Annotated in this window: 58 protein-coding genes (2 of these 58 only partly in view); 51 read left to right on the forward strand and 7 right to left on the reverse strand. The window is 32.6% G+C overall.

The window, feature by feature from the left end:
- The 6 genes from ACZ446_RS02860 to ACZ446_RS02885 form a co-directional block, all read left to right on the forward strand.
- Window positions 1-432, forward strand: the 3' portion of a protein-coding gene (locus tag ACZ446_RS02860; RefSeq protein WP_464393638.1) for a YeeE/YedE thiosulfate transporter family protein. The gene continues 81 nt to the left of window position 1, outside the view; only the last 432 of its 513 coding nucleotides appear in the window; its start codon lies beyond the left edge, outside the window; the stop codon is at window positions 430-432.
- Between the two features lie 19 nt (window positions 433-451).
- Window positions 452-988, forward strand: coding sequence for a DUF6691 family protein (locus tag ACZ446_RS02865; RefSeq protein WP_464393639.1), 537 nt, complete (start codon window positions 452-454; stop codon window positions 986-988).
- 1 nt (window position 989) lies between these two features.
- Entirely contained in the window at window positions 990-2,783 is a 1,794-nt protein-coding gene (locus tag ACZ446_RS02870) for an SLC13 family permease (protein WP_464393640.1), read from the forward strand.
- A gap of 42 nt (window positions 2,784-2,825) precedes the next feature.
- On the forward strand, window positions 2,826-4,193 hold the full coding sequence (locus tag ACZ446_RS02875; protein WP_464393641.1) for an MBL fold metallo-hydrolase: 1,368 nt from the start codon (window positions 2,826-2,828) through the stop codon (window positions 4,191-4,193).
- A 129-nt stretch (window positions 4,194-4,322) separates the two neighbouring features.
- Complete coding sequence (locus tag ACZ446_RS02880; protein ID WP_464393642.1) at window positions 4,323-4,652, forward strand: ArsR/SmtB family transcription factor; 330 nt, start codon at window positions 4,323-4,325, stop codon at window positions 4,650-4,652.
- Between the two features lie 56 nt (window positions 4,653-4,708).
- Window positions 4,709-7,213: a CoA-disulfide reductase gene (locus ACZ446_RS02885; protein WP_464393643.1), complete on the forward strand. Its 2,505-nt coding sequence runs from the start codon at window positions 4,709-4,711 to the stop codon at window positions 7,211-7,213.
- A gap of 114 nt (window positions 7,214-7,327) precedes the next feature.
- Here ACZ446_RS02885 and ACZ446_RS02890 read toward each other — a convergent pair whose 3' ends face one another.
- The 4 genes from ACZ446_RS02890 to ACZ446_RS02905 all read right to left on the reverse strand — a co-directional run bounded on the left by ACZ446_RS02890 (window position 7,328) and on the right by ACZ446_RS02905 (window position 11,355).
- Window positions 7,328-8,707 (reverse strand): MATE family efflux transporter, encoded by a 1,380-nt coding sequence (locus tag ACZ446_RS02890; protein ID WP_464393644.1) that lies wholly within the window; start codon window positions 8,705-8,707, stop codon window positions 7,328-7,330.
- Window positions 8,708-8,725: 18 nt separating this feature from the next.
- A complete protein-coding gene (locus tag ACZ446_RS02895; protein ID WP_464393645.1) occupies window positions 8,726-9,655 on the reverse strand; it encodes an AEC family transporter in 930 nt (309 codons plus the stop codon).
- Window positions 9,656-9,763: 108 nt separating this feature from the next.
- Window positions 9,764-10,537: a DUF1670 domain-containing protein gene (locus tag ACZ446_RS02900; protein ID WP_089720900.1), complete on the reverse strand. Its 774-nt coding sequence runs from the start codon at window positions 10,535-10,537 to the stop codon at window positions 9,764-9,766.
- Entirely contained in the window at window positions 10,534-11,355 is an 822-nt protein-coding gene (locus ACZ446_RS02905) for a DUF1670 domain-containing protein (RefSeq protein ID WP_464393646.1), read from the reverse strand. The genes ACZ446_RS02900 and ACZ446_RS02905 overlap by 4 nt, the downstream gene beginning before the upstream one ends.
- Window positions 11,356-11,579: 224 nt before the next feature.
- Between ACZ446_RS02905 and rlmD the strand changes: the two genes are divergently transcribed.
- The 6 genes from rlmD to ACZ446_RS02935 all read left to right on the forward strand — a co-directional run bounded on the left by rlmD (window position 11,580) and on the right by ACZ446_RS02935 (window position 15,754).
- On the forward strand, window positions 11,580-12,935 hold the full coding sequence (gene rlmD / locus ACZ446_RS02910; protein WP_464393647.1) for a 23S rRNA (uracil(1939)-C(5))-methyltransferase RlmD: 1,356 nt from the start codon (window positions 11,580-11,582) through the stop codon (window positions 12,933-12,935).
- A 148-nt stretch (window positions 12,936-13,083) separates the two neighbouring features.
- On the forward strand, window positions 13,084-13,356 hold the full coding sequence (locus ACZ446_RS02915; protein WP_464393648.1) for a hypothetical protein: 273 nt from the start codon (window positions 13,084-13,086) through the stop codon (window positions 13,354-13,356).
- A gap of 35 nt (window positions 13,357-13,391) precedes the next feature.
- Window positions 13,392-13,607: an FmdB family zinc ribbon protein gene (locus tag ACZ446_RS02920; RefSeq protein ID WP_464393649.1), complete on the forward strand. Its 216-nt coding sequence runs from the start codon at window positions 13,392-13,394 to the stop codon at window positions 13,605-13,607.
- A gap of 119 nt (window positions 13,608-13,726) precedes the next feature.
- A complete protein-coding gene (locus ACZ446_RS02925; protein WP_464393650.1) occupies window positions 13,727-14,869 on the forward strand; it encodes a DUF362 domain-containing protein in 1,143 nt (380 codons plus the stop codon).
- A 16-nt stretch (window positions 14,870-14,885) separates the two neighbouring features.
- A complete protein-coding gene (locus ACZ446_RS02930; protein ID WP_464393651.1) occupies window positions 14,886-15,380 on the forward strand; it encodes a metallophosphoesterase family protein in 495 nt (164 codons plus the stop codon).
- On the forward strand, window positions 15,380-15,754 hold the full coding sequence (locus ACZ446_RS02935) for a YlbF/YmcA family competence regulator (protein WP_464393652.1): 375 nt from the start codon (window positions 15,380-15,382) through the stop codon (window positions 15,752-15,754). The genes ACZ446_RS02930 and ACZ446_RS02935 overlap by 1 nt, the downstream gene beginning before the upstream one ends.
- A gap of 130 nt (window positions 15,755-15,884) precedes the next feature.
- Here ACZ446_RS02935 and ACZ446_RS02940 read toward each other — a convergent pair whose 3' ends face one another.
- Window positions 15,885-16,106, reverse strand: coding sequence for a NifU family protein (locus tag ACZ446_RS02940; protein ID WP_110300787.1), 222 nt, complete (start codon window positions 16,104-16,106; stop codon window positions 15,885-15,887).
- An 85-nt stretch (window positions 16,107-16,191) separates the two neighbouring features.
- On the opposite strand from ACZ446_RS02940, the gene ACZ446_RS02945 reads away from it, so the two are divergent.
- The 34 genes from ACZ446_RS02945 to rbsB all read left to right on the forward strand — a co-directional run bounded on the left by ACZ446_RS02945 (window position 16,192) and on the right by rbsB (window position 50,818).
- The gene (locus ACZ446_RS02945; protein WP_464393653.1) at window positions 16,192-19,548 is read left to right on the forward strand and encodes a DNA polymerase III subunit alpha; all 3,357 of its coding nucleotides are present in this window, start codon (window positions 16,192-16,194) and stop codon (window positions 19,546-19,548) included.
- Between the two features lie 134 nt (window positions 19,549-19,682).
- Entirely contained in the window at window positions 19,683-19,901 is a 219-nt protein-coding gene (mtrB, locus tag ACZ446_RS02950; protein WP_464393654.1) for a trp RNA-binding attenuation protein MtrB, read from the forward strand.
- 59 nt (window positions 19,902-19,960) lie between these two features.
- Entirely contained in the window at window positions 19,961-20,137 is a 177-nt protein-coding gene (locus tag ACZ446_RS02955) for a hypothetical protein (RefSeq protein WP_464393655.1), read from the forward strand.
- Window positions 20,138-20,152: 15 nt separating this feature from the next.
- Window positions 20,153-21,151, forward strand: a complete 999-nt coding sequence (gene pfkA / locus ACZ446_RS02960; RefSeq protein ID WP_464393656.1) for a 6-phosphofructokinase — start codon at window positions 20,153-20,155, stop codon at window positions 21,149-21,151.
- A 21-nt stretch (window positions 21,152-21,172) separates the two neighbouring features.
- Window positions 21,173-22,927: a pyruvate kinase gene (gene pyk, locus ACZ446_RS02965; protein WP_464393657.1), complete on the forward strand. Its 1,755-nt coding sequence runs from the start codon at window positions 21,173-21,175 to the stop codon at window positions 22,925-22,927.
- A gap of 184 nt (window positions 22,928-23,111) precedes the next feature.
- Window positions 23,112-23,906 carry an amino acid ABC transporter substrate-binding protein gene (locus tag ACZ446_RS02970; protein WP_464393658.1) on the forward strand — a complete coding sequence of 265 codons (795 nt, stop codon included), beginning with the start codon at window positions 23,112-23,114 and terminating at the stop codon, window positions 23,904-23,906.
- Between the two features lie 11 nt (window positions 23,907-23,917).
- A complete protein-coding gene (locus ACZ446_RS02975; RefSeq protein WP_464393659.1) occupies window positions 23,918-24,562 on the forward strand; it encodes an amino acid ABC transporter permease in 645 nt (214 codons plus the stop codon).
- 9 nt (window positions 24,563-24,571) lie between these two features.
- The gene (locus ACZ446_RS02980) at window positions 24,572-25,300 is read left to right on the forward strand and encodes an amino acid ABC transporter ATP-binding protein (RefSeq protein WP_464393660.1); all 729 of its coding nucleotides are present in this window, start codon (window positions 24,572-24,574) and stop codon (window positions 25,298-25,300) included.
- 140 nt (window positions 25,301-25,440) lie between these two features.
- Window positions 25,441-26,193 (forward strand): PHP domain-containing protein, encoded by a 753-nt coding sequence (locus tag ACZ446_RS02985; RefSeq protein WP_464393661.1) that lies wholly within the window; start codon window positions 25,441-25,443, stop codon window positions 26,191-26,193.
- Between the two features lie 10 nt (window positions 26,194-26,203).
- The gene (mnmL, locus tag ACZ446_RS02990; protein ID WP_464393662.1) at window positions 26,204-27,157 is read left to right on the forward strand and encodes a tRNA modification radical SAM protein MnmL/YtqA; all 954 of its coding nucleotides are present in this window, start codon (window positions 26,204-26,206) and stop codon (window positions 27,155-27,157) included.
- A gap of 134 nt (window positions 27,158-27,291) precedes the next feature.
- Window positions 27,292-27,927 carry a metallophosphoesterase family protein gene (locus ACZ446_RS02995; protein ID WP_464393663.1) on the forward strand — a complete coding sequence of 212 codons (636 nt, stop codon included), beginning with the start codon at window positions 27,292-27,294 and terminating at the stop codon, window positions 27,925-27,927.
- A gap of 95 nt (window positions 27,928-28,022) precedes the next feature.
- A complete protein-coding gene (locus ACZ446_RS03000) occupies window positions 28,023-29,033 on the forward strand; it encodes a hypothetical protein (RefSeq protein ID WP_464393664.1) in 1,011 nt (336 codons plus the stop codon).
- Between the two features lie 155 nt (window positions 29,034-29,188).
- Window positions 29,189-29,734 (forward strand): TIGR01440 family protein, encoded by a 546-nt coding sequence (locus ACZ446_RS03005; protein ID WP_464393665.1) that lies wholly within the window; start codon window positions 29,189-29,191, stop codon window positions 29,732-29,734.
- 19 nt (window positions 29,735-29,753) lie between these two features.
- A complete protein-coding gene (locus tag ACZ446_RS03010) occupies window positions 29,754-30,254 on the forward strand; it encodes a hypothetical protein (RefSeq protein WP_464393666.1) in 501 nt (166 codons plus the stop codon).
- Window positions 30,254-31,444 carry an iron-containing alcohol dehydrogenase gene (locus tag ACZ446_RS03015; protein WP_464393667.1) on the forward strand — a complete coding sequence of 397 codons (1,191 nt, stop codon included), beginning with the start codon at window positions 30,254-30,256 and terminating at the stop codon, window positions 31,442-31,444. Before ACZ446_RS03010 ends, ACZ446_RS03015 begins: the two co-directional genes overlap by 1 nt.
- Before the next feature lie 80 nt (window positions 31,445-31,524).
- Window positions 31,525-32,658 (forward strand): AfsR/SARP family transcriptional regulator, encoded by a 1,134-nt coding sequence (locus tag ACZ446_RS03020; protein WP_464393668.1) that lies wholly within the window; start codon window positions 31,525-31,527, stop codon window positions 32,656-32,658.
- Window positions 32,659-32,808: 150 nt separating this feature from the next.
- A complete protein-coding gene (locus ACZ446_RS03025; RefSeq protein ID WP_464393669.1) occupies window positions 32,809-33,291 on the forward strand; it encodes a hypothetical protein in 483 nt (160 codons plus the stop codon).
- A 137-nt stretch (window positions 33,292-33,428) separates the two neighbouring features.
- Window positions 33,429-33,995, forward strand: a complete 567-nt coding sequence (locus ACZ446_RS03030) for a hypothetical protein (RefSeq protein ID WP_464393670.1) — start codon at window positions 33,429-33,431, stop codon at window positions 33,993-33,995.
- A 132-nt stretch (window positions 33,996-34,127) separates the two neighbouring features.
- On the forward strand, window positions 34,128-34,694 hold the full coding sequence (locus ACZ446_RS03035) for a hypothetical protein (RefSeq protein ID WP_464393671.1): 567 nt from the start codon (window positions 34,128-34,130) through the stop codon (window positions 34,692-34,694).
- A gap of 13 nt (window positions 34,695-34,707) precedes the next feature.
- Window positions 34,708-35,130: a curli assembly protein CsgF gene (locus ACZ446_RS03040; RefSeq protein ID WP_464393672.1), complete on the forward strand. Its 423-nt coding sequence runs from the start codon at window positions 34,708-34,710 to the stop codon at window positions 35,128-35,130.
- Window positions 35,131-35,157: 27 nt separating this feature from the next.
- Window positions 35,158-35,961 carry a CsgG/HfaB family protein gene (locus ACZ446_RS03045; RefSeq protein WP_464393673.1) on the forward strand — a complete coding sequence of 268 codons (804 nt, stop codon included), beginning with the start codon at window positions 35,158-35,160 and terminating at the stop codon, window positions 35,959-35,961.
- Window positions 35,962-36,439: 478 nt separating this feature from the next.
- A complete protein-coding gene (locus ACZ446_RS03050; RefSeq protein ID WP_464393674.1) occupies window positions 36,440-37,240 on the forward strand; it encodes a hypothetical protein in 801 nt (266 codons plus the stop codon).
- A 93-nt stretch (window positions 37,241-37,333) separates the two neighbouring features.
- Window positions 37,334-38,158 (forward strand): hypothetical protein, encoded by an 825-nt coding sequence (locus ACZ446_RS03055; RefSeq protein WP_464393675.1) that lies wholly within the window; start codon window positions 37,334-37,336, stop codon window positions 38,156-38,158.
- Between the two features lie 87 nt (window positions 38,159-38,245).
- Window positions 38,246-39,055: a fimbrial biogenesis chaperone gene (locus tag ACZ446_RS03060; protein ID WP_464393676.1), complete on the forward strand. Its 810-nt coding sequence runs from the start codon at window positions 38,246-38,248 to the stop codon at window positions 39,053-39,055.
- Window positions 39,056-39,068: 13 nt separating this feature from the next.
- A complete protein-coding gene (locus ACZ446_RS03065) occupies window positions 39,069-42,122 on the forward strand; it encodes a hypothetical protein (protein WP_464393677.1) in 3,054 nt (1,017 codons plus the stop codon).
- 178 nt (window positions 42,123-42,300) lie between these two features.
- A complete protein-coding gene (locus ACZ446_RS03070; protein ID WP_464393678.1) occupies window positions 42,301-43,506 on the forward strand; it encodes a CaiB/BaiF CoA transferase family protein in 1,206 nt (401 codons plus the stop codon).
- 40 nt (window positions 43,507-43,546) lie between these two features.
- The gene (locus tag ACZ446_RS03075) at window positions 43,547-43,903 is read left to right on the forward strand and encodes a malonate transporter subunit MadL (protein WP_464393679.1); all 357 of its coding nucleotides are present in this window, start codon (window positions 43,547-43,549) and stop codon (window positions 43,901-43,903) included.
- Between the two features lie 29 nt (window positions 43,904-43,932).
- Window positions 43,933-44,703: a malonate transporter subunit MadM gene (gene madM / locus ACZ446_RS03080; protein ID WP_464393680.1), complete on the forward strand. Its 771-nt coding sequence runs from the start codon at window positions 43,933-43,935 to the stop codon at window positions 44,701-44,703.
- A gap of 297 nt (window positions 44,704-45,000) precedes the next feature.
- Complete coding sequence (locus tag ACZ446_RS03085; RefSeq protein ID WP_464393681.1) at window positions 45,001-45,993, forward strand: LacI family DNA-binding transcriptional regulator; 993 nt, start codon at window positions 45,001-45,003, stop codon at window positions 45,991-45,993.
- A gap of 30 nt (window positions 45,994-46,023) precedes the next feature.
- Window positions 46,024-46,941 carry a ribokinase gene (gene rbsK / locus ACZ446_RS03090; protein WP_464393682.1) on the forward strand — a complete coding sequence of 306 codons (918 nt, stop codon included), beginning with the start codon at window positions 46,024-46,026 and terminating at the stop codon, window positions 46,939-46,941.
- Between the two features lies 1 nt (window position 46,942).
- A complete protein-coding gene (gene rbsD / locus ACZ446_RS03095; protein ID WP_464393683.1) occupies window positions 46,943-47,338 on the forward strand; it encodes a D-ribose pyranase in 396 nt (131 codons plus the stop codon).
- Window positions 47,339-48,838, forward strand: a complete 1,500-nt coding sequence (locus ACZ446_RS03100; protein WP_464393684.1) for a sugar ABC transporter ATP-binding protein — start codon at window positions 47,339-47,341, stop codon at window positions 48,836-48,838.
- Between the two features lie 22 nt (window positions 48,839-48,860).
- Window positions 48,861-49,802 (forward strand): ABC transporter permease subunit, encoded by a 942-nt coding sequence (locus ACZ446_RS03105; RefSeq protein WP_464394365.1) that lies wholly within the window; start codon window positions 48,861-48,863, stop codon window positions 49,800-49,802.
- 122 nt (window positions 49,803-49,924) lie between these two features.
- Window positions 49,925-50,818 (forward strand): ribose ABC transporter substrate-binding protein RbsB, encoded by an 894-nt coding sequence (rbsB, locus tag ACZ446_RS03110; RefSeq protein WP_464393685.1) that lies wholly within the window; start codon window positions 49,925-49,927, stop codon window positions 50,816-50,818.
- A gap of 143 nt (window positions 50,819-50,961) precedes the next feature.
- On the opposite strand, the gene ACZ446_RS03115 is transcribed toward rbsB, so the two are convergent.
- Both ACZ446_RS03115 and ACZ446_RS03120 read right to left on the reverse strand, forming a co-directional pair.
- The gene (locus ACZ446_RS03115) at window positions 50,962-51,801 is read right to left on the reverse strand and encodes a bifunctional 5,10-methylenetetrahydrofolate dehydrogenase/5,10-methenyltetrahydrofolate cyclohydrolase (RefSeq protein WP_464393686.1); all 840 of its coding nucleotides are present in this window, start codon (window positions 51,799-51,801) and stop codon (window positions 50,962-50,964) included.
- Between the two features lie 57 nt (window positions 51,802-51,858).
- Window positions 51,859-52,446 (reverse strand): cyclodeaminase/cyclohydrolase family protein, encoded by a 588-nt coding sequence (locus ACZ446_RS03120; protein ID WP_464393687.1) that lies wholly within the window; start codon window positions 52,444-52,446, stop codon window positions 51,859-51,861.
- Between the two features lie 264 nt (window positions 52,447-52,710).
- On the opposite strand from ACZ446_RS03120, the gene ACZ446_RS03125 reads away from it, so the two are divergent.
- From ACZ446_RS03125 to pduB, 5 genes are all read left to right on the forward strand, one after another.
- Complete coding sequence (locus tag ACZ446_RS03125) at window positions 52,711-53,322, forward strand: hypothetical protein (RefSeq protein ID WP_464393688.1); 612 nt, start codon at window positions 52,711-52,713, stop codon at window positions 53,320-53,322.
- A 151-nt stretch (window positions 53,323-53,473) separates the two neighbouring features.
- A complete protein-coding gene (locus ACZ446_RS03130; protein ID WP_464394366.1) occupies window positions 53,474-54,658 on the forward strand; it encodes a sensor histidine kinase in 1,185 nt (394 codons plus the stop codon).
- A gap of 69 nt (window positions 54,659-54,727) precedes the next feature.
- Complete coding sequence (locus ACZ446_RS03135) at window positions 54,728-56,347, forward strand: response regulator transcription factor (protein WP_464393689.1); 1,620 nt, start codon at window positions 54,728-54,730, stop codon at window positions 56,345-56,347.
- A 277-nt stretch (window positions 56,348-56,624) separates the two neighbouring features.
- Window positions 56,625-56,897 (forward strand): BMC domain-containing protein, encoded by a 273-nt coding sequence (locus ACZ446_RS03140; protein ID WP_089716137.1) that lies wholly within the window; start codon window positions 56,625-56,627, stop codon window positions 56,895-56,897.
- Between the two features lie 21 nt (window positions 56,898-56,918).
- Window positions 56,919-57,671, forward strand: the 5' portion of a protein-coding gene (gene pduB / locus ACZ446_RS03145) for a propanediol utilization microcompartment protein PduB (RefSeq protein ID WP_464393690.1). Its footprint extends 78 nt past the window's final position; only the first 753 of its 831 coding nucleotides appear in the window; the start codon lies at window positions 56,919-56,921; the stop codon falls past the right edge of the window.

Genomic DNA, 57,671 nt, shown 5'->3' on the forward strand with positions numbered 1-57,671 from the left:
ATAATCTCAAAAAAAGCTCTCGGTACATCTACCACTTTTGCCAGAGGTTCTGCTAAATTGGGCGCCCTATTTCTGGGGGAAAAAGTCTATAATTGGAAATATTATCAAAAGTATAAACCTGAACTTGAATGGCAGTCGATGTTGGTAATTGGTATTGTAATTGGAAGTTTTATTTCTTCAGTTCTGTCTGGAGAGTTTAGTCTAAGATTTATCCCATTAACGGAGTTTAAATCAATTTTAAATCAGGATATTATGGGGAGGATATTTTCAGCCTTTGCTGGTGGAATTTTACTGGGGTTTGGAGCTCGGCTGGCAGGTGGCTGTACAAGTGGACATGGAATAAGTGGAACTTTTCAGTTAAGTATTGCCAGTTGGATAAGTTTGATTGGTTTTTTTGTTGGTGGAGCTATTACTGCTTTTTTAATTCTCTAAGTGAGGCAGGTGTATATATATGGAAAGTAAAGCCAGGTTAATTAAGGGTCTTATTACTGGAATTATTTTTGGGTTTCTGCTTCAGCGTGGTGGAGTGACAGATTATAATGTCCTTGTTGGTCAGCTGCTTTTAGAGGATTTTACAGTGGCCAAGATAATTTTAACTGCTATAGTTGTTGGAATGCTTGGGGTTCATTTTTTAAGTGATAGAGAACTTATTAAACTTAATCCTAAATCTGGATCTCTAAGGAGAACTATTTCAGGATCACTTATTTTTGGGGCAGGCTTTGCTCTGCTTGGTTATTGTCCTGGAACTATTGCTGGAGCGATTGGACAGGGAAGTATTGATGCTCTTATTTTCGGTCTTTCGGGGATTTTTACTGGTTCATTTATCTTTGCAGCCTTTTATGAGAAATATAGTGATTCAATAGAAAAGGGTCAATTTAAAGTTAAGACTTTGCCGGAGTTATTTAAGATCAATCACTGGAAAATTATTATTCCATTATCAGCTTTAATAGTATTATTTTTGGTCTGGCTGGAAGCTGTGGGTTTTTAAAATGAATTTTGAAATAGCCTTAACCCTGATAATTTTAATCAGCACAATTATTTTATTTATAACAGAGTTTTTTCGGGTAGACATTACTGCTATACTGGTAATGTTAACTCTCGCCTGGACAGGAATTCTCAGTCCAGTTGAAGCATTTTCTGGTCTTTCCAGTAACGCTGTTATAGCTGTAATTGCAATTATGATTATAGGTTATGGTCTGGACCAGTCTGGATTTATGCAGAAACTGAGCAGGCCTCTGCTTTCAGCTGCAGGTAAAAAAGAAAAAAGGTTTATGGTTATTCTATCATTTGCTGCCGGAGCAGTCTCAGCATTAATGCAGAATATTGGTGTAATTGCTTTATTTCTGCCACTTGTCAGAAAAATGACTAAAAAGCTTAATTTATCTTTACGGAAAGTTTTAATGCCAGTTGGTTTTGCAGTTATACTTGGTGGTAATTTGACTATGGTTGGAGCAGGCAATTTAATTATTCTGAATGATCTTCTGCTTCAGCAAAATGCAGAAGCATTTAATCTCTTTGCAGTATTTCCAATTGGACTGGCAGTTTTGATATTTGGAATAAGTTATTTTTATCTTTTTGGTAACCACCTGCTGCCAGAAGCTGAAGAACAGGAAGAGAGTTTTTTGAAAAAACAGCAGCGCTTAATTGATGACTGGGAGCTTGCAACTAAGGTTCATAATTATATAATCCCGCAAAGTTCTGAGCTGGTAAATATAAATTTAGAAGAATCTGGACTCTGGTCAGATTATAATCTTTATCTTCTTGCTTTAATAGAAGATGATGATATCTTATATGCTCCCTGGCGTTTCAGTAGATTTGCTGCTGATCAGGAAATGATTATCATGGGAGAAGAATCTGATCTCAGTGATTTTGCTGAAGATTATGATTTAATTCCAGAAGAAGAGTGTGATCACTGTTTAAAACACAGTGAATTAGAGAATACAGCTTTTGCAGAACTAATGATCCCACCTCGTTCAAAACTTGTGGGGAAATCTATTAGAGAAGTTGAAATTCGAAAAAACTATTTTGTTAATCCTATATACTTAATTAGAGGAGAAAAGGAAATTGGAAAAGACTTTTCTGATACTATTCTAAAAGCTGGTGATACTCTGGTTGTTTATGGACTTAATCAGAATATTAGAAATTTAAAAACTGAGGAGGAACTTATACTCTTAACTTCACTGCCAGGGGAAGAGTCTGAAGCTAATAAGCCATTTTTGGCGATTGGGTCATTTTTATTATCTATTCTGCTGATAATTTTAGGATTTAATATAGGTTTATCTTTTTTTACTGGAGCAGTTTTTATAATTTTAGCGGGGATTGTAAAGCCCGCTCAAATTTATCAGGCTGTGGACTGGAAAACAGTTTTTTTACTAACAGGTTTAATTCCACTAGGGATCGCTATGGAAAAGACAGGTGCTGCTAATTATTTAGCTAACTTAATGATTATGCCGCTTCAGAATGGGCCCATTTTCTTTATAATTTTAGCTGTAGCTTTGCTGGCCAGTATTTTTACATTATTTATGTCAAATGTTGCTGCTACTGTTGTGCTGGTCCCACTGGTAATGATAATTGGCAGGCAGGTAGGGGTTGATCCTAGGGGGCTTGCTCTGCTGGCAGCAGTTTCAGCTTCTAATTCATTTATCCTGCCTACCCATCAGGTAAATGCATTCTTTATGTCAGCTGGTAATTATAGGAGCAGTGATTATTTAAAGGCAGGAGCCTTTTTATCATTGGGCTATATAATTATTGTGAGTATGATGATTTATTTATTCTATTTATAAAGACTAATTTGGAATATAAAACCTAAAATGGAGTGATTATTTATGTTATTTGAGAAGATAAAATCACCTGGTCTTGCTCATATTTCTTATTTAATTGGCGATGGCGGTGAAGCTGTGGTAATTGATCCCAGAAGAGATATTGATATTTATTTAGAAAAAGCCGTGGAAAAGGGTTATAAGATTACTAAGATTTTTGAGACCCACCGCAATGAAGATTATATAATTGGTTCAAATGAATTAAAGCATAAAACTGGAGCTCAAATCTGGCATGCAGATCAGAAACTTGATTATCAGTATGGAAAAGCTGTTCAGGATGGCCAGGAATTTGAAGTTGGTAGTTTAAAGCTTGAGGCAATGCATACTCCCGGACATACCCCTGGCTCAATGTCCTATGTTCTTTATGGTTATGAAGGAGAACCCTGGATGGTATTTACAGGAGATGCACTATTTGCTGGTGATGTTGGCAGAATTGATTTTCTGGGGAAAGAGAATTTAGATAAGACAGGAAGCTGGTTATATGATTCTATTTTCAATAAGATTCTGCCCCTGGGAGATGAGGTTATTCTCTGTCCAGCACATGGTGCCGGTTCAGTATGTGCTTCAGCTATTGCCGAAAGAGAATTGACAACACTTGGTATAGAAAGAAAGCTGAACCCTAAACTGCAGGTGGAAAATAAGAAAGAATTTATTGATCTGGTTGGTGAAATGCTGGAATATCCACCTTATTTTAAAAATATGGAAGAATCAAATTTATCAGAGCAGGAACTTTTAGCCAATTATCAGCAGCCAGCTGCCCTTTCAGCTTCTGAATTTGCCGAAGCAATGAAAGACGATAACACTTATATTATCGATGTGAGAAAAGAAGTGAGCTATGCAGCCGCTCATCTACCCGGTTCAATTTCTATTCCACTGCAGAATCTTCCCAGTTTTGTAGGCTGGTTTATTCCGGTTGGTGCTAAAATTCTGCTGGTAACTGAAGGGGAGTATCCAAAGGAAGCAGTCAGGCACTTATACAGGACTGGCTATGATAATATTCTTGGTTTTTTAGGTGGTGGAATTATTAAATGGCATATGGCAGGCAGAAAAAGCGAATCAGTTAATACAGTTACTGTTGATAAGCTCTGTTCCCTCTTAGATAATGATTCTGATGACTGGTTTATACTGGATATCCGCTCAGAAGATGAACTAGAAGAAGAGGGGGAAATAAAAAATGCAGAGCATATTCATTTGACCCAGCTTCCTGATCATTATACTCAGCTGCCTAAAGATAAACCGATATATATATTTTGCGGAAGTGGTTTGCGGTCAATGACAGCAGCTAGTTTATTAAAAAATGCAGGTTTCAATAATCAGTGGGTTGTCTTAGGAGGCTTAACTGCCTGGAACTCAACCAGCTGCCCAATAATTTAGATATAAAAGCTAAATACCATAATAGTATTAAAGAACTTTGTTAAAAAATTATCTAAACAGCTTGACATTTTATTCACTATATCGTATTATTTAGATAAAGCAATACATTTTAAGATTGGAGGTAACAAAATGCCTTTTTTCACAGGTGAAGAAGGAAAAGAAGTTTTAGAAGAACACAGTGATATTTTAGAAGAAGAAGCAGAGTTATTAAAAGCACTTGCTCATCCAGTAAGATTAATAATTGTTAAAGGATTAATGGCTGAGGAGGGCTGTAATGTATCGGAAATGCAGCAGTGTTTAAATATTCCTCAGTCAACACTATCACAGCATCTGGCTAAATTAAGAGAAGCTGATATTTTAAATAGTGAAAGAAATGGTCTGGAAAGAAATTATTATGTTGTTAATCAAAAAGTTATGGATATAATAAGTGTACTTGATGATTTTAAAGTAATTAAATAATTTCAACTTGTTTTTATAAAAATTTATTAAGAATGAAAATAATTAGGAGGAAAATAATGCCTAAAAAAGTAGTTATAGTAGGTGGAGTTGCTGGAGGAGCAAGTACTGCAGCTCGCCTGCGAAGAATGGACGAAGATCTTGAAATAATAATGTTAGAAAAAGGAAGACACATTTCTTTTGCCAATTGTGGTTTACCTTACCATATTGGGGAAGTTATAAAGGAAAGAGAAAAGTTATTAGTTCAAACGCCTCAATCTATGGAAGACAGATTTGATATTGATGTTAGAATTCAGCATGAAGCTGTTAAAATTAATCGTGAATCAAAGTTAGTTGAAATTAAAGATTTAAAGAGTGGTGAAGTTTATCAAGAAAGTTATGATAAACTTGTTCTATCACCAGGAGCAGAACCAATAAAGCCACCACTTCCAGGTCTTGATTTACCGGAAGTTTTTACTCTAAGAAATATTCCTGATACAGATAAAATAAAGAATTTTGTAGATCAAAATAAGCCCAACCGAGCTGTAGTGGTAGGTGGTGGATTTATTGGTCTGGAAATGGCTGAGAACCTTCATGAAAGAGGAATAGAAGTTTCGGTTGTGGAAATGATGGATCAATTAATGGGTTCACTTGACTATGAAATGGCTGCCATGCTGCATAATCACCTTAGAACTAAAGGGATTGATCTGCACTTAGGAGATGGCATAACTGCTGTTGAAGAAACTGATGGAAGAAGGATAGTTAAATTGCAGAGTGGTAGAACTATCAAAACTGACATGGTTATTTTATCTATTGGGGTTAATCCAAGAACTAAACTAGCAGAAGAAGCCGGTCTAGAAATTGGAAGCAGTAAAGGAATTAAAGTAAATGAATATTTACAGACTTCAGATCCCAATATTTATGCTATTGGTGATGCTATTGAAGTTAAAGATCTGGTGACAGAAAGGTCTGTCAGAATCCCTCTGGCTGGTCCTGCCAACAAACAGGGGAGAATAGCTGCTGATAATATATGTGGAAGAAAAGAAACATATAAAGGTACTCAGGGGACTTCAATTGCTAAAGCTTTTGATTTAACAATTGCTTCTACAGGAGCCTCTGAAAAAGTACTTAAAGAATTAAAGTGGGATTATCAGGTTGTCCATACAAATTCCAATAATCATGCTGGTTATTATCCCGGTGCAGTACCGATGATGATCAAATTAATTTTTGATCCTAATGATGGTAGGGTGCTCGGTGCTCAAATCGCAGGTTATGATGGGGTTGATAAGAGAATTGATGTTCTGTCTACAGCAGTTAGACAGGAAATGAATATTTATGATCTTCAAGAATTAGAGCTAGCCTATGCGCCTCCTTTTGGTTCAGCTAAAGATCCAGTAAATATGGTCGGCTTTGCTGCAGGAAATGTTTTAAATGGATTGGTTGAAACAGCATACTGGAAGGAACTAGATAGTCTAGATTTTGAGCAGACAGTTATTCTGGATATTCGAGAAGAAGTAGAAACTCAGCTGGGAAGTATTGATAATTCGGTTAATATTCCTTTAAATGATTTACGGGATAATTTAGATCAGCTTGATTCTGAAAAAGAATATATTGTTTACTGTGCTATTGGCTTAAGAGGTTATATAGCTGCCAGAATTTTAACCCAGAATGGTTTTAATAAAGTTCGTAATTTAAGTGGTGGCTATAAATTGTATAAAGCTGTTAAAGATGATCAGGAACAGGTAATTGGAGATCCAGCTGAAGCAAATTATAATTCTGCTGAAAGTCCTGAAGAAGCAAATCTGGCTGCTAAAGATATGTTGAAATATGGTAAAGGAACTGTAGTCGAGCTTGATGCATGTGGTCTGCAGTGTCCAGGACCTATTATGCAGGTGTATAAAAAAATGGAAACAATGGAAAATGGAGATATGTTAGAGGTAACTGCAACTGATCCTGGATTTACGCAGGATATTAAAGCCTGGGCCAAAAACACCGGGAATACAGTATTAAGAATAGAAGAACTTGCTGATAAAATAGAGGTTACTCTTTTAAAAGGTCAGTATAATCAAGGTGAGCAAACAGAGATGGTTCAGAGTACAGTTTCCCAACCGGCTCAGAAAGGAAAAACTATGGTTGTCTTTAGCGGTGAATTAGATAAAGCGATAGCATCATTTATAATTGCTAATGGAGCGGCTGCTATGGGTAATCAGGTAACTTTATTCTTTACTTTCTGGGGTTTAAATATTCTAAGGAAAGATGGCCCGGTTAATGCTGATAAGAATATGATGGAAAAAATGTTTGCAAAAATGATGCCTCAGGGCAGCAAAAATCTTCCGCTTTCAAATATGAATATGATGGGAATTGGACCTAAAATGATCAGAGGGATTATGGAGAAAAAAGGTGTTGATTCTCTGGAAGAATTGATTGGAAATGCTGTTGATAATGGAGTAAGACTTGTTGCCTGTCAGATGACAATGGATATGCTGGGAATTAAAAAACAAGAATTAATTTCTGGAGTTGAAGTTGGAGGAGTAGCAACTTTCTTAGGCTCAGCAGATGAATCTAACATGAGCTTATTTATTTAAATAATATAATTATAGTTATAGACCCCGGGCTAAAGATTAATTTAATCTTGCGCGGGGTTTTATTGCTGCTAAATAGATATAATTAAAATCTGATAGTCAGTTATTAATAAAAAATTATTTAGGATTCAGATTTTTTCTTTTTTCCATTTTATTAAAAATACTTTTAAATTTTAACCTTAACCAGATTGAAGCTGGTAAAATACTGGCAGCCTCTGAGATTGGAAAGGCAAACCAGAGGTATTCTAGACCGAAAAAATGTCCCAGCAAATACATTACAGGCAGCAGGACAACAATCTGTCTTAAAAAAGAGAAGACAAGACTAGGAAATCCATTACCAAGTGCCTGAAAAGTTGTTGAAACAATTATTGCCGGACCAATAACCGGGAAAGCAATGCTTATTTTTTTCAGGGCATCAGTACCAATCCTGAGCAGGTCGGGGTCATTATTAAACATTTTAATTAATAGTTCTGGTACAGTTTGAAAAATTATAAACCCAGTTGTTGTAAATGTAATTGCTACTAAGAGTGCAGATTTAAAGGTTTTTTTCATCCGCTCAGGATTATTATGGCCAAAATTATAACCCATTATAGGCATATAACCTTGATTAAGCCCAAAAACCGGCATGAAAACAAAGGACTGTAATCTAAAGTAAATACCTGCTGCTGCAATTGCAGTACTCCCAAAACCAGCTAAGATTTTATTCATACCGCCTAACATAAAGCTGGCCAAAAATTGCATTACCATTGCCGGGAAACCAACAATATAAATGTCCCTAATTATTTTAAAATCAAAAGAAAAATCTTTTAACGAAATTTGGAGCTCGTTTTTTTTGCAAAAAAGTAAAATATAAATTAAAAAACTACCGCTGATTATTCTGGCTATAACTGTTGCAATTGCGGCTCCAGCCACTCCCATCTCCGGGAAAATCCAGATACCAAAAATTAAAAAAGGATCAAGAATTATATTTAAAATTGAGCCGATCAGCATAGCTATCATAGGTGTAAATGTATTGCCCTCTCCTCTTAGAATATTATTACTAATCATCGGAAAAAACATGGCGATAGAACCGATTAGGATAATTTTTATATATTCACTTCCCATTCTAATTAAATTCGCTTTATCTGTAAATAGTTGTAAAATTTGATCAGAAAATAAAAATCCAAGAATAGCAACAATAATTCCATAAAATACAGAGAGCATAATACTGTGTTCAGCAGCATTTACTGCTGCATGATTATTGTCTTCGCCAAGACGTCTAGAAATCAATGAACTTGCACCAACTCCAGTTCCAACCCCGATTCCAATTAAAATTATTTGAATAGGAAAGGCAAGTGATAGAGCTGAAAGTGCGTCTGTACTGATTCTTCCCACATAGATACTGTCAACTACATTATATAAGGCTTGAATAGCCATCGCTATAATTGATGGAATTGAAAGTCTCATCAGCAGAGGAATTATAGGTTCTGTACCAAGTTTTTGAGAATTGCTTTTCATTTAATCTTCCTCCAAAAATTATTTTAAATATGCTGAAAGATAAGAAACTACTGGAATACTAATTGCTGCCATCAAAGTCGATAAAAAGAGGCTTTCAGCTGCAAAAATATAGTTGCCTTCATACCTTTCAGCAAAAATAACTCCATTTGCAGCGGCAGGCATTGCTATCTGCAGCACTAATATTGTTCTAATTGGATCTGGGATATCAAAATAATTTAAAATTATGATAGCCGAAATAGGAATTATTAATAATTTTATAGTTGAATAAATCCAGATATTTAGATCTTTAAAAATTCCAGATATTTTGATTTGGGCCAGGCCACTTCCAATAACAAGCATTGAAAGAGGAAACGTAGCTTCAGCCAGCATATCAACTGCTGTCATTATTGAAGTAGGAAGTTTAATTCCACCCAACATCATTATCAAACCTAAAATAATAGCAATAACACCATTATTAAAAATATCTCTTAAATTAATATTCTGCTCACTATTATTTCTCAAAAAGAGATTGGCTCCATAAGTCCATAAGAAAATATTGAAAATAATAACTCCTATTGAACCAAAGAAAATTCCGTTTTCAGGAAAAATAACATCAATTACAGGTAAGCCCATATAGCCGACATTTCCAAATATCAAGAAAAATTTGAGCACAACTTTTTTGTCATCTGAAACTGGAAATAGTTTTGAGATTATTGAAGCCATGACAATTAAAATTATGTAAAAAGCAATCCAATATAATAACAAGTTTTTAAATTTAACTAGTATATTAGCGCTAACATCAATTTGAAGTGAAGAAATTAACATCGCTGGTATAATAAGATCTAAAAGGAGCTTTGAAATAGCACCAGTTTCTTTTTTATCTAAATGATTGCTGTGCCTGAGAAAATAACCAACACCAATAATTAAAAATAGCGAAATGATCTGAGTTATGACAATTTTAAAATTCAAAAAATTAACCTCCATAATAGTTTATCTATATTTATAATTTAATTATTTACATTTAAGACATTTGTCCGGTCCTATTTTTTCTAATTCTTAGTATTTCAAATTAATCTATTATTTGTCATTATCAGAATCAAAATATTCAGGATGATATTTTTCTATTAGCTTCCTATACTGTTTGATAACAGAAGCTCCTCGACCTGTCATATGTTTGATCTGGGTTATGCTTATACCACGTCTGATAAGGAATTTAACGCGTTCATAATCCTTGATATATCTATCAACAGCATTTAATGAGTGATCTGTTTTTCTGGCTATATCAGGTGGCTGAACCTTTTGCTCATACAGCTCTATTATTGCTTTTTTATGAGTAGTTCCACGACCCATATCCAGTATATAACCTTTAAGAGGTAACACATCATCATGAGTATCATGATATTCGCCAATACGCTTTGAAATAGTTACTGTAGAACGGTTCATTATCGCTGCCAGTTCTTCGACAGTTAGCATAGTTCCCTGCTTTTTAGCAGCCTTAGTTAACCTGGCAATACGAATAATATCATGTTCTGTTTTAGATACATTCTGTCTTTTTAGTTCTATATCTTCCTCTGTAACATAGGGAAGTTCAATAACTTCCTGTTTGTATTCTTCACGCTTTTGACCCAGTTTTGGCTTGTTATTCTGCTCAGAAGTAGCAACCCAGCTTAGACTGCCAAACTGATTAGTCTTTTTGCGAGGATGATATTTATACTCTAATTCAACTATATCATTAGCTATTAACTCCAATATTTTATGGCTGCCAAGTAGTTTGTATTCACTTTCTAAAAGCTCAATAATAGCCTGTCTGAATGTCTTTTTATCGAGATTAGCAAAAGGGTCCTGTCTCATTTGATGACCCCCTTTTTTGCCTCAGTTTTTACTGAAGCTTTTTCTTCGGCTATGTTAACTATGTCAGCAATACGCTCTTTATACTCAGAGCTATTATATTTAAAATACAGTTCGGTATATTCTTTAACTAATCTTTCTGAGATACCGACTATATGAGCCGTTTCTTTGATTGAAAGTTTATTCTTTATTGCAAGCAATACACGACCAAAATCATTGATATATCGCTTAATTGCTCCAGGAGAATGCCTGGTTTTTCTCTGTATTTCAGAGTAGGTATTATATTCAAGATATAGTTTGATTATCTTAGTTTTATTAGATACTCCAGGTCCTATATCCTGATATGTGCCTCGGGTTTGAACATTAAAACCCTGAACTTTAAGTTTTTTGATATCACGCCTGATAGTTCTGGGAGATACCTCAAGTATATCAGCCAGATCTTCCTGGGTTAGAAGACCCCCCTGGTCGAGTGATTCTTCTGTCATTCTCAGTATTTTAACTCTCCTGAGAGCAGATTTATTCTCTATTCTAAAGAGTGTTTTATCCTCTTTGGTTATTGATTTAGTCAGGGTTACCTGAACCTTTGGTAAATCTTCTAGAACTGGACCGTGTTGTGCCTTTTTAGAGATTACAGTCTTAACTATTTTATCTTTATTTTCATGATATGATGGATCATAATGTTTAAGTTGGTAGACTTCATTAGCAGCTTCTACAATTGCTTTTGCTTCACGAGGTGAATATTCAAATAGTTCTTTAAGAATATATTCAAATTGACTATCTAAAGTTTTAACTTTTACACGATCAAGTTCAGTTTTAGGCATTGATTGTCCCCCTCTTAACTATATATTATATCAAATTCTTTTGTTAGTCGAACTTAATTAGGGGAGGACAAATGTCCTTATTTATAATAGTAAAATATATATTCTATCAAATAATTCTACCATAGACACTGATAGCTGTAAAGGTGGCTTGATTAATCAGAGTTTTTTGTGATAAACTTAATACGTATGAAATTGCAATTATTATTATATGAGGAGTGCAAATTTTGAATAAAGGTGAAGTAAGAACTTTTAAAATAGAAGATTTAGCACATGGTGGTGATGGAGTTGCCAGAGCTGAAAATGGAATGGCTGTCTTTATATCTCTAACATTACCGGGAGATTTAGTAAAGGCTAAAATTGTTAAAATAAAAAAAGATTATGCATTTGCTAAATTAGTAGATATATTAGAGCCAGGGCCTGGAAGAATTAAAGCTCCATGTCCTGTTTATAACAAATGTGGGGGCTGCCAGCTTCAGCATATTGAATATCAAAAAGAATTAGAATTCAAAAAAAATAATATCAAACAGCTAATTAACCGAATAGCAGAAATTCAAGACTTCAAATTAAACAGTGTATTAGCAGCAGATGATAATTTTCGTTATCGAAACAAAGCCCAATTTCCATTAAAGATCAATGAAGATGGGAAAATAACTGCTGGCTTCTATAAGAGAGGGAGCCATGACATTGTTCCCCATCATGACTGTATGATTCAACATCCTCTGATCAATAGAATTTTAAGAATAACTTTAGAAGAATTAAATAAGTTTCAAATTAGTGTCTATGATGAAAATATACTGCAGGGACTGCTTCGACATCTGGTAATTAGAGTAGGAACCTGTACCAATCAGGCATTATTAGTTATGGTAACAAATGGTGATAATTTTATTGATAAAAATTTAATTGCCAGAACTTTAATGCGTAAAATCCCGGAATTAAAGGGTATTGTACAAAATATAAATACTGCTAATACCAATGTAATATTTGGCCAAGAAGATATTTTATTAGCTGGAGAGAATAAAATTACTGAATATATTGGTAAAACTGCTTATCATATTTCTGCCAGGTCATTTTTTCAAGTTAATACAATTCAGGCCAAAAAATTATATGATACAGCAGTAAAATATCTAGGAGTGGCTAATAATTCAAAAGTAGTTGATGCTTTTTCTGGTACAGGTAGTATTGCTCTCTACCTAGCAGATAGAGCTGAGAAGATTTATGCGGTAGAGTCTCTGGAAGCTGCAGTAGAAGATGCTAAAAAAAATGCTAAACTAAATAATATTAATTCTATAGACTTTAGACAGGGTCTTGTTGAAGAAGTACTGCCTGAGCTCTTAGATGAAGAAAATATTGACAGTATAATTTTTGATCCACCGCGTAAGGGATTAGATGAAAATACTATTAAATTATTACTAGAAAATGAAATAAAAAAAATCATTTATATTTCCTGTAATCCTGCTACTCAAGCAAGAGATTTAAAAAGATTAAAAGAAAAATATGATTTAAAAGAAGTTCAGCCTGTAGATTTATTTCCGCAAACTTATCATATAGAGTCTGCAGCCTTATTAGAATTAAAAGCTTAAGTTTTGCTGTATTTTTCAAAAGCAACTTTTTTCTTTTATAACTGCTTGTAAATTAATAACTTGCTAAATTACTTAAATTTATGATATATTATTATAAAGTTGTAATAATTATTGTTAAGTAATTTGCTCCACAATTGGGGGTTAGATTATGAATTTATTTTTACTAATTATTTTTGTTCTGGTAGGAGCTGCAGGATTGGTTTATAATGTTGATTCGGGAGTTTTTATTGGTTTAGGCTTAATACCATGGCAGATTTTAAAGATAAAATTAAAGCGTAAATTTGTTTTAAGTGCGATTATCCTGACTTCAACTGCCGGTCTTGGTTATTTTATTTATCATTCAAAATGGTTAATTGCTGTTTTATTTATTTTTATCCAACTTTATAATTACTGGGGTTATTTAAATATAGTTAATGAATAGTTTTGATTAAAATTATATATGAAGGAGGAATATAAATGCCGACATATTTATATGAGTGTGAAACTTGTGGTAGATTTGAAGAATTTCAAAATATTAAAGAAGACGCTTTAGATGAGTGTCCGGAGTGTGGGAGTGAGGTAAAAAGGATTATTGGTTCTCCTGGAATAATTTTTAAAGGATCAAATTTCTATGTTAATCAAGATGCCAGCTCTACTGAGGGAAAAGGATCTAAAGGTGAAAAAGTTTCTTAAAATATTATGAAAATACACTGGATTTAAATCCGGAGAATATTTAAGATTAAAAAATTATTTATAAACCGGCCTTAGTGCCGGTTTTAATTTTTTCTGTCACTTTAGAAAGAGAGGAAAAGATGTCAATTGTAGCCGTAAAAGAATGTTATAGTTATCAGACAGCTGAATTAACAGAAAAGTTAGATCTTTTACTAGCCGAATTGGGAGGTTTGGCTAAGTTTATAAAAGCAGGAGATAAAGTTTTATTTAAAACTAATCTACTAATGGGAAAGGCTCCTGAAGCAGCTGTCACCACCAACCCTGAATTTATCAGAGTTCTGGCTAGGAAAGTAAAAGCATTGGGAGCAGAGGTGACAATTGCAGATAGTCCTGGGGGGCCATTTAATGACAAATTATTAAAAAGAGCTTATCAAAAATCTGGGCTTTATCAGATGGCAGCTGAAGAAAAAATAAAGTTAAATTACAACACAGATTCAAAAAAGCATGAATATAAGGAAGGTAAAATCAACAAATCTTTTCAGCTGGCTTCTTATTTAGAGGAAGCAGATTTAATTATAAATTTACCAAAATTAAAAACACATGGTTTAACAATGTACACAGGTGGTGTTAAAAATCTTTTTGGCTGTATCCCTGGAGTTTTAAAGGCAGAATATCATCTGAGAATGCAGTCAGTATATGATTTTTCTAGAATGTTAAATGATCTGGTAGCACTTGTCGCACCTGAGCTAACAATTATGGATGCAGTTGTTGGAATGGAAGGGGAAGGACCATCTAATGGGAAGCCAAGAAGATTCAATTATTTGCTGGCTTCAACTTCACCCTATTATTTAGATCTGGCAGCTGTAAAGATTTTAGGGATTGAACCTGCTGAAAAAGTTCCGTCTATAAAATCTGCTTTAGAAGACAAAATAATTGAAAAAGAAAAACTAGAAATTAGGGGAGATAAAGTAAATGCAGCAGAAAATGTTGAAATTCCTAAAATAGAAAAAGAAAATAATCTTCTTGATTCGAGAATGCCCGAATTTTTATCAGATATTTTAGAAAAATTTTTGCGTCCAAAGCCTATATTTAAAGAAGATAAATGTGTTGGCTGTAGAACCTGTGCCGAAAATTGTCCGCCTGATGCAATATCTATGATAGATAATTTTCCCAGAGTGAAGTTAGATGAATGTATTAGATGCTTTTGCTGTCAGGAATTATGTTCTTATGATGCAGTAGAGATAAAATATCCACTGCTTGCTAAATTGTTTTTTTCAAATTAATGGAGGTTTAAGAAATATGAAGATTGGAGTAATATCAGATACACATCTGCCTAATGCAGGATCTGGTTTTCCAGATGTTTTAATTAAAGAGCTGAAGCAGGTTGATTTGATTATTCATGCTGGAGATCATTGTGAAGCAAGATATTTAAATAAGTTAAAGTCAATTGCAGAAGTAAAAACAGTTGCCGGAAATAGAGACAGTCAGCAGCTTAAAAGAAAATTAAAAGATAAGATTACTTTCGAAGCAGCAGGCAAAAAAATTTCTGTAATTCATGGACATCAGTTTAGAGGCAAAAATATTCTTCAAGGTTTAAATTATACATTTAATGATAGTGATATTATTGTATTTGGCCACACTCATCGCCCTTTTAATGAAAGGTTAAGCGATAAATTATTTTTTAATTCTGGTTCACCAACAGATAAGCGTCTGGAAAAAAACTTTACATTTGGTATAATAGAAATAGGTAATGACATAAAATCTGAAATTAAAATTTTGAAGGAGGAATCTTAATGTCAGTACAAGATACTGCTAAAAGACTTCAGAGAAAGCTTAAGAACTCTGACGAATATCAAAATTATTTAGAATTAAGAGAAAAAGTAATGGCCAAGGAAGGATCCAAAAAAATGCTGCGCGACTATCAAAATTTAATGATGGAGATGCAGACTAAGAGAATGTCGGGGGAAGAGTTAAGTGAAGAAGATAAAGAAAAATTACAAAACCTACAAAATTTTATTGAAATTAATAATTATGTAAAGAAATATTTAGAAGCAGAATATAGTTTAAGTAAATTGATTAATGATATTCAAAAAACAATATTTTCTGATATTGAAGTTGGTATACCTGAGCAGGAATTAAAAACTGAGACAGAAAATTCAGAGCAGTAGAAAATTAAATTAGCTTATATGAGCTGTAAAATTAGTTTTATAAATAAAAAAAGCATCCTACAAAAAGAGGATGCTTTTAAAATCTTTTATTTTAATTTAAATATTTTCAATTATTTAATTTAGTCAAAGATTAGACAGGTTGAACTTCTTTAACACCATCAACATTTTGTTTTAGTGTTCTTTCAATACCATTTTTTATGGTTAAGGTTGACATTGGACAACCACTACAGGCACCTAGAAGCTTAACTTTAACGATACCGTCTTCAGTTACTTCAACTAATTCAACATCTCCACCATCAGCTTGTAGACTTGGTCTGATTTTATCAATATATTTTTGTACTTCTTCTTTCATACTTGCACCTCCTAAATTAACATTTGATTATATTATACAAAAAAACTCAAGATTTTACAAGCATAAATTTAAAGGGATGATTTAAATGTCCGATTTTGTCCATCTGCATAATCATACTGCATTCAGTCTTTTAGATGGAGCAATTAGAGTAGATTCTTTAATTAAAAAAACAAAAAAATATGATATGCCGGCTGCTGCAATAACTGATCACGGAGTACTTTATGGGATGATTGATTTCTACCGGAAGGCTAAAAAAGAAGATATTAAACCCATTATTGGAGCAGAAGTTTACTTATGTCCAGGCAGTCGTTTTGAAAAAAGTAGAAAAAGATATCATTTGGTTCTACTGGTTCAAAATAAAAAGGGATATCATAATTTAGTTCAGCTTGTTTCCAAAGCCTGGCTTGAAGGTTTTTACTATAAACCAAGAGTTGACAAAGAACTTCTGGCAGAGCATAGTGAGGGCTTAATTTGTCTTTCAGCCTGTATTCAGGGAGAGATACCTCAACTTTTAATTAATGGAAATTATGACCTTGCTCAAAAAGCTGTTTCAGATTATCAGGCTATTTTTGGAAAGGATAATTTTTTTATAGAGTTACAAAACCACAATTTGCAGCAGGAAAAAGAGGCAGTTCAGGGATTATTAAAGTTAACTAGAGAAGAAAATCTTTCAACAGTTGTTACAAATGACTGTCATTATTTAAATAAAGAAGATGCAGAATTACAGGATGTTTTATTAGCTTTACAGACTGGAACTACTCTAGCAGATGAAAATAGAATGACTTTTACTGGTCAGGAATTTTATTATAAATCTCCAGCTGAGATGAAAAAACTTTTTCCGAATTTGGATTCTGCCTATAAAAATACAGTTAGAATTGCAGATAGAGTGGAATTAGATTTAGATTTCAATCGTTTTTACCTGCCAGAATATCCTGATTTAGGTGAAGAAAAAAGTCCAGAGGATTTATTAAAGAGGCTATGTCTAAAGGGGCTGCAGGCTAAAGGGATGAGATCAGATCAAAAAGCTGTTGAGAGATTAAAATATGAACTTAAGATAATTTTTGAGATGGGATATGCTGCTTACTTTTTGATTGTTTATGATTTTGTAAAGTATGCTGAGGATAATGAAATTATGGTTGGCCCTGGTAGAGGTTCAGCTGCTGGAAGTTTAGTTGCTTATCTTTTAAACATTACTAAAGTTAATCCCTTGAAATATGGACTTATTTTTGAACGTTTTTTGAATCCAGAACGAGTAACAATGCCTGATATAGATATTGATTTTGATGAAAATAGAGACCAAATTATAGAATATGTTAAAGAAAGATATGGAACTGATCGAGTTGCTCAAATTGGTACTTTTGGAACTATGGCTGCTAGGGCTGCAGTCAGAGATGTTGGCCGAGTGCTTGCGCTCCCTTATTCTAAAGTAGATAAAGTAGCAAAACTGATTTCTTCTCGAAAAGGAATTAACCAATCTCTAAAAGACCAAAAAAAATTACAGGAATTATACCAGAACGATCGAGAAATTAAGGAATTAATAAATTATGCGAGAGGTGTAGAAGGTCTACCGAGACATATTTCAACTCATGCAGCAGGAGTTATTATTGGAGCTGAGCCTTTAGCCCAGATAGTTCCTCTACAGCAGCAAGATGAGAGTGTAATTACTCAGCTGCCAATGGGAGATTTAGAAGCGCTTGGACTTTTGAAAATGGATTTTTTAGGTTTGAGGAATTTAACCGTAATTAAAAACACTCTTAAGTTGATAGAAGAGCGTAAGAATAAAACTATCAATATTGATAATATTCCTCTTGATGACAGTGAGGTCTATAAATTTCTGAGTACGGGAAAAACTGCCGGTGTTTTTCAGATGGAGTCGTATTTATTCCAATCTTTAAATAAAAAAATGAAACCTGACCGTTTTAGTGATTTAATTGCAATGCTTGCTCTGGGAAGACCTGGGCCACTTGGAAGCAATATTGTTGATGATTTTATTGCTATCCGCCATGGTAAAAAGGATGCGGAATATTTACATCCTAAATTAAAACCTATTTTGGAAGAGACTTTTGGTATGATATTGTATCAGGAACAGGTAATGGAAATTGCCAGTACCCTGGCTGGATACAGCATGGGAGAAGCTGATCTTTTGCGTCGAGGAATGGGAAAGAAAAAGTTGGAATTAGTTGCAGCAGAAAGAGAAAAATTTGTTAAAGGGGCGGTCGAGCGAGGACTAAATGAAGCAACTGCACAAGAAATTTTTAATCAAATGGAATATTTTGCGGGTTATGGCTTTAATAAATCTCACTCTACAGCATATGCTTTTTTAGCATATCAAACTGCTTACTTAAAATATCACTATCCAGCTGAGTTTATGTCAGCCCTATTTTCTTCAGTCATGGGTAATCAGGATAAGATTGCTGATTATATTAAAGCTTCACGCGAAATAAATTTAAAAATTTTAGCTCCTGATATTAATCAAAGCCATCATGATTTTTTTGCTGAAGGTGATAAACAAATTAGATATGGGTTAAAGGCAATTAAAAATGTTGGCTCGACAGCAATTGAAGCAGTTATTGAAGCCAGACAGGATAAAAAGTTTTCATCTTTGATTGATTTTTTAAAAAGGGTAGATATTTCTGCAATTAATATTCAAAGTTTAGAAGCTTTTATTAAGGCAGGAGCCTTTGATCAAATTTCTGAAAGCAGAGCTTCAATTCTTTTAAATTATGAAGATCTTTATAATAAGTATAATAATTTATCCAAACATAAAGCACAGGGACAGCAATCATTTGCTGAATTATTTAATGATGAAAATGAATTTATGGAAGAGGATCTAAATTATACTGAGGTGGAAGAATTAAAAACTGAGATTATACTTGAGCAGGAAAAGGAATTTTTGGGGATTTATCTATCTGCCCACCCATTAGATAAGTATCAAAATAAATTAAAAGTAATTAAACCTTATACAATTGATAAAGCTTTAAATATTTCTAAAGGTAAAAAAATACTAACTGCGGGTTATTTGACAAATTATAAAGAACATATAACTAAACGTAACAATAAAATGGCATTTTTAACTATTAATGACCAAGAAGAAAAAATAGAAATAATAGTATTTTCTGATATATTTAAAAAAATTGATTTTGATCTTCAAACAAACAGAGCACTTTTAGTTTATGGAGAAAAAGCTGAGGACCAGATTATTGCAAAAAAAATCATTTCTCTTAATAGTGATTTGCTTTTAATAAATATTTCCCAATTCCCCAAAAACAGAATAATAAAATTAAAAAAATACTTATTAAAAAAAGAAGGTAATGTATCTGTTCTGTTGAAAAGAAATAATAAGCTGATAATTACTGATAATAAATATAATATAGATAATAATCAGCTTACTAAAAATGAATTAGCAAGAGCATTGAAAAAGTCTGAATATAAATATATTTAAGCTAAAAATCAAGATTTTTGACTTATGTTCATATAAATGAGAAAATTGGAGCAATCTTTTGATATATTATGACAAATTTCTTGACAAGGCTTTTTTGCTTATTATATTATTAAGTGGATAAAGGAGGAAAAATCATGGATGTTAATGCAGATTATATTTTAATTAAAGCACTTGAAAATGGAGTTACAATTATTGGTTTAACAAGAGGAAAAGATACAAAATTTAATCATACAGAGAAGTTGGATAAGGGAGAAATTTTGGCTGCTCAGTTTACAGAAAATGTTTCTGCAATGAAAATACGAGGTAAAGCAGAAATAATGAGTAAACATGGAAAAGTTAATTCTGATGGATAAATAAAATAGCTTTGTTTTCCAGCAGCTTTTATTTACTGGAAATTGAAAGGAGCTTATAAATGTGGCAGGTTGTATATATAGCCTCTTCAAAAGAGGAAGCTGATAATATTTTAAAAATTATGGAAAAAGAAGGCTTTATGCTTCAAATTGATGATGCAGGTTCTGATTCATATCACATAAAAGTACCAGCAATTGAGGCAGAGGAAGCCTATTCCTGTTTACATGAAAATTTTTAATTTGGAGGTATAGATATGAAAAAGATAGCAGTACTTACAAGCGGAGGAGATGCACCAGGCATGAATCCGGCTATCAGATCTGTAGTTAGAACAGCAATTTATAAAAATTTAGAGGTTGTTGGTGTAAGACATGGTTATAAAGGTCTGATTGAAAAAGATTTTTTTGATATGAATAGAGGTTCAGTGGCTGATATCGTTCAGCGGGGAGGAACAATTTTATTGTCAGCCCGTTGTGAAGAGTTTAAAACTGAAGCTGGAAGAAAAAAAGCTTATTCAAACTTGAAAGAAGAAGGTATTGATGGAATAGTTGTAATTGGTGGAGATGGTTCTTTACGTGGGGTTCAAAAGATTAATGAAGAAAGTGATATTAAGGCAGTAGGTATACCGGGTACAATTGATAATGATTTATCATGTACTGATTATACTATTGGTGTAGATACAGCAATGAATACAATTTTAGATGCAATAAATAAGATCCGAGATACTGCAACATCTCACGAAAGAACTTTTGTTATTGAATGTATGGGGCGCGAATCTGGTTACTTAGCTCTTATGACAGGTCTTGCAGGTGGGGCTGAGTATATTTTACTGCCTGAAATTGATTTTACACCTCAGGAAGTTTGTGACAAAATTACTCAAGGATTTAATAGGGGTAAATTACACAGTTTAATAATTATTGCAGAAGGAGTTGAAGCTCCATTTGCTGATTTAAGTGAATATAACGGTAGCCCAGGTATGGCTATGGGAGAATTGATTAGAGAAAGAACCGGAATGGAAACAAGAGTTACAATCTTAGGTCATCTCCAAAGAGGTGGAAGTCCTACAGCTACAGACAGGATTGTAGCCAGCCGCATGGGTGCTAAAGCAGTAGAATTGTTATTAGAAGGAAAACGTGATAAAATGGTTAACTACAAAGACAATTCTATTGGTGTTTGTGAAATAAAAGATGCAATTAAGAAGAACGATACCATTAATATGGATATTTACAATTTAGCAAATATTTTATCAATGTAATTAAATAACTGGGAGGTTAATATGAGAAAAACGAAGATAGTATGTACATTAGGACCAGCAACGAATGATAAAGAGACAATAAAAAGAGTAGTTGAAGCAGGTATGAATGTGGCCCGAATGAATTTTTCTCACGGTGATCATGATGAACATAAGCACAGATTTGATCTGGTTAAAGAAGTAGAAAAAGAAACAGGTAAAACTGTTGGTTTGATGCTTGATACCAAAGGACCAGAAATTAGAACTGGAGAAATGAAGGGTGACAAAATCCAGTTAGAAGCAGATACTGAGATTATAATTAGTAAAGAAGATGTTGAAGGTACTCCAGAAAAAATATCTGTGTCATATAAAGAATTGGCAGATGACATGGAAGTCGGTAATAAGATTTTAATTGATGACGGTTTAATTGAGCTTGAAGTAACAGGTGTTGATAAAGGTAATGTCATTTGTAGAGTGGTTAATGGTGGTGAATTGGGATCACGCAAAGGAGTTAACCTACCAGGGGTAAAAGTTAGTCTGCCTGCATTAACTGAAAAGGATATTTCTGATATCCGTTTTGGGGTAGAACAGGGAATTCACTTTATAGCTGCATCTTTTGTTCGTAAAGCTAATGATGTTATTGAAATCCGTAAAATTTTAGAAGAAAGCGGAAATGAAGATGTTTTCATTATTGCTAAAATAGAAAACCAGGAAGGTGTAGAAAATCTTGATTCCATTTTAGAAGTTGCTGATGGAATTATGGTTGCTCGTGGTGACCTTGGAGTGGAAATTCCTGCTGAAAAGGTACCAATTGTGCAGAAGATGATGATTAAAAAGTGTAATGAAGCATCAAAACCTGTAATTACAGCTACTCAGATGCTGGATTCTATGATTAGAAATCCTCGTCCAACCAGAGCTGAGGCTTCTGATGTTGCTAATGCTATTTATGATGGAACAGATGCAACAATGTTATCTGGAGAGTCCGCTGCTGGTAAGTATCCAGTAGAATCTGTTCAAACTATGGCTCAAATTGCGACAGAAGTTGAAAATTCTGATAGCTATAAAGAAAAATTTGCTGGAAAATATGAATTTGCAGCTGAGTCTGTAACATGTGCTATTTCTCTTGCAACATGTCAAACTGCTGAAGAGCTTAGCGCAGAAGCTATAATTACTTCTACAGGCTCTGGTTTAACGGCACGGACAGTTTCTAAATATAGACCACAAACACCTGTTATTGCTGTAACACCAAATAAAAGAGTGCTGCATCAGCTGGCTATGACCTGGGGCGTGACTCCTTTATTAGTAGCTAGAAGCAGTACAACTGATGAAATGATGGATAATGCTATTAAAACTTCTTTAGAATATGACTTAATTGAAGAAGGAGATTTGGTAACTATTACAGCTGGAGCTCCAGTTGGTATTTCTGGTACAACTAACTTAATTAAAGTAGATGTTGTTGGTAAACCAATTGCAGATGGTCAGGGTATTGGTAAGAGCATAGCTGTTGGTAAAGCTAAATTAGTTAGATCTGCTGAAGAGGCAAATGAAAAGATTGAAGAGGGAGACATTATGATTGCTCCTTTAACAGATAGAGACTATGTACCAGCTATGAAGAAAGCTGCTGCTGTAGTTACATTTAGTGGTGGACTGACTTCTCACCCAGCTATTGTTGGTCTTAATATTGGTATTCCTGTTGTAGTTAATACAGGAGATATTAGCGATGACTTTAAAGATGGTGAGATTATTACTGTAGATGGTGTTAGAGGATTGGTCTATAGAGGTCAGGCAAATCTAAAATAAAATCTGTTAGAATAGTAAAAACCTATCTATTAGATTAAGAGGGCTTAATTGCCCTCTTAATCATCTTTTATACTTAACTTTTTGTTAATTATATTTAAAAGTTTATATTTTTTTTCTATTAATACTTTACAATAATAAAGTAATAAAGTATAATAAAAGAAAATATACTAGAGGGGGATGTAAAGTGAAGAATAATTTATTAAATATTTTTGTTGTTGTTTTATTAGCTTTATTATTAGTTGGTGGTAATGTAATGGCAGAGGATTCGCTTGCTGAAATTCAGGAAAAAGGTAAGATTGTAGTAGGACTAGATGACAGTTTTCCACCGATGGGTTTTAGAGATGAAAGTGGAGAAATTGTTGGTTTTGATATAGATTTAGCTAAAGAAGCAGCTAAAAGAATGGGTGTTGAGGTAGAATTTAAAGCTGTTGATTGGGATGGTGTAATTTTAAGTCTTAAGAATGGGATGATTGATGTAATTTGGAATGGTTTAACAATTACTCCTGAGAGAGAAGAAAGCATTGATTTTTCTCAACCATATTTAGAAAACTCACAGAGTATTGTTGTTCAGGCTGATAGTGAGATTGAAACTAAAGAAGATTTAGCAGGTAAGGTTGTTGGAATCCAGCTTGGAAGTAGTGCTGTAAGTGCTGTAGAATCTGAGCCAGAAGTATTAGATACTTTTAAGGAATTACGTAAGTTTTCTAATAATACTGAAGCTCTGATGGATCTACAAACAGGTAGAGTTCAGGCAGTGGTTTTAGATGTGATAGTTGGACGCTATTATATGAGTCAGCGACCCGGTCAGTTTAAGGTTCTAGAAGAAGATTTTGGCGGCGAACAGTATGGTGTTGGTGTCAGGGACGGAGCAGATTCCTTCAGAATGGCTCTTAATGATGCTCTAGATGAAATGATTGCAGATGGAACAGCTGCTGAGATCTCAGAAAAATGGTTTGGAGAAGATATTGTACTTAAGTAGGAGGCATTTATTTGTTTGATTATATATTAAACGTATCAGGATATGTACTGGAAGGTAGCTTGGTTACCTTCCAGCTTTATTTGGTAACAGCAATTTTTTCCGTTGTTTTAGGTGTGCTTGGTGCTTTAGGAAAAATTTCTAAAATTCCATTTTTGGAATCAATTCTATCTTTTTATACCTGGGTTTTTAGGGGTACACCACTATTGTTACAGCTTTTCTTTGCCTATTACGGGCTGCCGGTGCTTGGTATAACTTTGGAGCCTTTTCCAGCTGCATCTCTGACTTTTATTGTTAATTATGGTGCCTATTTTACAGAAATTTTTAGAGGTGGAATAGAGTCTATTGATGATGGTCAATATGAGGCGGCAAAGGTTTTAGGAATGAACTATCGACAAACAATGAGTAGGATTATTATACCACAAACAGTAAAAAGAGTTTTACCAGCAACCAGTAATGAAGCAATTAATCTAGTAAAAGATAGTGCTCTTGTAGCTGTAATTGGACTTGGAGATTTACTGCGTGCTGCCAAAGTAGCTGTAACCAGGGATTTTTCTATTATACCTTTTATAATAGCTGCGGTATTTTATTTAATAATTAGCTCAGTTATTGTTACAGTTTTTCGCAAGCTAGAAGAAAAATATTCTGTATACGAATAGGTGATAATTTTGGAAATGATAAAGGCGAAAAATATATATAAGAATTTTGGTGAACTGGAGGTACTGCGGGATGTTTCCTTTGAAGTCCAGCAGGGAGAGGTTATTTCAATAATTGGCCCTTCTGGATCTGGAAAAAGTACTCTTTTACGTTCACTTATTGGCTTAGAAGAAATAAATTCAGGAGAATTATTTATAGAGGGAATTTCTGTAAAAAAATCTGGCAAAAAAGCTTATGAAAAAATGGGAATGGTCTTTCAAGGTTTTAATCTTTTTCCACATAAAACTGTTATGGGTAATTTAATTGAAGCGCCAATAGTTGTAAAAGGTGAGAAAAAGAAAGAAGTTAAAAAGAGAGCTTCAGAATTATTAAATAAAGTTGGACTTTCTGATAAAAAAGACAGCTATCCTGCTCAATTGTCTGGAGGGCAGAAACAGAGAGTGGCAATTGCGAGAGCGCTGGCAATGGAACCAGATATAATGCTTTTTGATGAACCAACTTCTTCTTTGGATCCTGAGCTAGTGGGAGAGGTTTTAACAGTCATCAGAGATTTAGCAGACGAAAATATCACAATGATGATTGTGACACATGAAATGGGATTTGCAAAAGATGTTTCAGATCGAGTATTTTTTATGGATCATGGTAAAATAATAAGTGATACCGTACCAGAAAAAATATTTGTAAATCCTGAATCTGAAAGAATCCAAAACTTTTTAACAAAAATATTAAGTCAAAATTAAAGCTCCCTTTGTGGGAGCTTTTCTATATCTGATTTGCTTTTAAGGTTAATCACTGTTAAAATGTTTACAGATAAATAAGAATGAAAAATTATAAGATGTACTTAAAGTTAATAAGTATTATAAGGAGGAGAAATTTAATAGTGTTTAAAATAAATACAGATTTACACATTCATACTGTGGCCAGTGGTCATGCATACTGTACAGTAGACGAGATGGCTAGAGGTGCTTTTAATAAGGGTATGAAATTAATTGCAATTACAGATCATGGTCCAAATATGCCTGGAGGTCCTAATGTCTATCATTTTGGAAATTTTTCCATTGTGCCGGATGAATTATATGGAGTTAGAATTGTTAAGGGTGTAGAAGCAAATATTCTAAAAGGTGGTAAATTAGATTTAACAGATGAAGAGCTTGGATATTTAGAATTTGTTTCAGCAGGTATTCATCGTTTAACAGAACATAACTTAAATAATAAAGAGGATTATACTAAAGCAACTGTTAAAGCAATGGAAAATCCTCATTTAGATATGATAACTCACCCTGTTCAGCGCGAATATCCTGTAGATTTAGAGAAAGTAGCTGCAGCTGCAGGTAAAAATAATGTTATTTTAGAATTAAATGCAAGTTCCTATAATCCTAATAAATTTAAAACCCGGGGAATCAAATCCGAGTCACTTAGATTATTAAAATTAGCAAAAAAATATGGATTTAAACTTGCTATAAACAGTGATTCTCACTTTTATGATAGAATTGGAGAATACTCGACTCTAAACTTCATTTTTGAAAGTGAAGATTTTGATAGTGATTTAATAATTAATAGTACAGCTGAAAACATGATTGATTATTTGGATAAAAGGAAAAGAAGATTAAGTAAATTTAAGAAAACAGTATAGAGGTGTAAACATGGAAGAACCATACTATAAATACTCACAGTTTTTAAAGGATAAGTATGGCAAAAAAACATACAAATTACCTGTTAATTTGCCAACTACCTGTCCCAACAGAGATGGCAATTTTGCAGAAGAAGGCTGTCATTTTTGTGGAGAAGAAGGTGCAGATTTTGAAATGCTGCCTGATGACATGTCAATTACTAATCAGCTTTTAGAGAATAAGGAATATATTGGTGAACGATATGGAGTAGATCAATTCATAGCTTATTTCCAAAATTATACAAACACTTATTTAGCTCTAAATAAATTAAAAAAATACGTTAAAGAAGCTGCAGCAGTAGATGGGATTAAGTCAGTTTATTTTTCTACAAGACCCGATTCAGTAAGTGATGAATACATTTCAGGCTTAAAAGATGTTATAGAAGAAATTTCTTCAGATATAAGCTTGGCTTTTGAATTTGGCCTGCAGACAGTAAATTATAAAACTCTGAAAAAAGTAAATAGACAGCATGGATTAGCTGAATTCATTGATGCTATTTTAAGAGCAAAAAGATTTGAAGTTGAGACAGGAGCACATTTAATCTTGAATTTACCAGGTGATACAAGAGAAGATGTAATTGAGGGAGCAAGAATTTTGTCAGCTTTAAAAGTAGATCATGTTAAGTTACATGCCCTTTATATCAGAGAAAATTCAGTTTTTGCAAAAAAATATAAAAAAGGAAATTTAGAAATTTGTTCACTTGATGAATATATAGAAAGAGTAATTTTATTTTTAGAAAATTTATCACCTGAAATTGCTGTCCAGCGTCTGATTGGTCGGGCACCTGGTGAAGAATCTATTTTTGTTAACTGGGATACTCCCTGGTGGAAAATTCATGATAAAATAATTGAGATAATGAAAAGTAAGGGTACTTATCAGGGGAAGTCATTTAATTATTTAAATGGTAAAGCTCTGAGTAAATTTTAAAAATCTCAAATTTATGAGAAATATTTAAAATTTATCTTTATCACAAACTTGAATTCTGGGAATTAAAGTATTATAATTAAAGATAATCAAATCAGAAAATGAAGTCTAAAGTAGATAAGTAGAGGAGTGATCAAATGACTTCAGTTTTAAAAAAAGTAATAAAAAACTTCAGCAGTGGAATTGATGATTTTAAAAATAGATATAAATTGCCTGCAGAATACCATAATTCTAATGAATTAAAAATTATGCATATAAGTGATACACCTGAATCAATTTATCCCCATATTTATAAAATGATGAGCTACAGTCGTCCAGATATAATTATTCATACTGGAGATTTAGTAGATAATTTAAAACTTGAAAATGCAGGTGAGGAGTTAATACCCCTTTATCAAAGAAAATCTGCTGAATTTATAAGAAATCTCGAAAAATTAACCAGTGCGAGGATAATCTATATTCCAGGAAATCATGATGATAGAGGTATTATTGAAGCAAATATAAATAGAAGCGAAATTATGCCTGAAGGAACTATTATAGAGTTAGATGGGGTTAAAATAGGATTAGCACATTATCCGGAAAAACTTCCATCAAATGCTGACATTAATTTTTTTGGTCATAATCATCAAAAAAAATTTGGAAGTAAGAATAAGTTTTTAAATGGAATTTTAAATATAAATTATGTCCTACTTCCATCTAAAGAAGATTTTAAGGTTAATTATCCCTGGACAGTTGATCAGGGACGACAGTATAAAACATTTAATATGATTTAAATATTATTAAGCAGCCAGGTTTTGAATAATCTGGCTCATTTATTTTAAATAAATTTTTAGAAATTTAAAAATATTAAAATTTGGGGATGGTTTTAATGAATTTTGTCCGAAGTGGACCCAGGTATTTATTTTTAAAAGTAAAATCACCAGAATTATTCTGTCAAAAACTTTCCCAAAAGACAGATTTAAAAAAATTAGATTTTCAAACAGCTATTAAATTAGCTGCTGAAGAGTCAGTGATTGTTTTTTTAAGTGATTATAATAAAGATAGTTTTAAAGTTGAAGATTCTGATTTAATTTTATATTTATCTTTAAATTCTACAGCACTGCTGGCAATGATTCTGAATCAAAATGAATTAAGTCAGGCTGTTAAAAAAGTTACTGCAGGACCGGGACAGCTGGTTATGCGGATACCTGATCAGGGAGAGAGAGTAATAGAAGAAATTATAGAAAATTATCAGGCAGAGGAAATGTCAATTTTAAACGCTATTGATAAAGGTAGTGCTGATAGTACAATTATTTCTTTTACAGATCAGCCAATCAAATCTAGATTAAAATCTTTAAAAAAAGTTAGAGATAATATATTGGTAGAAAAAAATAGCACTTTAGTTTTTGAAGAATTAAGAAGAGATGCTGTCAGATATATTACTCATGGTTTAGAAAATAATCAGTGGTCTGAACTGAAAATTAATATTTATGATTCAGACGAATTATACGAATTAGAATATAAAAGATTAATTACAATATTATCAGATTTAGAAGCAGGAATAATACTTGGTGAATCCTGGACTAAAGATCATGCATTTGCCTTGTTTTCAATTACTGCTTATCAAGTAAGACTTTTTACCTTCTTAGATCCAATAGAAATCAAAAAAATATTATTTGCATTTGAATATAATAGTGCTGGTGAAAGAATAGTTGATTATGATCTTTTTAACAAAAGCAATAAAATAAACTGGTCAGAAATTTTAAATGATGGTAAACATCATGATCGAAAAGAATTAGCTTTTATTTACAGAGAAAAAATAATGAAAGAATTATCAGAAACTGCAAAAAAACGTTATTTTGAGATAGAACAGGAAATTACAGCTAAGTCAAATAAATAAATTTAACCGGGGTTTCCCGGTTTTTATGTTTCAATAACAATAAATATAAGTGTTAATTTAATTATAATATTTTGTAAAAAAAATCACATATTTGCGATATAGAGTTTTTTGAGTTAAAATAGAAATATATACCCTAGTTAGGAAGGAGATTTTGAATGCAGACAGAGAAAATATTAGCTGATGTTGAAAAATCCATCAGAGAATTAATAGATATTGTAGAACCAAAAGCTGGATCTATCTTTATTTTAGGTGGCAGCACAAGCGAAATCCAAGGTAAAGAGATTGGCTCAGCTACTGATGTAGATTTAGGAGATAAAATTATAAAAAGGATAATTTCAATTTTAGAAGAATATAAATTATATCTTGCAGTTCAGGGCTGTGAGCATATAAACAGATCTTTAGTTATCGAAAGAGAGTGTCAGCAAAAATATTTATTTAATGAAGTAAATGTTATTCCTCATCGAAGTGCGGGGGGAGCTTTTGCTACAGCGGCATTTAAAGAGTTTTCTGAAGCTGTGACTGTAGAAAATATGGAGGCTGATTTAGGAATTGATATTGGTGATGCTTTAATTGGTATGCACCTAAAAAATGTTGCAGTTCCAGTAAGATTATCTATCAAGCAGATTGGGGAAGCACACCTTACTGCTGCTAAAACCAGATTAAAACTTGTAGGAGGACCCAGAGCAAAACATAGAGAATAATTTTAAGGGAGGATTTAATTTGAAATCACTGCATCATTTAATTGATAAGTTAATTCTTTCACTTATAGGGCGCTCTTTTACAATTTTAACAGATACGGAGCCAATCATAGAAAAAGAATTAGCATATTTACCCGAAGAATTTACAGCAGCTTTTGCTGTCGAACAGAATGCACCTTCAATAATAGTAAAAAAGGCGCAGAATAAATTTAAATATTTCGGTTATCATCATCAACCAGAAAATATTGATTTGAGACTATATTTTAAGGATGAAGAATTTGCTTATGAGGTTTTAGGTGCAAAAGAGGGCATCAGACAGGCTTTTTGTGAGCATAAAATAATTTTAGAAGGCGATCTAGAATATGCTGTTTCTTTAATTTATATTTTTGAAGTAGTTGAAGCCTATATTATGTCAGACAAGTTTTCTGAGAAATTTTTAGATTATGATTTTAAAAGGAATATATCGCGTTTAGAATTAGTTTTTCGAGCATTATTTTTATACAGAGAAAAGGGTGAAATTTAATGTACAGCTCAGATTATTTTGAATTTTTTAGTCCTGTAAAAATTATTTCTGGAGAGCATGCTTTATCAACTTTGAATTATGAATTAGATCGCTTACATGTTAGTAACCCTTTGATTTTAACTAACCAAAGTTTAGATGAAATGAAGATATTAGATGTTTTACTATCGCATATAAAAAATAATCCAATTAAGCCACAGCAAATTATAAAAACAATTCCAAATCAAGCAACAATAGAAATTGTAACAAAAGCTGCTCAAAGATATAAAAAATTAAATTGTGATGGCATTATTGCTCTTGGTGGAGAAGCAATTATTGATACTGCTAAAGGTATTAATTTAATGATATCTGAACAGGTTGAAAATTTAAAGGAATTAGCTGGAATTGAAACTGCTCATGCAGATATGCAGCCTTTCATTGTTATTCCAACAACAAGTGGTACCGGATCAGAAGCTGCTCTAACTGCTGTAATTAGTGATCAGAAAGCTAAAAAGAATTTAGAATTCATTTCTAATAAATTAATACCTGATCTTGCCGTAATAGATCCTAAGATGACTTTTTCACTGCCGCCAAGACTTACCGCTTCTACAGGAATAGATGCTCTTGTCCATGCTGTAGAGGCTTATACGGGTCTGCAGACTAATCCTCTCAGTGATGCATATGCTTTTGCAGCTTTAAAATTAATAGGAAAAAATCTCAAAGAACTGGTTAGAGATGTAAATAATAAAAAACACAGAGTTGCAATGAACAATGCGGCTGTTATGGCCGGAATATCATTTTCCAATTCTCATGCTGGTGTTATTCATGCGGTTGGAGATGCCTGTGAAAAAATTGCTGGTGTATCACATGGTGATGCTCTATCTGTTTTGTTGCCTCACGGTATGTTTTATAACCTTAAATTTAATTACTGTAAAAATTCATATCAAGATATTTTGCTTGCTCTGGAAGGAAGAGATAAATTTATTGATACTGATCCGGAAGATCGAGCTTTAATTGCTGTTAAAGCAGTAGTTAGTATGTTAAACGAACTCAGAAGCTTAACAGGTATTCCAGTTACATTGGAAGAAATTGGTGTTAAAAGATCTCAATTTGAAAAGATTGTTGATAAAGCCATGCATAACAGTGCTATATTGAACTCTGCAGGTCAGGTTAATCGAAAAGATCTTAAAAGCATTTTGGAAGCAGCTTTTTAAAGTAATGGACATTTGCCATAACTGACAAATGCCCCTTTTTATAAATGTGTCTAATTGGTCAAATCTAGGGGGTGCTGTTCATGGAAGATGAAGCTATTAGTTTTTATGGTTTAGGCCCTTTTTATTTAGAATGTCAGGATAAAAGAGTTGATGGGAGAAACTGGATCTCAAAACGAGCACTCTATGTATTGATGTATCTATTACTAGAAAAAAATAGAAAAGTTAGTGCAGAAGAATTAGTTGATGTTTTTTGGAGTGAGTCTGACTTAGATGATGGTAAAAACAAACTTTACAACACTATTTATCTTTTAAGAAGATCTTTAAGTAGAGATGGAGTGCCTAAGGACATTGTTCAATCAGTAACTGGAGGTTATTCAATAAATGACAAATATGAGATTTGGACTGATTGGGGATATTTTGAAGATGAGATCAATAAGCTACTTAAGGGTGAAGATTTTTCAATAGAAAAATTAAAAGAGTTATATCAGCTTTACCGAGGGGATTTTTATTCAAACTTAAAATATGAAGACTGGACTGAGATACACAGAGAAAATCTTAGAGAAAATTACTTGAACCTAATAGAAATATTTACAGAAAGATTATATCAAAACCAAAATTATCGAGATGCAGTTAACTATCTTCATAAAGGCATTGAATTCGATCCTTATCGGGAAAATTTTTATCTACTATATATTAAAGCACTGGTTAAACTTGGGAGAATAGCTGAAGCAATAAACAGTTATAAAAAATGTGAGAGAATACTTAAAGAAGAACTTGATCTTTTACCAGGTCAGGAGCTAAATAATGTTTATCATCGAATTAAATTGAGTCGGGATCTAGCCAGAAAAGTTGAAGACCATCTTGTTAATGAAATAAATGTTAAGTCTGGGGCAATGTATTGTGATTTTAGTATTTTTGAAAAAATTTATGAACTTGAACTACGTCATGTTAAACGTTTAAAAACTTCGTTTATTCTTTTGAATTTAAATTTTGAAGATTTTGAAAATGAGTTTATAATTGAAGAAGCTGCTGATTATTTTGCAAAACAACTAAGAGCAGGGGATGTAATATCTATTTGTAATAATAAAATTTTTATACTTCTTTATGGAATGAAATTCAGCAGTAGTGGAATAATTTTGGAAAGATTTAATAATTTTTGTGAAAAATTTGGTCTTGATAAAAAACCATCAATAGATATTAAGGAAATAAAATAATAATAATATTTTTGTAAAAACCACCTTTTAAGGTGGTTTTTTTAATTTTCGAGATTTTTTAGATATCTATTATAAATATTTGTTAGCTGAAATTGTTATTATTAACTTGGGAAAAAGGATTACTCATCTGGAATAAAGGAGGTTTCGAGTATGCGAAAAAATAAATCATTGATACTTATATACCTATGTATATTAACTATAAGTTCATTATTGTTTTTTAATCAAAATATTTATGCAGAAAATATTAAGCAATTTGAAGAATATAATTTAGAGCTTAATTTAAAAACTGATTATGAATATAGATTATTAGAATACAGTTTTATAACTGAAGATAATAGTTCAACTTTTAATAAGCATACTGCAAACTTTGTCTATATCAATCAACAGGGAAACTGGAATGATAGCAGTGTTTCACAGATTGGAATATTTGGTTCTATTGTTGAGATTATTCAGATTGGTAATAAAAATAAAGCAGATATAAAACAGCATGCAAACAATACTACAGCAGAAGTTTTTCAGTTTGGTGATAACCATGATCTGTCTGTAGAGCAGTGGGGTAGTCAGGGTAAAATATATGTTATTCAGTCAGGCAATAATTTAGAAAATAAAGAAGTGAAAATTATACAATTTTAATTCAGAATATTTCAACAATAATCTAAGAAATTAAAAACAATCACTTATTTTTTAGTTTTAATATTTATTAAAAATTAATTTTGATAAATTTTGTTTAATAGTGGTTAGTTTCATTCTTAAAAAAGGGGGTATCAAAAATGAGGAGACTTAATTTTGCTTTAGTTTTGGGCCTGGCTATTTTAATGGCTGCAGCAATGTCATCTATGGTTGGCGCATTTTCTTTCTTCTGTTGTGATTTAGGTGATGATGCAGAAATCGTACAAATTGGTGTAGCAAACGATGCTTATATCTATCAAGCAGGTGTTAAAAAGATGAATGTTCCAGTTCCTGGTCATGGACCTTTTGATCCATGTCTCCCATGGGGCTGTGCAACAGGTGGCAACCGTGCTGAGATCTTCCAAATGGGTTATATGAACGAATCTCGTATATCCCAGACTGGTGCTTTAAACGATGCTTCTGTTAATGTTTTTGGAGTATTAAACCATGTAAATATTACCCAAAATGGTGCACTCTTAGGAGCATATGTTGGCACAGGTGGATACAGAAACAGAGTAACTATTGCTCAAAGTGGAGTTTTAAATCTAGCGCTGGTAGGACAGGTTGGTGGCGATAACCGTGCAACAATAACTCAAACTGCGGTTAGAGATACTGCAAATATTATGCAGATGGGTCACTTCAACAATGCTACAATTCTTCAAAACTAATAAAATACAGTAAATAATTATTATCATGGTTAATTTTTAAGTTTACCAAGTAAGCAGTCTAAAGTAACTGAATAATTTCTTTAGACTGCTTTTTTTAAAAACAAAATAATTGTTTGACCGTGGGGTGATTAAATGATATTAAAATTGATATCCAGTTTTATCATAGTGGGATTAGCATTTATTTTTATATTTTCAATAACTATATCTGCTCAGGAGGTAGAAGAAGATGTTCTGCTTAATGAAAGAATCGAGTTAATCCAGGCATCACAAAAAATTACAGAAGAAAAGCAAAAAAGTTCTGCTTTAAGAAGTGGAATAAGTTTATATGTAACTAATTTTCATACTGACGAGACAGAATATAAGTTAGGTGGAAAATTTGAGCAGCCTTTATTTTATAATAAAAATACTCAGGAACCTAATGATATTACTTTATCTTATGTAATTGAGGGTATCTATCTTGAAGATGAAGCAGAATCTATTGCTGGATTTCTATCTCTTAAAGCTACACTTAATAATCGAATGTTTTCCCCCTATATTGGTGTTGGTGCAGAATTTATGGGGGTAGCAAATTATCAGGGTTTTGTTGGGCTAAATATAATTGACAGCAATTTCTTTGTCGAAACAAAATTTATTAATGATTATGATGAATGGGATAGCGGTGATTTTTATTCCGTTGCTGGTTTTAAAATTGATATATAGGAGGTGAGATTAAATGTTGAGAAAAGTGATTAAATATTTGTTGATTCTAGTATTAATATTTTGCTTTTCTAATATTGCTCTAGCTGCTTCTACTACAAGCTATAGTTTTAGGGTATTAAATAGTCCTGACCAGCGTCAGGTTGCTTTTAATATCGCTAGTAAACAGCATGAAATGAGTCTGGAAGAAGATAAGATTGCTCAATTTAAATCTCTGATTGAAGGCAGAATTATGAGCATTATCTCATCAGATATTGTAGAAAAAATGATTGCTGAAGAAGGTTTTGGTGGTGGAGCTGAATATGACACTGATAGTCTTGATATATTTGTAGAAGAAGTTAACGGAAAGGTTATAGTGACAATTATCAATAAAGAGACAGGAGAAAAAGATGAATTAGTTTATAATCCTGATGACTGGCCAGATTTGTCAGGGCTATAATTAATGTTTTGGTGAGGAGGGGGTTCTATGGAAGAAATGATTGCTGTCTTATTAGTTGTTTCTTTGTTTTTTGGTGGAACAGCGGGATTGGAAACAGGTATAAATGAAGAAAAAATAATTGAGAGCGAAGTTGTTGAAAATCCTCAACAGTTAATAGAAGATGTCAGGTTGAATGCAGACCAGATTATCAGTACTAAAGAAAATGTTACAACAGCAACACAACTTTTAGCATCTCTTCCGGATAAAGAAAATAAGCATAAAATAGCTATTTATGACATTGCAGATAAAACCGGTCAGTACAGTGAAATTGGTTCTAATATAGTATCTCAGGGAGCGACAGAGATGCTGATAACAGCACTTGTGAGATCAAGGCAGTTTGAAGTGCTGGATAGAGTTAATTTTAGTGCCTTTATGACAGAACAGTCTTTGGTAGAACAAAATCGGGTAATTTCCGGTCAGGGGCCTGCTATTGGAAGTTTATTAGGAGCAGATTATGTGATTGCAGGTGCAGTGACAGAATACCAAATTGATAAAAGAACAGGCGGTTTGGGTTTATTAGTCGGAGGAAAAGGTGGGATAAAGGAATATGCGGTAGCTAGTTGTGCTGTAGATATTAGAGTAACTGATACTACTGATGGAAAAGTTGCCTGGGCTAAAAGTTTAAAAAAGGAAATAATTGGTGAAAAGATTGGGATCGAGGTATTTTCTTTTATGGACAATAATATTGTAGAATTTGAAACAGGTCGTGGTAAACAGGAAGTAATTAATTTAGTAGTTAGAACCCTGCTGGAAGAAGCAGTTTATAAATTAAGTTTAAGTGAGAATTTATAGTGGGAAAAAACGATTTTATTTAATAAATGTTTTGTCTGCTCATGTGATCCTTCTTTTAATTAAGCTTTTTCCACTACAAATCAGGGGCTGAGGCCCAGTCCCTGATTTGAAAATTCAAGATAAAGTGGACATCAGGTTAAAAGTTATCAATTAGTTGCTTTGACTTTTATAATTCGATAAGTTAAGTAAAGATTTGGTAATTATTTATCCCGAAGCACAGTGCTTCGTTTAGCCCCGGCTATAAAGTCGGGGCTTTTGATTAATGTGGTTTTTTTAAAAGTTACAAGAATACTTAAAAGTATTAAATTTCTTTATCTGGCCCCTGTTTATATAATAGTTTTTATCTAGAATTTAATATATATTTTTTTAAAAAGTTTAAATATTTTATCTTTTAGAGATTTTTTAGAGATTTATTACATATTTATATTAGATTAAACTGCTATTATTAATTTAGAAATTAAAAGGAGGTGGGAAATATATGAAGAAAAAAGTAATTTTAATTATTTTTATTATAATTTTCCTGTCTCAGATTAGTGTTGAGGCAGCTGGAGTTTATCTAGGCAGTTTTACACCCAAAAGTTATGACAGCTTTAAATTTTCGATCCCAGTTCAAAACCTGGAGGGAGAAATCATCACTATCTTCACCTCAGATGATTACTTCAGATCAGATAACAAAAAAATCAGCAGCACAAATTTAAAGCTAGTAAATAGAGAATCATCATTTTCACTTTCCAGTAGAGATCTTAATATAGAAAAAGATAGATTGCTTTACAACCAAAACCTCAATTTAGAATTAAATTTAAAAGCAGAATATGAACCTGGTTTATACAAAAATATCATTTACCTGCAGGATGATATCAAAATAATAGAAATAGAGATAATTTTTGAGATCAAACCCTGGATGGAAATTTTAAATGGAACAGCTCAGAATGCCAAAATAGAGAACATTGAAAAAAGAACAATGGGACTCTTCAGTTCAGGTCAGCAGAAAATTTTAATCAGATCCAATACTGACTGGAAGCTGAAGGTAATGATTGCAGAAGAGAGCCAGGACAACCTCTCAATTAGAGTTGCTGCAAGTTCTGAGAGCAGATCTTTTGTAGACTACAAGAGTGAATTTATTAGCCTAAATGAAGTGGAAACAGTTATTGCTAATGGCTCAAACACAGCTAATTTAAGTTCGGGTCAGGTAGAAATTTTTTACCAGTTGAGAATAGAAGATTTTAGAAAAGTAAATGCTGGAGAAAAAGAATATCAGATAAGTTTTTCCCTTGAGTAATAAAACTTGATTACGTTATCAGCTCAGGCTGATACTTAATATAAAGCTTCAGTGTGGAAAAGAGTTTTCAATAAAAACAAGGAGGAAATTATTATGAAAAAAATGTTGGTATTAGCTTTAGCGTTGGTATTTATACTCTCAGGTGCAGTTATGGCACAGTATAGTGGAACTTTTGCTGATGATCCTTTTGATCCTGATTTAAGTCAAGAATTTGTTGACGGAGATTATGCAGGTTATGAAGATTTAGACTTTGACGGAATGGTATACTTTAATGAAGTAGACTCAGATAATCCTGGACTTTACACAAACTTAGAACAGTTAAATCGTTCAGGTTATTATGATGTTAATGGTACAACTGATAACAACAGACAAAAAGTAGAAATTAAATTAGCTGTAGAAGCCTATATCCCCTGCTTCTTAGAAATGAGATTAACAGGTAACCAGGGAACAACCTCTGCAATCAGTTATGGTCCTGAAGCACAGGGTTCAACAAATGCCAGTGGCTATCTAATGGTATTTGATAATGAATTAGGTGGCTATTTAGATGACGAATGGCAGTCTTTAGGATATGGAAGTAATGTAGCTATTAATCCTGGTGACGATGTATTTATCGGTTCCTGTGACATCTTTGCAGTAGAAGTTATCTCCAATGATGATTATAAATATGAAGTAAGCTCTCAGGCATTAACAGGAGTAGCTGGAGCAGCTGGAGAAACTCTACCAATGTATATGAGAACAGACCTTGGTGCTGGCTGGTTAGCAAATGACTTTATCTTTAATGCACCAAATACTTTCAGCCGTAATAGAGATGCTGGAGTTAAATTAGAAGCACTGCATAACTTTAAAGTTCCTTTCAGCATGAATACTGTTCATGGTGAATACAATGGTGAAGTAATATTTAGAGCAGCTACAATCTAATTTAAATTCAGAATTAAATACAGGTTTTCCACTACAAGGCAGGGGCTGAAAATTCAGCCCCTGAATAATTAGAAAGGAGTAATTTGTATGTTTAGCAAAGTTAATTTTTTAAATAAATCATGGTCGGTTCTTTTATTTCTAATTATTATCTTCTTATTTTCCTTATCAGCAGCTGCAACTATTAGAGTTGAACCTTCTCGAATTATTTTAAATGCTCTAGAAGGAGAACGCAGTACAGGGATGATTGAGGTAGTTAATAATACTGAAATTGAAGTAGAATTAACTACTCTTTTAAAAGATTGGAGTTTAGATGAAAGAGATTCGATAGTGATTTTTGACCCTGGTGAAACAGATTATACTCTTGATGGCTTAATTAAATTTAATCCGAGAGAATTTACTCTAGCTCCCGGGCAGAAACAGATCGTTAGATTTACAGTTACCAGTCCTGAAGGAACAACTCCACGAGAAAGAAGAGGTATAGTTTTTATAGAACATGAGACAGATTTAATAGATAATGCAACTGGTTCAAAAGTAAAAAGTCAGATTGGTACAACAATTTATTTTATTCCAGTTGGAGTTGAATACAACTTCAAATTTACTGGTTTAAGAGTTTATAATAGCCCTGAACCAATGCCTCAGGGAATTTCTTTAAGAATAAAAAATGAGGGAGAAGCTCATATGAGGTATTATCCAGCCTATAAAATAGTTGATCAGGATAATAAACTGGTAATGGAAGATAAATTTAATCAATTATTAATTCTTCCCAAAAATGAAAGGCAGTTTTCGTTTTACTTAAAAGATAGACTGGAACCAGGAGATTATAAATTTATGTTAGAATTCAGTTTTTATAATACAGATCGGATAGCTGAATATCAGATCCCAATCAAAATAGAGTAGGCTGGTGAAAAATATGAAAAACTTAATATTATTAATTACTCTATTTACTTTTTTAATTATAAATTCTGTTATTATACAGGCACAGGAACTAGTTGAAGACAATTTAGATGTTGAAACAAGTATTGTTTTATTAACTTTATTTGATATTAATAGAGAGCAGGCCTATGCCCAGGATGATTTTTTTGAAATATTTTATTTTAGTGAAGAAGATTATATACTTTTACCGGCAAATTTAATTGCACCATACCTTGAAGTGGAACTTAATTTTAATAGAGATTTATCCCTGCTTACTATCGAAAAAGAGCAGCGTGAAGTAAGAATTGATTTAACAACAAAGACATATTTAGAACATCCGGAATGGGATGATAGGCCTCCTGTGATTGCTGGAGGTGAGTTCTATCTGGCAAAGGAAGTTTTTGAATATTTAACAGATTATCAAATTAGCTGGAATAATTCTCTGCAGGAGGTTGTAGTGGAAGGAGAATTTTTTGAAGATGTTGAAATAGAAGATGGTCTGGAAGAAGAGGAAAAAGAAAAAATAATTTATCAGGAGTCTGAAAAAGACATTTTAGGTGATGAAATCAAACCTTTTCAGCTGAGTTCTGTCCATTATCGAGTTCAGTTGAATTTAGAAGATAGAGTCTTTGGTGATCTAAACAAAGAAATAAATGGAGATCTAAATTTTTATGGTAGAACTGGAAACTGGGCCTATTATTTAAATAATGATCTGAAATACGATATTGACAACAGTGAAGTCGATTATGAACTTGATAGAATTAAATTTAAGTACCAGGAAAATAATATGCTGATTATCGCAGGCGATCATGATTTCCGCCTTGAAGAAACTATGGGCAGTAATGAAATGCAGGGATTATACTTTTCTTTACCGGATAGATTAAGTTATAAATTGATTCCCTATACAAATGTAACTGTTGAAGTCAAGAAAGGGGATCAAATTTCACTTTATTTGAATGATAATTTGCTCAAAAGAAGAGACATGAAGTCTGATGGAGAATATACTTTCGAAAATATAGAATTAAGAGCCAGGTATTTAAATAAAATTGAAGTTTTTAATTTAAATTCGGAAGGAGAAGAGAAAAGACAATTAAGTTATCTTGTAGGTTCAAATGATATTTTGAATTCAGAGGTTAGAGAAACTGAAATTTTTGCTGGTCGCTATCGAGATGATGATTATTCTGGAGACGGCTGGGAAGGATATTTTGGTGCTTTAAGAGGTAATTACGCTCTAAACAGAAGACTTTCAGCACATATTGAAACCGCAATTTACAATGAATCATTAAATCCTGATACTGACCTGACAGAAGAGGTTGTATCCTCAATCACTGGTTTTTCTTTTAAAATTAATCCTCGGATTGTAATTAATCTTGACTGGTTAATTGCAGGTGAATTTGATAGTCTTGAAAGTGGTGCAGAGGCTGAAATTCTATATGGCTTATTAAATGGCTATATTCAGGGTGTTTATCTATATATACCACCGGAAACAGCTGACTACATGGAAAAAGATGAGGGAGAAGATAAATCTTTATCCTTTAAGTTAGACTTAGGAAATAATATAAGTATTAATCCTACAGTAGGCCAGCAAAAAACTCTGGAAGCTGATACTATTGATGAAAGTGATTATTATAATTTTAAAATAATCTATAATCCCAGCTGGAGAAACTATAATGCTCTTTCCCTTTATTATGAAGATAATACCTCTGAATATTCTTTTACTGATATAAATGATCAGATATATATTTTTTTAGGAGATAAAATAAGAAAAGGTATAGGTTTAGAAAATAATATCTATGGAAATACTTTTAGAGTTTCCAGTGATCTTGGTTACTATGATAATGAAATAACCATCAGTAACTTTTATAGTGAAAACTATCAGGATTATGAAGCTGAAGTAGGAATATATAAGCGTTTTGGTAATTATCTCTTACTATCTGCTAATTATGATGGTGAACAGCGCCGGGATAATCTGGGAACACGGTACTATGACCGTGAATATGATGGAGAAATTAGGCTGTCATTTGGCAGAAGAGCTTCTTTATCATTAGGAACCAAAAGAAATGAAGAAGAATCAGAAGATAGAATTGATGAGGAAAGTAATCTTCGCTTAAATTATTATTTCAACCGCGAATTCAGTTTAACAGTTGAGCTAAAAGACTATCATTCAGAGTTTTTAAGTGATTATCAGTCAGTTAGCTTATCTGGCAGCTACTATTATCCCGATAATCCTGGTTATATTAGATTATCAGGAGAATATATTGTTCCAGATGAAGGAGATCCAGGTGCCTCTTTTAGTGCAGCCTATGATATTATTAGGGATGACGAAAGTGAGATAAAAATAGAAGTTGGCAGAGATTATTCTGATTTTGTAAATGATGGGTATGAGAGCTATGCTACTGTTTCTTACTCACATGCATTTTCATTTATTGGAGATGAAACTATAAAATCAAGGTTTACAGATTTTGAGCCTCGCCCAATTGTTGCTGGTTATGCCTATCTTGATGAAAATTATAATGGGATTATGGATCCTGGGGAAAGAAAATTAGAAGATATTCCAATGAGACTGGGGAATATGCTTGCTGTTAGTGACAGCGATGGCTTTTTTATCTTTAAACCATATTTCAATGATACCTATTTTCTTAACTTCGACTACCGTAACCTGATAGCTGATTATACACCTGTTACTGAAGAAATACTAGTTAGAGTTAAAGATAACCAGAATGTTATGCAGAATTTTGGGGTAACAATTAATGGTACAATTAGTGGGAATGTTTTTATTGACAAAAATGCCAATGGTGTAAAAGATGAAGATGATGATTATCTGATGTGGGCAGGAATGGAAGTAGCTGGTCTTAATAAAAAAGATTATACAGATCAGACTGGAGAATATTATTTTCAGAATGTGCCTTTAGGATTTCACGAATTAACTCTTCTAAAAGAATCATTGCCTAAGGGAACCAGGCCGCTAAACGGATATACACAGGATATTTTTGTAACAGAGGATCAGCTTGATCACCATGGAATTGATATTCCAATAGTTTATGGAGATTAAGTTATCCCAGAGCAGCAATGCTCTGTTTAGCCCCGATTTTAAATCGGGGCTTATTGATGTGTTGACAAAATAATTTATTTATTATATAATTCGACTATGAGTCAAATTGACTGTGGGTCAAATTGGCTCTTTAACTAGAAATTTATAAATTTTATATTTTATAGGAGGAGATTTTTTAATGGGAGCGTTGGATGGAATTAAGGTTATAGATTTAAGTCATGTATTGGCAGCACCTTTTGCGACAATGATTATGGCGGATTTGGGTGCAGAGGTAATTAAGGTAGAGCCACCATTTGGTGATGACTCAAGACAGTTTGGTCCTTTTGTTGAAGATGAAGCCGGAGAACAGCAGAGTGGCTATTTTATTAGTATTAACCGTAACAAAAAAAGTATTGTTTTAAATTTGAAAGAAGAAAAAGGTAAAGAAATATTGAGAGATTTAATAATTGATGCAGATGTGGTTGTAGAAAATTATCGTCCAACCACAATGAAAAAATTAGGTTTTTCATATGAAGAAATGAAGAAAATAAAAGAAGATATCATATATTGTTCAATTTGTGGTTTTGGTCATGATGCTTTAGAAGAATATGCAAGTAAACCAGCTTATGATATGGTTGCACAGGCATATAGTGGGCTGATGAGTATAACCGGTCCTGAAGGTGGAGAACCATGCCGAGTTGGTAGTTCTATTGGTGATATTATGGCAGGACATCAGGCTGTTATTGGTATTTTAAGTGCCTTACGCCATCGTGATCGGACTGGTAAGGGGCAGCATGTTGATATGTCAATGGTAGATGGTTTAGTCTCTGTTTTAGAAAATGCTATTGCTCGCTATACAATGGACGGTGAGATTCCTGGTCCATTAGGTGGAGCTCACCCAACAATTGTTCCATTCCAATCATTTAAAACTAAAGATAGTTATATAGTAACTCCGATTGGAAATGATAGCTTATGGAAAAAGTTTTGTGATGCTTTAGAGATGCCGGAGTTAGCAGATGATGAAAGATTTAAAACAAATCCATTAAGAGCAGAAAACAAGGATGAGTTAATCCCAATTTTAGCTAAAAGAATAAAAGAAAAAAATACTGCTGACTGGGAAGAAATTTTTGAAGAATATGGTCTTCCTTACTCACCAGTTAATACTGTAGATAAAGTTGTTGAAGATGATAACTTAAGATATAGGGATATGATAGTGGATTTAGAACAGCCTGGTATCGGTAAAGTTCGAGTTGCTGGTTCTCCATTCCATTTATCTGAAACACCAGGAGAAATTAAAACTCATGCCCCTGCTAAAGGTGAGCATACAGATTCAGTGCTTAAAGAAAGTTTAGGTTTAACTGATGCTGAAATTAAAGAAATGAAAGATAAAGGTATTATTGGTTAAAGAATTATTAAATTAAGTAAAAGTTTTAAGGAGTGAGATGATGGAAATTATAGGTATGGGCTTTGTAGCATTTTTTATGCTGCTTGGCTCATTTTTAGGAAGAATTTTAGGCCAGTTTATCGGAACTGGTGGAGATGTTGGTGGAGTTGGTCTTGCAATGTTGTTTATGGTGTTAGCAGTAAATTATCTTGAAAGCAATGGAAGAATGTTTAAACCTAGAACTGAAAATGGTATTAAATTCTTAAGTGCTTTATATATTCCAATTATCGTTGCGATGGCTGCACGTTTAAATGTTGTTGGTGCTATAAATGGTGGTTTAGTTGCTATTTTAGCAGGTGGTGTAGCGACAATTGGTGCAATGTTTTTAGTACCCTTATTATCAAAATTAAAAAAATAATTTAATAAAGGAAACGGAAGTGATTTAAATTGTTAACAGATGCATTTAATTCTTTTGCTGGAGCAGATCATTTGATTATTTCAATAGCTCTAGTTGCATTAATAATGTTTATAACTAAGAAAATTTCTATTATGCTGGGCGAGGAGCGAATAGCTTCGGCTCTTGCAATTATTGCAGGTTTAGTCTTAGCATTCATTGGTGGTAAAGTAACTGGTGGAAGTAGTGGACTTGCAGATATATCAATCTTTAGTGGTGCTGGTATTGGTTTATTAGGTGGTAGTATGCTGAGGGATTACACAATTATCTCTACTGCATATGGTGTTAAACTTAAAAACCTTAAAAAAGCCGGCCCAGTTGGAGTAATTTCTTTGTTAGTAGGAGTTGTCTTTTCTTTTATAGTTGGTAGTGCAGTTGCTATGGCTTTAGGTTATACAGATCCAGCTGAAGTTACAACGATTGGTGCTGGAGCAGTAACCTTTATTGTGGGTCCAGTAACAGGTACAGCATTAGGTGTTAGTTCAGAGATTATTGCTATTTCTGTAGCTGCTGGATTGGTAAAATCTATTATGACAATGGTAATCACACCTTTCATAGCAGATCTTGTTGGTCTTGATAATCCAACCTCTGCCATGGTTTATGGAGGACTAATTGGAACAACAAGTGGAGTTGCAGGAGGTCTTGCAGCAACAGCACCAGAATTAGTTCCCTATGGAGCAATGACTGCAACTTTTTATACAGGTTTGGGAACTCTAATAGTACCATCTATTGGATTTATAATAATTAGATCAATTTTGCTATAATATAACTTAATATATTTATATAAATTTACTCCCCTCCCCCGGGGAGTTTTTTCTTTTTAAAGTTGTTTAAAATTATCAAAACAATTAAAGCTTTATGATAGAGTATTTTAAAGCAATATGTTTATAATTAGCTTTAATGAATTATAGAGACTGAATAAAGCAAAAGAGATAGTTGAATTATTTTTCAGAATATTTTATAATTATAATTGGAAACGTTACCGAAACCGTTAACGTAAAGTAATTTTCTAAGTAGTTTAATGAAATTGACAAATTATTAATTAAGAATTAGGTGATATTATGGGAGTTACAATAAAAGATATAGCAAAAGAAGCAAATGTATCTGTCACTACAGTATCCAGAGTTTTAAATAATAAACCTGATGTTGGTGACGATACAAGAGCAAAAATTTTAAAGATAATAGATGAAATGAATTATAATCCAAATAGTGTAGCTCGCGGACTTGTAATGCAGAAAACTCACACTATTGGATTAATTATTCCAGATATTAGTAACCCCTTTTTTCCACAAATAGTAAGAGCTGTTGAAGATAAAGCTCAAGAACTTGGCTATTCAGTAATTCTATTCAATACAGATAATCATTTAGAAAGAGAAAGAAAAGCAGTTGAATTATTTAAAAGCAAACAGCTAGATGGTTTAATTGTTTCTCTTTCTCTTGGGAATGAAAAAATACTAAAAGATTTAAAAGCTGCAAATTTTCCAGTGGTTCAGATAGATAGGTCAGTTTTGGATCATCTTTATCCATTAATCAGTATAGATAATAAAAAATCTGCCTATCAAATGGTTGAATACATGATAAAAAAAGGATATAAAAAGATTGCTCATATAACTGGTGATTTAAATACAACTACAGCTCGTGATAGATTGGCAGGATATAAAAAGGCGCTAAAAGATTATGAAATTAAAATAAATAAAGATTATATTGTTGAAGGTGAATATACACAGAATTCTGCCTATCAAGCTATGAAGTCTTTATTAAGTTTGGAAAACAGGCCTAAAGCTATTTTTGCAGCTAATGATTTAAGTGCAGCAGGAATATACAAAGCTCTTTTTGAAGCTGGTTTGAAAATTCCTGAAGACATAGCAGTCGCTGGACACGATGATATTAATTTAGCTTCGCTTTTGAAACCTGAACTAACAACAATGCGCCAGCCTAAATATGAGATGGGAGAACGCGCAGTAACTATTCTCTTGAAAATGATTAATAAGCAGGATTTTGAAATTAAAGACCAAATATTAACTACTAATTTAATTATTAGAGAGTCAGTTTAAGTAAAGAATTATAAAGGGCAGGTGAGTTAATTGTCAAAAATACTTGTTATTGGCAGTATGAATATGGATTTAGTTGTTGAAACAGAGAGATATCCTGAGCAAGGTGAAACCATTATTGGAGGGAAATTTCAACAAATTCCTGGTGGTAAAGGAGCAAATCAGGCTCTGGCAGCAGCTAAACTAGGAAATGATGTTGAATTTATTGGAGCCTGTGGAGATGATAGTTTTGCTCCTAAATTAAAATCTAGTTTAAAAAATGGTGGGGCTAAAATTGATAATGTCTTTACAATTGAAGGTATTAGTACAGGTGTTGCTGTGATTACTGTTGATAAAAATGGAAATAATAGAATTATAGTTTCTCCTGGAGCTAATTATGAGCTTCTTCCCCCAAAAATAGAAAAAATTAAAGATAAAATAGTTGAAGCTGAAATTATACTTCTACAGATGGAAATTCCACTCAATACTATCGAAAAAATTATAGAAATTGCTTCCAAAAATAAGACGAAAATTATCTTAGATCCAGCGCCAGCTCAAAAATTATCAGATCAAATTTTAGAAAAAATAGATTATTTACTGCCCAATGAAGGCGAATTAGATTTATTATTAAAAGACGTAAAAGAAAAAAGCCGATCTGAAAAAATTAGGCTTCTTTTGGAAAAAGGGGTTAAAAATATTGTAGTAACTGAAGGAGAAAAGGGAATTAACTATTACAATCAAGAAAAAGAAATCCATTTAGATACATTAAAAGTTAAAGCTGTTGATACTACAGCAGCAGGAGATGTATTTGCAGGGGCCTTTGCTGCAAGTTTAACTGCTGAAAATGACTTGGAGAAGGCGTTACAGTTTGCAGTTCAGGCTGCAGCCTATTCAGTAACTAAAGTAGGAGCACAGAGTTCTATTCCAGATAAGAAAGAGTTAACCGAATTCCTTGCAGAAAGGAGTAAATAAGATGAAAAAAAATGGAATTATTAATAGTGAATTAGTTAGAGTGATTGCTGAAATGGGTCATAAAGATAGTCTGACAATTGCAGATTGTGGTTTGCCGATTCCAGAGGAAGTTGAAAGAGTTGACTTATCATTAACTAAAGGCTATCCTAAATTTTTAGAGATATTAAAAGCTGTTCTGAATGACTTAGTTGTAGAAAAAGCAATTTTGGCTGCCGAAATTAAAGAAAAAAGCCCTAAATTAGAAGCAAAAATCAAAAAAATGCTTCCTGATATAGAAATTGAATATATTCCACATACTGAATTTAAAAAAGAAACAAATAACTCCAGAGCTGTAGTTCGTAGTGGAGAAATAATACCATATGCTAATATTATTTTGATTTCAGGAGTTGATTTTTAAATGACAAACGAAACTGTTTTGGAAATGAAAAATATCACCAAAACCTTTCCTGGAGTTAAGGCATTAGATAAAGTTAATTTTTCCCTTAAAAAAGGAGAAGTTCATGCTTTATTAGGTGAAAATGGAGCTGGGAAATCTACATTAATGAAAGTTTTGAATGGTATTCACCAGCGTGATGAAGGAGAAATAATTGTAAAAGGTGAGTCAGTTAAGTTTCAAAATACTAAGGAAGCTCAAAATGCTGGCTTAGCAATTATTCACCAGGAACTGGAGTTAATTCCTTATTTAAATGTAGCTGAAAATATATTTTTAGGCAGAGAAGATAGAAATGGTATTTTTATTAATTATCAAAAACTTTATCAAAAAACTGAAGAAGTTCTTGATTTGTTGGGTGTTGATATTGACCCCAGAGCTAAGATTAAAGATTTAAATATTGGCAGTCAGCAGATGGTAGAAATAGCAAAAGCTGTTTCTCAAGATGCTGATATACTGGTAATGGATGAGCCGACTTCTTCTTTAACCAACCAAGAAATAGAAATTTTGTTTGAACTTATAGAGAGATTAAAACAACAGGAGATAGCTATAGTTTATATTTCACACCGTTTAGAAGAAGTTTTTGAAATTTGTGATAGAGTTACTGTTTTGAGAGATGGTCAGTTTGTCGGAGAAGTTAAAACTTCAGAAACTGACGAAGATCAGCTAATAAATATGATGGTTGGAAGAACAATTGAAGATCGTTTTCCCAAAATGAGTTTTAATCCAACTGGGGAAATTTTAAAAGTTGAAAACTTAAGCGTACCAAAAGAAATTAATAATGCTTCTTTTTCTCTAAAGAAGGGAGAAATTCTTGGTATTGCAGGTTTAATGGGATCTGGAAGAACTGAGCTTGCAAAAGCTATATTTGGTGTTTTTAAGGATAAGAGTGGTGACATTTATTATAGAGGGGAAAAAATTAAGATCAATTCACCAGCTGATGCGATAAATAATGGAATATATTATTTGAGTGAAGATCGAAAAGAAGAGGGGCTTGTACTTGGCCTTTCAGTTGCCAATAATATAAGTATTTCAGTTTTAAAATCAATGTTAAAAGCAAATACTTTTATCGATGCAAATGCTGAGACTAATTTAGCGGAAAAATATATAGAGGATCTAAAGATTAAAACTCCTTCTGAAAAACAGCTTGTTAAAAATTTAAGTGGTGGGAATCAGCAAAAGGTTGTAATTTCAAAGCTGCTTTCTACTAAACCAGAGGTTGTAATTTTTGATGAACCTACTCGAGGTATAGATGTTGGAGCAAAGAGAGAAATATATAATCTTATGCAGGATTTAATCGATGAAGGGGTAGCAGTTATTTTGATATCTTCAGAACTACCTGAGGTTTTAAATTTAAGTAATAGAATTATAGTAATGCACGAAAAAGAGATCATGGGAGAGCTGGATGCCGCCACTGCAGATCAGGAAGCTGTAATGAAGCTGGCAACCGGAAGGAGGAATAATTAAAGTGAACAATCTTAATAACGGTATGCAGAAGAAAAACTTTTTAGAGATTTTAAATAAATTTAAGACAGGAATTGGATTATTAATTCTAGTAATTGTGCTTTCATTTATGAGTCCTTACTTTTTAACTATACCAAATATTTTAAATATTATTAGACAGGTTTCAATTATAGCAATTGTTTCCTTTGGGATGACAATGGTAATTTTGACAGGTGGTATTGATCTTTCAGTTGGTTCAATGCTTGCTTTTGCTGGTGCTATTTCAGCTGGAATGATGGTTAATTCAGGTTTTAATGTATTTTTAGCTATTTTAATTGGATTAGCAGCTGGTACAGCTTTAGGATTTTTTAACGGTTTGGCGGTTGCTAAAGCTAAGCTGCCGGCATTTATTGTTACTTTAGCTATGATGACTGTTGCTCGAGGATTTACTTTGATTTACACAGATGGACGTCCTATTTCAGGTTTTAATGAGACATTTAGATTTTTTGGTGCTGGTTATTTAGGTAGAATACCAATTCCGGTTGTTATTATGTTTATGTTTTTAATAGTAATTTACGTTTTACTGAAAAAAACACCTCTTGGACGTTATATTTATGCTATAGGTGGTAATGAAACTGCAACAAAACTTTCTGGAATTAATACAGATAAAATAAAAATATCGGTTTATGCATTAAATGGTTTTTTAGCTGCAGTTAGTGGTATAATATTAACCTCTAGATTAAATTCTGCTCAGCCGATGGCTGGAGAGGGATATGAGCTAGACGCAATTGCAGCTGTTGTTTTAGGAGGTACAAGTCTTTCCGGTGGAAGCGGTACAGTTATTGGTACTATTGTTGGTGCATTGATAATTGCCGTTTTAAATAATGGATTAAACTTGTTAAATGTATCTTCATTTTATCAGTTAGTTGCTAAAGGTGCTGTTATTCTGCTAGCTGTCTTTTTGGATCGTAAGAGCCAGCAGCAGTAATAATATAGATACAAATAAAATTTCTCAAACAGGAGGTGAGTTTTCACCAGCTTCTTTTGATGTGATTCAATGAATCTAACAAAAATTATTAAGTGAATTAAACTCAAGGAGGAATTAAAAAAATGAAAAAATTAACTATTATTTTAGCATTATCATTAATTATGATGGTTGGACTTACTGCAGGTGCTGCAGCTCAGGATTTAAGAATTGGTTTAGCTGTTTCAACTCTAAACAATCCATTCTTTGTTGACTTAAAAGATGGAGCAGAAGCAATGGCAGAAGAAATGGGAGTAGAAATTCTAGTTGTAGATGCTCAGGATGACGCGGCAGCTCAGCTAAGCAGTGTTGAAGATTTATTAATTAAACAAATTGATGTTTTAATTGTAAATCCGGTAGATGGAAATGCAGTTGTTTCTGCAATTACAGCAGCAAATGATGCAGGTGTACCTGTGATTACTGTAGACCGTGGTGCAGAAGGTGGAGATGTAGTGAGTCACATCGCTTCTGATAATGTTGCTGGTGGAGAAATGGCTGGAGATTATATTGCAGAGCAGTTAGGTGAAGAAGGAAAAGTTGTAGAATTGGAAGGTATTCCTGGAACTTCTGCTGCTAGAGACAGAGGTAAAGGTTTCAACCAGGCAATGGATAAATATGCTGGGATGGAAGTTATAGCTAGACAGCCTGCTGGATTTGATCGTGCAGAAGGTATGACAGTTATGGAAAATATCCTTCAGGGTAATCCAGAAATTGACGCTGTATTTGCTCACAATGATAATATGGCTTTAGGTGCAATGGAAGCTATTGCAGCAGCAGGTCGTTCTGATGAGATTATGATTGTCGGTTTTGATGCTATTGATGATGCAGTAGCAGCAGTAGAAGCCGGTGATTTAGCAGCAACTATTGCCCAAAAACCAGATCTGATGGGCGAAATGGCAGTAGAAACAGCAATTAAAGTTGCAAATGGTGAAGAAGTTGATGAATATACACCAGTGCCTTTAGAGTTGATCACTGAATAAATATTATATAATTAGAAAATATAAAATGTATTGCAGCTGCCTGATAAAGTTCAATGGACATGAGTAAATAGATTATCAGGCATAAATTAAGGCCCTTCTCAAAATTTTAGAAGGGCCTTTTAAATATTAATCAGTTCTTAAAACTATTTTATTCCATGCAGATTCTTAAATGATTTAACAATATTCCTCATTAAAACTTGATTGGTAACAGTACCAACTCCACCTGGAACAGGAGTAAGGGCCTTTACCTTTTTAGCTGCTGAATCAAAATCAACATCGCCTAATAATTTACCATCAACAAAATTAGTGCCGACATCAATAACTACTGAATTTTCATCCAGCATCTTAGCTTTTATCATCTCAGCTCTTCCAACTGCTGCTACAACTATATCGGCATTCTTTAATTCCCACTCCAAATCTCTAGTTCGAGAGTGACACATAGTTACAGTGGCATGTTTTTGCTGTAATAGAATTGAAACTGGTTTACCAACGATATTGCTTCTGCCAACAACAACTGCTCTCTGCCCTTTGATTGGGATATCATAATAATCTAAGATCTCCATGCAGGCTTCAGCCGTAGCGGGGTTTAATGTTTCAAGACCAACAAAAAGTTTGCCTAAAGAAGCAGAGGTTATGCCCTCAACATCTTTTTGAGGATTGATCATTTCCAGGCTATCTTTTAATTCATCTGGAAGGGGCTGCTGCACCATAATTGAAGTTATATTATCAGCTTCATTTACTTCTTTCAAGCGAGCTTTAAATTTTTCAGGCTGATCAATAAATTGCTGAAATTCAAACTCTATCCCTATTGCTTTACAATTTTTTTCTATTCGAGAAGCATAGGCTTTGCTTGCAGCATCTTCTCCATACTGGAGAACAATAAGGTGAGGTGCCTCACCAGTTTTTCTTTTAAGATCCTTAACTTCTTTAATTAAAGTTTCTTTAATTTCAGCCGCCAACTTTCTGCCGCTTAATTCTTTCATTTTGTCACTTCCTTTGATTAAAATAATAATATTCCAAGTTTGGGTGCTAAAATATAATTAATTTGCGAGTTCAATAATCTCTTCTTTAAGTCTTGAACTTTCATTTTTCAGTTTCAGATAATCCTTTTTGACATTTTCTATATATTCTTTATTATCAAGGCTTTTGAGGTTGATTTTAACATTAGCAATTGCGCTACTAACTGCTGCATCTCCTATGTAAGCTGCTACTTCAAAATCACTGGCCAGCATTCTATTTCCAATTTCACTAATTTCAAGGCTAAGGCGCATTAATCTAACTGCCTTTTTAGTCATATCCATTGAAAATTCTACAGCATCCTGACAGACTGCTTTAACTTTGTTTTTGTCTCCAGCTTTATAGCTGTCCAGTATATCTGAGAGAATTTTGCTGTCCTGATCAATCATTAATAACATTTCTTTTTTTAATTCTTCGCTTTCAGCCAAAATCTCTTTGGCTTCTGCTTCAACTTCCTTATATTTTTCTTTACCGATTGTAAGATTGGCAATAAAACTGATAACAGCTGCATTTAAGGCACCACTTAAAGCAGCTGCACTTCCCCCACCTGGAATAGAGTTATTTGAGCTTAGATCATCTAAAAACTCTTCAATAGATTTTTGAGCATACATACTAAAACCCCTTTCTAAATTAATTTGCATAAATTGAAATATTCAATTATCCTTAAGGTATGTTAATTATAATAAATCAATCAAAAATAAACAAGCTAAAATTTGTTTTGTGCAAAAATTTAAAAAATTGTATGAGAAAATTAATATTTCTAACTTAAATTTCTATTTTTCTAATTCAAAGAAAAATAAAAGCTGTGAATAAGAGAATATAAAGAGATAAATTAAATTTTTAGAGGGAGTGTTAGCATGGGGATATTAAGTCAGATGAAAGAAAAATTTATAAGTGCAATTTTATACTATTATATAGATTTTGTTTATAAAACAAGCAAAATAGAAAAAAATGGGAACCTTAAATATTTGGAATCTGAATATCCAGATAAATTTGTTTTATTTATTTGGCATGGGGATAGCTTTTGTTATTATCCTTTTTTAAAACAAAAAAGATTGAATGTTGTTACTACAAAAAATAGAAGAGGGGGAGTGATTTCAAGGATTAGTCATTATTTTGGTTATGATGTTTTACGACTGCCAGATTTTACGACAAATGGAAATTACATTTTTCAACTAAAAAATCAAATTAATAAAATCAATAATGCTAATTTAGTTCTCTCGATTGATGGCCCAGAGGGGCCAGAACATGAAATAAAAGATTTTGCTTTGATTATGGCTCTTTTTTCAAAAAGAAAAATTCTTCCTTTAACTATCGATGTGAAAAACAGTATAAAACTAAGAAGTAGGTGGGATAATCTAAAAATTCCACTTCCTTTTAATAAAATTATTATTAATGTTAATGATTTTTTTATAGTTGAAAAGCAAGATCGAAAAGAAAATTTTATTTCTTTGAAAGAAAAGATAAAGAAGATAATGGAGAGTTAATAATTTATTATATTATTTTAACTCACAAAAAAGGATATTTCAGAATTATCTTGAAAATAGTTGGTGGGAGATAAGTTAAATGATAATTTAAAATTAATGTGGGAGGTGATTCAATATTAATACTAATTATAGTTTAAGTGAGCTTATTAATATTGAGGCTTTACAGGGTATACAGGATAAATTTGCTGATGCTACAGGTTTAGCAGCTGTAATTGTTAACAGAGAAGGAATACCTGTTACTAAGCCAAGTAATTTCACATCATTTTGTAGTACAGTTAGATTATGTGATAAAGGATTTCAAAAATGTAAATTGTCAGATTCAGAGGGAGGAATAACTGCTAAAGAAAGAGGCAAACCTGACCCATATGTTTGTGAACATGGGCTTATAGATGTAGCTGCTCCTATTATTTTGGAAAACAGTTTCATAGGTACTATTTTATGTGGGCAAATAATTTCTGAAGAAGAAGGAAGAGAAAAGACACTGAAGCGGGTTAAAGAAAGAGTTAAAGATTATGATATTGATTTTGAAATTTTAAAGGAGAAGTTTGATGATGTTGAAGTTTTACCTCGCGAAAGAATAATAGCTGCAGCAGAATTTCTTTCTTTATCAGCAAATTATATCGCTAAAATGGGGTTAGCAAATATTTATCAACAGGAATTGATAGAAGAATCGAGAAATCGAAGGGAATTAGAAAAACATTTACGAACTAAACAGCTAAAAATATTACAATCACAGGTAAATCCTCATTTTTTATTTAATGTACTAAATTCAATTGCACGTTTAGCTTTAATAGAAGATGCTCAGGAAACTGAAATTGTAACATATGCTTTGTCTGATCTGCTGAGATATAGTTTGAGGAACATTGAAGAAATAGTAAGTTTAGAAGAGGAATTAAATTGTGTTAAAGATTATATTGTAATTCAGAAAAAACGTTACCGTGATCAATTTAAATTTAAAATTAATATAGAAAAGCATTTACATGAGATAAACATTCCTTTGTTATCTATTCAACCTTTAATAGAAAATGCAATAATTCATGGATTTAAAGAAAAAGATTCGGGTACTATCAAAATTGAAGCAGAAGAAACAGAAAAAAAGGTTGTTATTATTGTAGAGGATGATGGTGTTGGGATGAGTCCAAATATTTTAAATAATATCTTAAGTTATGAAGAAAAAAATAGAGAAAAAATAACTACTCATATTACTGGCATAGGAATAGACAATGTTCACGAAAGATTAAAATATTATTTTGGTGATGAATATGGTCTTGAAATTAATAGCAGTCTAGGTCAGGGAACAAAGGTGAAAATGAATCTACCTAAAAATTATAATTAATAATTATTTTTAAATTAAAATCTTTATTTATTGAAATCTATTAACCAATCCAAAAATGGGAGGGTTGTAATGTACAAAATAATGATCGTTGATGATGAATATCTTGAAAGAAAGGCTCTTTCAATTATTTTAAAAAAAAGATGTACTATTAAGGAAGAAATAAAGATAGTTGGAACTGCCTCTAATGGAGAAGAAGCTGTTGAAATTGCTCAAAAAAATAAAATTGATATTATTTTTATTGATATAAAAATGCCAAAAAAAGATGGGCTGCAGGCTATAAAGGAAATAAAAAATATTTTACCCGAGTCAAGATTTGTAATAATGACAGCTTATGATGAGTTTGAGTATGTCCAGGAAGCATTAAAATTAAATATAGAGGAATATCTTTTGAAACCTGTAAAACCAGCAAAAGTAAATTCTGTGATAAAAAAGATAAATAAAAAAATAGAAAAAAGAAGAGAAGAAGAGAAAGTTAAAGAAAAAATGAAAGAAAAATTAGATATGGTTCTTCCTTATATAAAAATGTCTTTTGTATTTGATCTTATTTTCTTAGACATTGAAACTATTGAAGAAATCAAAGATAGAACTAGTTTTTTTAATATAAAAGATCTTCCTTCAGCAGTAATGATTGCTGATATAGATAAATTTGCAAGAAGAACTGTTAATCAAGATGAAATAGAAAAGCAGTTGTTAAAAAAGAAAGTTTTTAATATAATAAAAAACTTTGCAGTCGATTATCCTTCTTTGATGATTGTGCCAATGTCAAGTGATAAGATTATAATATTATATTTTGGTGATGAGAAATATAAAAATAAACACATTAAAAATTGGCTGCGGCAAATTGCGGAGAAAATGGTAGACAATATAAAAGAAAAGACAGATTTTACTATTACAATTGGTATAGGCAGTTATTATAATGATCCAAAGGTAGTTGATCGTTCTTATTACGAAGCCCTGGGAGCAATTAGAAATTCGTTTCTCTTAAAAGAAAAGTCTGTAATTCATTGGGAGGATGTAAAAAATAATGATTATGAAGATCTTGCCTATCCCTATGATATTGAGCTAAAATTATTAGAAAAACTAAAATCCAATAAGTTAAGTCAGTTATCAAATTTAATTGATACACTTTTTGCTAATTGGAAGATAAATGATAATTTTAATTCAATGATTGTTAAGTCTAGATTATTAGAGTTGATGGGAGTCTTATCTCGAGCAGCGGTTGAAGCAGGTGCCAAATATAAAAATGTTTCACCATTAAATTATAAATATATTAAGGATCTTTTTGATATAAATACTGTAATTGATTTAAAAGAATGGTTATATTCATTATGTATTAACCTTTCTGAAAAAATTGATGACGTAGATGAAGAGTTCAAAGAAAAAATAATTTATGAAGGAGTTAAATATATAAACTCTAATTATACAAATGATATCACTTTAAATCAAGCAGCAGAAGCCTCAAATTTAAGTACACATTATTTTAGTAGAATATTTAAAAAAGAAATGGGTTGTACATTTAAAGAATATATTACAGAATTAAGAATGGAAGCAGCAAAAAGGAAACTAAATAAAGAAAACGAAAATATTTCTAATATAGCAAAAGAAATTGGATATAATAATCCTGGCTATTTTAGCAGAGTCTTTAAAGAGTATGAGGGTGTATCACCCTCAACTTATAGAGGTTCATAAAATATAATATATTAAAGATGGTATTAATTGAATAAATTGATGCCATCTTTTTTTATGTAATTATACTTTTTTGTCATAAAACTTAAATAATGTGTTATATTTTAATTTCGGAAAAATATTTCAATTATCTAAAAAAACAAAATATTAATAAAATAACAAAAAGTTATGATAACAGCACAATTTATTGTAAAGGTAATCACAAAGTTTTTGTTAATTATAAGTATTAGGAGCCAAAAATAAATATTTATTAAATTTCGAAATGAGAGGAGGAAAAATAATGGGAAGAGAAGCTTTAGGACTTGTTGAAACTATTGGTTTTGTAGGTGCAATAGAAGCATCAGATGCTATGGTTAAAGCGGCAAATGTTAAATTAGTTGGTTATGAGAAGATTGGTTCAGGTTATATTACAGTTATGGTAAGAGGAGATGTTGGAGCAACAAAAGCGGCTACAGATGCAGGATGTGCTGCAGCAAAGAAAGTTGGAGAAGTTGTATCTGTTCATGTGATTCCACGTCCACATGAAGATGTTTCAAAACTTCTTCCAGAATAAATTGAAGAGGAGGCTTAATAAATGGAAGATAAAAAGATTGATCAACTGGTAAATGATGTTTTAAATAGAATTAAGGAAAGTGAAGCCGAAGCTAAGAGCACAGAAATAGAAAGTGTAGAAAATAATAGTAAAACTGAAGGCGGTGAAAGCAAGATGAATTTAGCTAGTGAAGTAACTGAATTTGTTGGTACTGCAATTGGAAATACAATTGGTCTTGTTATAGCGAATGTTGATCCTGAACTAAGAAAACTTATGGGACTCGATGAGAATTTACGTTCTATAGGTATTTTTGGTGGCCGTACAGGTGCAGGTCCTCAAATATATGCAGCTGATGAGGCAGTAAAAGCTTCCAACACTGAAATTGTTAAAATTGAACTCCCACGTGATACTGAGGGAGGAGCCGGTCATGGTTCTTTAATTATCTTTGGTGCCAAAGAAGTTTCAGATGCCCGTAGAGCTGTCCAAGTGGCTTTAGATGATTTAAATAGAACTTTTGGTGATGTTTATGCTAACCAGGCTGGCCATTTAGAATTTCAGTATACAGCCCGTGCAAGTAAAGCACTAAATAAAGCCTTTAACGCGCCAGAAGGTAAAGCTTTTGGAATTACAGTTGGAGCTCCTGCAGGAATCGGAGTTATTATGGCCGATGTTGCTGTAAAAGCTGCTACTGTTGATGTTATTGGTTATTCAAGTCCAAGCGAAGGAACCAGTTTTAGTAATGAGGTTATATTACAATTTAGTGGAGATTCAGGTGCTGTTAGACAGGCAATTATA

This window comes from Halanaerobium sehlinense (genome assembly GCF_055379485.1).

What these genes read in the sequence shown, in the direction of transcription:
- ACZ446_RS02865 (WP_464393639.1), top strand. Translation starts at nt 452, where the DNA reads ATGGAAAGTAAAGCCAGGTTAATTAAGGGTCTTATTACTGGAATTATT.
- ACZ446_RS02870 (WP_464393640.1), top strand. Translation starts at nt 990, where the DNA reads ATGAATTTTGAAATAGCCTTAACCCTGATAATTTTAATCAGCACAATT.
- ACZ446_RS02875 (WP_464393641.1), top strand. Translation starts at nt 2,826, where the DNA reads ATGTTATTTGAGAAGATAAAATCACCTGGTCTTGCTCATATTTCTTAT.
- ACZ446_RS02880 (WP_464393642.1), top strand. Translation starts at nt 4,323, where the DNA reads ATGCCTTTTTTCACAGGTGAAGAAGGAAAAGAAGTTTTAGAAGAACAC.
- ACZ446_RS02885 (WP_464393643.1), top strand. Translation starts at nt 4,709, where the DNA reads ATGCCTAAAAAAGTAGTTATAGTAGGTGGAGTTGCTGGAGGAGCAAGT.
- ACZ446_RS02890 (WP_464393644.1), bottom strand. Translation starts at nt 8,707, where the DNA reads ATGAAAAGCAATTCTCAAAAACTTGGTACAGAACCTATAATTCCTCTG.
- ACZ446_RS02900 (WP_089720900.1), bottom strand. Translation starts at nt 10,537, where the DNA reads ATGAGACAGGACCCTTTTGCTAATCTCGATAAAAAGACATTCAGACAG.
- ACZ446_RS02905 (WP_464393646.1), bottom strand. Translation starts at nt 11,355, where the DNA reads ATGCCTAAAACTGAACTTGATCGTGTAAAAGTTAAAACTTTAGATAGT.
- ACZ446_RS02915 (WP_464393648.1), top strand. Translation starts at nt 13,084, where the DNA reads ATGAATTTATTTTTACTAATTATTTTTGTTCTGGTAGGAGCTGCAGGA.
- ACZ446_RS02920 (WP_464393649.1), top strand. Translation starts at nt 13,392, where the DNA reads ATGCCGACATATTTATATGAGTGTGAAACTTGTGGTAGATTTGAAGAA.
- ACZ446_RS02925 (WP_464393650.1), top strand. Translation starts at nt 13,727, where the DNA reads ATGTCAATTGTAGCCGTAAAAGAATGTTATAGTTATCAGACAGCTGAA.
- ACZ446_RS02930 (WP_464393651.1), top strand. Translation starts at nt 14,886, where the DNA reads ATGAAGATTGGAGTAATATCAGATACACATCTGCCTAATGCAGGATCT.
- ACZ446_RS02935 (WP_464393652.1), top strand. Translation starts at nt 15,380, where the DNA reads ATGTCAGTACAAGATACTGCTAAAAGACTTCAGAGAAAGCTTAAGAAC.
- ACZ446_RS02940 (WP_110300787.1), bottom strand. Translation starts at nt 16,106, where the DNA reads ATGAAAGAAGAAGTACAAAAATATATTGATAAAATCAGACCAAGTCTA.
- ACZ446_RS02945 (WP_464393653.1), top strand. Translation starts at nt 16,192, where the DNA reads ATGTCCGATTTTGTCCATCTGCATAATCATACTGCATTCAGTCTTTTA.
- mtrB (WP_464393654.1), top strand. Translation starts at nt 19,683, where the DNA reads ATGGATGTTAATGCAGATTATATTTTAATTAAAGCACTTGAAAATGGA.
- ACZ446_RS02955 (WP_464393655.1), top strand. Translation starts at nt 19,961, where the DNA reads ATGTGGCAGGTTGTATATATAGCCTCTTCAAAAGAGGAAGCTGATAAT.
- pfkA (WP_464393656.1), top strand. Translation starts at nt 20,153, where the DNA reads ATGAAAAAGATAGCAGTACTTACAAGCGGAGGAGATGCACCAGGCATG.
- pyk (WP_464393657.1), top strand. Translation starts at nt 21,173, where the DNA reads ATGAGAAAAACGAAGATAGTATGTACATTAGGACCAGCAACGAATGAT.
- mnmL (WP_464393662.1), top strand. Translation starts at nt 26,204, where the DNA reads ATGGAAGAACCATACTATAAATACTCACAGTTTTTAAAGGATAAGTAT.
- ACZ446_RS02995 (WP_464393663.1), top strand. Translation starts at nt 27,292, where the DNA reads ATGACTTCAGTTTTAAAAAAAGTAATAAAAAACTTCAGCAGTGGAATT.
- ACZ446_RS03000 (WP_464393664.1), top strand. Translation starts at nt 28,023, where the DNA reads ATGAATTTTGTCCGAAGTGGACCCAGGTATTTATTTTTAAAAGTAAAA.
- ACZ446_RS03005 (WP_464393665.1), top strand. Translation starts at nt 29,189, where the DNA reads ATGCAGACAGAGAAAATATTAGCTGATGTTGAAAAATCCATCAGAGAA.
- ACZ446_RS03015 (WP_464393667.1), top strand. Translation starts at nt 30,254, where the DNA reads ATGTACAGCTCAGATTATTTTGAATTTTTTAGTCCTGTAAAAATTATT.
- ACZ446_RS03020 (WP_464393668.1), top strand. Translation starts at nt 31,525, where the DNA reads ATGGAAGATGAAGCTATTAGTTTTTATGGTTTAGGCCCTTTTTATTTA.
- ACZ446_RS03025 (WP_464393669.1), top strand. Translation starts at nt 32,809, where the DNA reads ATGCGAAAAAATAAATCATTGATACTTATATACCTATGTATATTAACT.
- ACZ446_RS03030 (WP_464393670.1), top strand. Translation starts at nt 33,429, where the DNA reads ATGAGGAGACTTAATTTTGCTTTAGTTTTGGGCCTGGCTATTTTAATG.
- ACZ446_RS03035 (WP_464393671.1), top strand. Translation starts at nt 34,128, where the DNA reads ATGATATTAAAATTGATATCCAGTTTTATCATAGTGGGATTAGCATTT.
- ACZ446_RS03040 (WP_464393672.1), top strand. Translation starts at nt 34,708, where the DNA reads ATGTTGAGAAAAGTGATTAAATATTTGTTGATTCTAGTATTAATATTT.
- ACZ446_RS03045 (WP_464393673.1), top strand. Translation starts at nt 35,158, where the DNA reads ATGGAAGAAATGATTGCTGTCTTATTAGTTGTTTCTTTGTTTTTTGGT.
- ACZ446_RS03050 (WP_464393674.1), top strand. Translation starts at nt 36,440, where the DNA reads ATGAAGAAAAAAGTAATTTTAATTATTTTTATTATAATTTTCCTGTCT.
- ACZ446_RS03055 (WP_464393675.1), top strand. Translation starts at nt 37,334, where the DNA reads ATGAAAAAAATGTTGGTATTAGCTTTAGCGTTGGTATTTATACTCTCA.
- ACZ446_RS03060 (WP_464393676.1), top strand. Translation starts at nt 38,246, where the DNA reads ATGTTTAGCAAAGTTAATTTTTTAAATAAATCATGGTCGGTTCTTTTA.
- ACZ446_RS03065 (WP_464393677.1), top strand. Translation starts at nt 39,069, where the DNA reads ATGAAAAACTTAATATTATTAATTACTCTATTTACTTTTTTAATTATA.
- ACZ446_RS03070 (WP_464393678.1), top strand. Translation starts at nt 42,301, where the DNA reads ATGGGAGCGTTGGATGGAATTAAGGTTATAGATTTAAGTCATGTATTG.
- ACZ446_RS03075 (WP_464393679.1), top strand. Translation starts at nt 43,547, where the DNA reads ATGGAAATTATAGGTATGGGCTTTGTAGCATTTTTTATGCTGCTTGGC.
- ACZ446_RS03085 (WP_464393681.1), top strand. Translation starts at nt 45,001, where the DNA reads ATGGGAGTTACAATAAAAGATATAGCAAAAGAAGCAAATGTATCTGTC.
- rbsD (WP_464393683.1), top strand. Translation starts at nt 46,943, where the DNA reads ATGAAAAAAAATGGAATTATTAATAGTGAATTAGTTAGAGTGATTGCT.
- ACZ446_RS03100 (WP_464393684.1), top strand. Translation starts at nt 47,339, where the DNA reads ATGACAAACGAAACTGTTTTGGAAATGAAAAATATCACCAAAACCTTT.
- ACZ446_RS03105 (WP_464394365.1), top strand. Translation starts at nt 48,861, where the DNA reads ATGCAGAAGAAAAACTTTTTAGAGATTTTAAATAAATTTAAGACAGGA.
- rbsB (WP_464393685.1), top strand. Translation starts at nt 49,925, where the DNA reads ATGAAAAAATTAACTATTATTTTAGCATTATCATTAATTATGATGGTT.
- ACZ446_RS03115 (WP_464393686.1), bottom strand. Translation starts at nt 51,801, where the DNA reads ATGAAAGAATTAAGCGGCAGAAAGTTGGCGGCTGAAATTAAAGAAACT.
- ACZ446_RS03120 (WP_464393687.1), bottom strand. Translation starts at nt 52,446, where the DNA reads ATGTATGCTCAAAAATCTATTGAAGAGTTTTTAGATGATCTAAGCTCA.
- ACZ446_RS03125 (WP_464393688.1), top strand. Translation starts at nt 52,711, where the DNA reads ATGAAAGAAAAATTTATAAGTGCAATTTTATACTATTATATAGATTTT.
- ACZ446_RS03135 (WP_464393689.1), top strand. Translation starts at nt 54,728, where the DNA reads ATGTACAAAATAATGATCGTTGATGATGAATATCTTGAAAGAAAGGCT.
- ACZ446_RS03140 (WP_089716137.1), top strand. Translation starts at nt 56,625, where the DNA reads ATGGGAAGAGAAGCTTTAGGACTTGTTGAAACTATTGGTTTTGTAGGT.